Annotated in this window: 60 protein-coding genes and 1 riboswitch (2 of these 61 only partly in view); of the genes, 25 read left to right on the forward strand and 35 right to left on the reverse strand. The window is 62.6% G+C overall.

The features are described from left to right. From N554_RS0109875 to lspA, 4 genes are all read right to left on the reverse strand, one after another. Nucleotides 1-1,052: the 5' portion of a M16 family metallopeptidase gene (locus tag N554_RS0109875; protein ID WP_029583321.1), read on the reverse strand. 319 nt of this gene lie to the left of the window's left edge; the window shows 1,052 of its 1,371 coding nt (coding positions 1-1,052); its start codon is at nt 1,050-1,052; the stop codon falls past the left edge of the window. Further along, the gene (locus tag N554_RS0109880; RefSeq protein ID WP_029583322.1) at nt 1,049-2,437 is read right to left on the reverse strand and encodes a M16 family metallopeptidase; all 1,389 of its coding nucleotides are present in this window, start codon (nt 2,435-2,437) and stop codon (nt 1,049-1,051) included. The genes N554_RS0109875 and N554_RS0109880 overlap by 4 nt, the downstream gene beginning before the upstream one ends. A 162-nt stretch (nt 2,438-2,599) precedes the next feature. Beyond that, nucleotides 2,600-3,319 carry a hypothetical protein gene (locus tag N554_RS0109885; RefSeq protein WP_029583323.1) on the reverse strand — a complete coding sequence of 240 codons (720 nt, stop codon included), beginning with the start codon at nt 3,317-3,319 and terminating at the stop codon, nt 2,600-2,602. A 101-nt stretch (nt 3,320-3,420) separates the two neighbouring features. Next, nucleotides 3,421-3,891, reverse strand: coding sequence for a signal peptidase II (lspA, locus tag N554_RS0109890; RefSeq protein ID WP_245283566.1), 471 nt, complete (start codon nt 3,889-3,891; stop codon nt 3,421-3,423). Between lspA and N554_RS41890 the strand changes: the two genes are divergently transcribed. Continuing rightward, nucleotides 3,817-3,984, forward strand: a complete 168-nt coding sequence (locus tag N554_RS41890; RefSeq protein ID WP_245283567.1) for a hypothetical protein — start codon at nt 3,817-3,819, stop codon at nt 3,982-3,984. The genes lspA and N554_RS41890 overlap by 75 nt on opposite strands. A 96-nt stretch (nt 3,985-4,080) precedes the next feature. Here the strand turns inward: N554_RS41890 and ileS are convergent, their stop codons facing one another. Continuing rightward, nucleotides 4,081-7,116, reverse strand: coding sequence for an isoleucine--tRNA ligase (gene ileS / locus N554_RS0109895; RefSeq protein ID WP_029583325.1), 3,036 nt, complete (start codon nt 7,114-7,116; stop codon nt 4,081-4,083). A 195-nt stretch (nt 7,117-7,311) separates the two neighbouring features. Continuing rightward, a complete protein-coding gene (locus tag N554_RS0109900; protein ID WP_029583326.1) occupies nt 7,312-8,283 on the reverse strand; it encodes a bifunctional riboflavin kinase/FAD synthetase in 972 nt (323 codons plus the stop codon). A gap of 244 nt (nt 8,284-8,527) precedes the next feature. Between N554_RS0109900 and N554_RS0109905 the strand changes: the two genes are divergently transcribed. Continuing rightward, a complete protein-coding gene (locus N554_RS0109905) occupies nt 8,528-8,923 on the forward strand; it encodes a response regulator (RefSeq protein WP_029583327.1) in 396 nt (131 codons plus the stop codon). 142 nt (nt 8,924-9,065) lie between these two features. Here N554_RS0109905 and N554_RS0109910 read toward each other — a convergent pair whose 3' ends face one another. Together N554_RS0109910 and N554_RS0109915 are read right to left on the reverse strand one after the other, a co-directional pair. Continuing rightward, entirely contained in the window at nt 9,066-9,920 is an 855-nt protein-coding gene (locus N554_RS0109910) for a TIGR01459 family HAD-type hydrolase (protein WP_029583328.1), read from the reverse strand. 15 nt (nt 9,921-9,935) lie between these two features. Next, nucleotides 9,936-11,378: an EAL domain-containing protein gene (locus tag N554_RS0109915; RefSeq protein WP_029583329.1), complete on the reverse strand. Its 1,443-nt coding sequence runs from the start codon at nt 11,376-11,378 to the stop codon at nt 9,936-9,938. Between the two features lie 191 nt (nt 11,379-11,569). Between N554_RS0109915 and N554_RS42670 the strand changes: the two genes are divergently transcribed. Next, nucleotides 11,570-11,698, forward strand: a complete 129-nt coding sequence (locus tag N554_RS42670; protein ID WP_256378734.1) for a hypothetical protein — start codon at nt 11,570-11,572, stop codon at nt 11,696-11,698. Nucleotides 11,699-11,783: 85 nt separating this feature from the next. On the opposite strand, the gene N554_RS0109930 is transcribed toward N554_RS42670, so the two are convergent. The 7 genes from N554_RS0109930 to uvrC all read right to left on the reverse strand — a co-directional run bounded on the left by N554_RS0109930 (nt 11,784) and on the right by uvrC (nt 18,678). Further along, on the reverse strand, nt 11,784-12,374 hold the full coding sequence (locus N554_RS0109930; RefSeq protein WP_029583330.1) for a phage holin family protein: 591 nt from the start codon (nt 12,372-12,374) through the stop codon (nt 11,784-11,786). Between the two features lie 240 nt (nt 12,375-12,614). Then, nucleotides 12,615-13,961, reverse strand: coding sequence for an omega-aminotransferase AptA (locus N554_RS0109935; protein ID WP_029583331.1), 1,347 nt, complete (start codon nt 13,959-13,961; stop codon nt 12,615-12,617). Nucleotides 13,962-14,032: 71 nt separating this feature from the next. Then, a complete protein-coding gene (gene prmB, locus N554_RS0109940; RefSeq protein WP_051677428.1) occupies nt 14,033-15,028 on the reverse strand; it encodes a 50S ribosomal protein L3 N(5)-glutamine methyltransferase in 996 nt (331 codons plus the stop codon). Continuing rightward, the gene (locus tag N554_RS0109945; RefSeq protein WP_029583333.1) at nt 15,028-15,495 is read right to left on the reverse strand and encodes a molybdenum cofactor biosynthesis protein MoaE; all 468 of its coding nucleotides are present in this window, start codon (nt 15,493-15,495) and stop codon (nt 15,028-15,030) included. The genes prmB and N554_RS0109945 overlap by 1 nt, the downstream gene beginning before the upstream one ends. A 113-nt stretch (nt 15,496-15,608) precedes the next feature. Beyond that, a complete protein-coding gene (moaD, locus tag N554_RS0109950; RefSeq protein WP_029583334.1) occupies nt 15,609-15,860 on the reverse strand; it encodes a molybdopterin converting factor subunit 1 in 252 nt (83 codons plus the stop codon). Further along, a complete protein-coding gene (gene pgsA, locus N554_RS0109955) occupies nt 15,857-16,474 on the reverse strand; it encodes a CDP-diacylglycerol--glycerol-3-phosphate 3-phosphatidyltransferase (RefSeq protein ID WP_029583335.1) in 618 nt (205 codons plus the stop codon). Before pgsA ends, moaD begins: the two co-directional genes overlap by 4 nt. Before the next feature lie 113 nt (nt 16,475-16,587). Next, the gene (gene uvrC / locus N554_RS0109960) at nt 16,588-18,678 is read right to left on the reverse strand and encodes an excinuclease ABC subunit UvrC (protein ID WP_029583336.1); all 2,091 of its coding nucleotides are present in this window, start codon (nt 18,676-18,678) and stop codon (nt 16,588-16,590) included. A gap of 242 nt (nt 18,679-18,920) precedes the next feature. Here uvrC and N554_RS0109965 point away from each other — a divergent pair, with 242 nt between their 5' ends. Further along, complete coding sequence (locus tag N554_RS0109965) at nt 18,921-19,544, forward strand: outer membrane protein (protein ID WP_029583337.1); 624 nt, start codon at nt 18,921-18,923, stop codon at nt 19,542-19,544. A gap of 75 nt (nt 19,545-19,619) precedes the next feature. Here the strand turns inward: N554_RS0109965 and N554_RS0109970 are convergent, their stop codons facing one another. The 4 genes from N554_RS0109970 to N554_RS0109990 form a co-directional block, all read right to left on the reverse strand. Then, complete coding sequence (locus N554_RS0109970; protein WP_029583338.1) at nt 19,620-19,835, reverse strand: cold-shock protein; 216 nt, start codon at nt 19,833-19,835, stop codon at nt 19,620-19,622. A gap of 274 nt (nt 19,836-20,109) precedes the next feature. Beyond that, nucleotides 20,110-20,970, reverse strand: coding sequence for a 23S rRNA (adenine(2030)-N(6))-methyltransferase RlmJ (locus N554_RS0109975; protein WP_029583339.1), 861 nt, complete (start codon nt 20,968-20,970; stop codon nt 20,110-20,112). Between the two features lie 169 nt (nt 20,971-21,139). Then, on the reverse strand, nt 21,140-21,847 hold the full coding sequence (locus N554_RS0109980) for a ribonuclease T2 family protein (RefSeq protein WP_029583340.1): 708 nt from the start codon (nt 21,845-21,847) through the stop codon (nt 21,140-21,142). A gap of 137 nt (nt 21,848-21,984) precedes the next feature. Beyond that, nucleotides 21,985-22,455, reverse strand: a complete 471-nt coding sequence (locus tag N554_RS0109990; RefSeq protein WP_029583341.1) for a hypothetical protein — start codon at nt 22,453-22,455, stop codon at nt 21,985-21,987. A 167-nt stretch (nt 22,456-22,622) separates the two neighbouring features. Here N554_RS0109990 and N554_RS0109995 point away from each other — a divergent pair, with 167 nt between their 5' ends. Together N554_RS0109995 and N554_RS0110000 are read left to right on the forward strand one after the other, a co-directional pair. Further along, nucleotides 22,623-22,913 carry a hypothetical protein gene (locus N554_RS0109995; RefSeq protein ID WP_029583342.1) on the forward strand — a complete coding sequence of 97 codons (291 nt, stop codon included), beginning with the start codon at nt 22,623-22,625 and terminating at the stop codon, nt 22,911-22,913. 92 nt (nt 22,914-23,005) lie between these two features. After that, nucleotides 23,006-23,539, forward strand: coding sequence for a DUF3617 domain-containing protein (locus tag N554_RS0110000; RefSeq protein WP_029583343.1), 534 nt, complete (start codon nt 23,006-23,008; stop codon nt 23,537-23,539). A gap of 93 nt (nt 23,540-23,632) precedes the next feature. Here N554_RS0110000 and N554_RS0110005 read toward each other — a convergent pair whose 3' ends face one another. Genes N554_RS0110005 through N554_RS0110015 form a run of 3 tightly spaced genes read right to left on the reverse strand, consistent with a single transcriptional unit; the run spans nt 23,633 to nt 26,309 of the window. Next, entirely contained in the window at nt 23,633-25,021 is a 1,389-nt protein-coding gene (locus N554_RS0110005) for an ATP-binding protein (protein ID WP_029583344.1), read from the reverse strand. 11 nt (nt 25,022-25,032) lie between these two features. Then, on the reverse strand, nt 25,033-25,761 hold the full coding sequence (locus N554_RS0110010) for a response regulator (protein WP_029583345.1): 729 nt from the start codon (nt 25,759-25,761) through the stop codon (nt 25,033-25,035). Continuing rightward, nucleotides 25,758-26,309, reverse strand: coding sequence for a MarR family winged helix-turn-helix transcriptional regulator (locus N554_RS0110015; protein WP_029583346.1), 552 nt, complete (start codon nt 26,307-26,309; stop codon nt 25,758-25,760). Before N554_RS0110015 ends, N554_RS0110010 begins: the two co-directional genes overlap by 4 nt. Before the next feature lie 288 nt (nt 26,310-26,597). Between N554_RS0110015 and N554_RS0110020 the strand changes: the two genes are divergently transcribed. The 4 genes from N554_RS0110020 (at nt 26,598) to N554_RS0110035 (ending at nt 30,400) form a co-directional block, all read left to right on the forward strand. Then, a complete protein-coding gene (locus N554_RS0110020; protein WP_371259471.1) occupies nt 26,598-27,746 on the forward strand; it encodes a branched-chain amino acid aminotransferase in 1,149 nt (382 codons plus the stop codon). A gap of 120 nt (nt 27,747-27,866) precedes the next feature. Then, nucleotides 27,867-29,447 (forward strand): histidine--tRNA ligase, encoded by a 1,581-nt coding sequence (gene hisS / locus N554_RS0110025; protein ID WP_029583348.1) that lies wholly within the window; start codon nt 27,867-27,869, stop codon nt 29,445-29,447. A 202-nt stretch (nt 29,448-29,649) separates the two neighbouring features. Beyond that, entirely contained in the window at nt 29,650-29,853 is a 204-nt protein-coding gene (locus tag N554_RS0110030; protein ID WP_025590867.1) for a tautomerase family protein, read from the forward strand. Nucleotides 29,854-30,004: 151 nt separating this feature from the next. After that, nucleotides 30,005-30,400: a thioesterase family protein gene (locus tag N554_RS0110035; protein WP_029583349.1), complete on the forward strand. Its 396-nt coding sequence runs from the start codon at nt 30,005-30,007 to the stop codon at nt 30,398-30,400. A 129-nt stretch (nt 30,401-30,529) separates the two neighbouring features. Here the strand turns inward: N554_RS0110035 and proC are convergent, their stop codons facing one another. Then, nucleotides 30,530-31,357: a pyrroline-5-carboxylate reductase gene (proC, locus tag N554_RS0110040; RefSeq protein WP_371259473.1), complete on the reverse strand. Its 828-nt coding sequence runs from the start codon at nt 31,355-31,357 to the stop codon at nt 30,530-30,532. Between the two features lie 175 nt (nt 31,358-31,532). After that, complete coding sequence (locus N554_RS0110045; RefSeq protein WP_029583351.1) at nt 31,533-32,033, reverse strand: type III secretion system chaperone family protein; 501 nt, start codon at nt 32,031-32,033, stop codon at nt 31,533-31,535. A 462-nt stretch (nt 32,034-32,495) separates the two neighbouring features. Further along, a riboswitch (FMN riboswitch) is annotated at nt 32,496-32,645 on the forward strand. Between the two features lie 68 nt (nt 32,646-32,713). On the opposite strand from N554_RS0110045, the gene N554_RS0110050 reads away from it, so the two are divergent. The 8 genes from N554_RS0110050 (at nt 32,714) to N554_RS0110085 (ending at nt 41,637) form a co-directional block, all read left to right on the forward strand. Continuing rightward, complete coding sequence (locus N554_RS0110050; RefSeq protein ID WP_029583352.1) at nt 32,714-33,289, forward strand: 6,7-dimethyl-8-ribityllumazine synthase; 576 nt, start codon at nt 32,714-32,716, stop codon at nt 33,287-33,289. 103 nt (nt 33,290-33,392) lie between these two features. Further along, nucleotides 33,393-34,601: an MHYT domain-containing protein gene (locus tag N554_RS0110055; RefSeq protein ID WP_029583353.1), complete on the forward strand. Its 1,209-nt coding sequence runs from the start codon at nt 33,393-33,395 to the stop codon at nt 34,599-34,601. Nucleotides 34,602-34,800: 199 nt separating this feature from the next. After that, nucleotides 34,801-35,664, forward strand: a complete 864-nt coding sequence (locus N554_RS0110060) for an FAD binding domain-containing protein (RefSeq protein WP_029583354.1) — start codon at nt 34,801-34,803, stop codon at nt 35,662-35,664. Nucleotides 35,665-35,678: 14 nt separating this feature from the next. Continuing rightward, entirely contained in the window at nt 35,679-36,179 is a 501-nt protein-coding gene (locus N554_RS0110065; protein ID WP_029583355.1) for a (2Fe-2S)-binding protein, read from the forward strand. Then, nucleotides 36,176-38,596 (forward strand): aerobic carbon-monoxide dehydrogenase large subunit, encoded by a 2,421-nt coding sequence (locus tag N554_RS0110070; RefSeq protein ID WP_029583356.1) that lies wholly within the window; start codon nt 36,176-36,178, stop codon nt 38,594-38,596. The genes N554_RS0110065 and N554_RS0110070 overlap by 4 nt, the downstream gene beginning before the upstream one ends. A 124-nt stretch (nt 38,597-38,720) precedes the next feature. Beyond that, the gene (locus N554_RS0110075; protein WP_029583357.1) at nt 38,721-39,593 is read left to right on the forward strand and encodes an AAA family ATPase; all 873 of its coding nucleotides are present in this window, start codon (nt 38,721-38,723) and stop codon (nt 39,591-39,593) included. Beyond that, nucleotides 39,590-40,798, forward strand: coding sequence for a vWA domain-containing protein (locus N554_RS0110080; RefSeq protein ID WP_029583358.1), 1,209 nt, complete (start codon nt 39,590-39,592; stop codon nt 40,796-40,798). The genes N554_RS0110075 and N554_RS0110080 overlap by 4 nt, the downstream gene beginning before the upstream one ends. 11 nt (nt 40,799-40,809) lie before the next feature. After that, the gene (locus tag N554_RS0110085; protein WP_029583359.1) at nt 40,810-41,637 is read left to right on the forward strand and encodes an XdhC family protein; all 828 of its coding nucleotides are present in this window, start codon (nt 40,810-40,812) and stop codon (nt 41,635-41,637) included. A gap of 150 nt (nt 41,638-41,787) precedes the next feature. Here N554_RS0110085 and N554_RS0110090 read toward each other — a convergent pair whose 3' ends face one another. From N554_RS0110090 to N554_RS0110120, 7 genes are all read right to left on the reverse strand, one after another. Next, nucleotides 41,788-42,741: a ribose-phosphate pyrophosphokinase gene (locus N554_RS0110090; protein ID WP_029583360.1), complete on the reverse strand. Its 954-nt coding sequence runs from the start codon at nt 42,739-42,741 to the stop codon at nt 41,788-41,790. Between the two features lie 162 nt (nt 42,742-42,903). Continuing rightward, a complete protein-coding gene (locus N554_RS0110095; RefSeq protein ID WP_029583361.1) occupies nt 42,904-43,524 on the reverse strand; it encodes a hypothetical protein in 621 nt (206 codons plus the stop codon). Between the two features lie 129 nt (nt 43,525-43,653). Continuing rightward, entirely contained in the window at nt 43,654-44,421 is a 768-nt protein-coding gene (pgeF, locus tag N554_RS0110100; protein ID WP_029583362.1) for a peptidoglycan editing factor PgeF, read from the reverse strand. Next, nucleotides 44,418-45,545 carry a class I SAM-dependent methyltransferase gene (locus N554_RS0110105; RefSeq protein ID WP_029583363.1) on the reverse strand — a complete coding sequence of 376 codons (1,128 nt, stop codon included), beginning with the start codon at nt 45,543-45,545 and terminating at the stop codon, nt 44,418-44,420. Before N554_RS0110105 ends, pgeF begins: the two co-directional genes overlap by 4 nt. Then, nucleotides 45,542-46,393 (reverse strand): prolipoprotein diacylglyceryl transferase, encoded by an 852-nt coding sequence (lgt, locus tag N554_RS0110110; protein WP_029583364.1) that lies wholly within the window; start codon nt 46,391-46,393, stop codon nt 45,542-45,544. The genes N554_RS0110105 and lgt overlap by 4 nt, the downstream gene beginning before the upstream one ends. Nucleotides 46,394-46,402: 9 nt before the next feature. Beyond that, on the reverse strand, nt 46,403-47,353 hold the full coding sequence (locus tag N554_RS37290; RefSeq protein ID WP_029583365.1) for a metallophosphoesterase family protein: 951 nt from the start codon (nt 47,351-47,353) through the stop codon (nt 46,403-46,405). Beyond that, nucleotides 47,353-48,108 carry a dienelactone hydrolase family protein gene (locus N554_RS0110120; RefSeq protein WP_029583366.1) on the reverse strand — a complete coding sequence of 252 codons (756 nt, stop codon included), beginning with the start codon at nt 48,106-48,108 and terminating at the stop codon, nt 47,353-47,355. Before N554_RS0110120 ends, N554_RS37290 begins: the two co-directional genes overlap by 1 nt. A 180-nt stretch (nt 48,109-48,288) precedes the next feature. On the opposite strand from N554_RS0110120, the gene N554_RS0110125 reads away from it, so the two are divergent. The 5 genes from N554_RS0110125 to ychF all read left to right on the forward strand — a co-directional run bounded on the left by N554_RS0110125 (nt 48,289) and on the right by ychF (nt 52,010). Continuing rightward, nucleotides 48,289-48,582, forward strand: coding sequence for an accessory factor UbiK family protein (locus N554_RS0110125; RefSeq protein ID WP_029583367.1), 294 nt, complete (start codon nt 48,289-48,291; stop codon nt 48,580-48,582). A 16-nt stretch (nt 48,583-48,598) separates the two neighbouring features. Continuing rightward, nucleotides 48,599-49,198 carry a YdeI/OmpD-associated family protein gene (locus N554_RS0110130; RefSeq protein WP_029583368.1) on the forward strand — a complete coding sequence of 200 codons (600 nt, stop codon included), beginning with the start codon at nt 48,599-48,601 and terminating at the stop codon, nt 49,196-49,198. Nucleotides 49,199-49,411: 213 nt separating this feature from the next. Then, on the forward strand, nt 49,412-50,146 hold the full coding sequence (locus N554_RS0110135) for a 50S ribosomal protein L25/general stress protein Ctc (protein ID WP_029583369.1): 735 nt from the start codon (nt 49,412-49,414) through the stop codon (nt 50,144-50,146). A 21-nt stretch (nt 50,147-50,167) separates the two neighbouring features. After that, nucleotides 50,168-50,779: an aminoacyl-tRNA hydrolase gene (gene pth / locus N554_RS0110140; protein WP_029583370.1), complete on the forward strand. Its 612-nt coding sequence runs from the start codon at nt 50,168-50,170 to the stop codon at nt 50,777-50,779. Nucleotides 50,780-50,912: 133 nt separating this feature from the next. Further along, nucleotides 50,913-52,010, forward strand: a complete 1,098-nt coding sequence (gene ychF / locus N554_RS0110145) for a redox-regulated ATPase YchF (protein ID WP_029583371.1) — start codon at nt 50,913-50,915, stop codon at nt 52,008-52,010. A 29-nt stretch (nt 52,011-52,039) separates the two neighbouring features. Here ychF and N554_RS0110150 read toward each other — a convergent pair whose 3' ends face one another. After that, nucleotides 52,040-52,333, reverse strand: coding sequence for a DUF4282 domain-containing protein (locus N554_RS0110150; protein ID WP_029583372.1), 294 nt, complete (start codon nt 52,331-52,333; stop codon nt 52,040-52,042). A gap of 228 nt (nt 52,334-52,561) precedes the next feature. On the opposite strand from N554_RS0110150, the gene N554_RS0110155 reads away from it, so the two are divergent. Together N554_RS0110155 and N554_RS0110160 are read left to right on the forward strand one after the other, a co-directional pair. Beyond that, nucleotides 52,562-53,029: a MaoC family dehydratase gene (locus tag N554_RS0110155; RefSeq protein WP_029583373.1), complete on the forward strand. Its 468-nt coding sequence runs from the start codon at nt 52,562-52,564 to the stop codon at nt 53,027-53,029. Beyond that, the gene (locus N554_RS0110160) at nt 53,029-53,508 is read left to right on the forward strand and encodes a MaoC family dehydratase (protein WP_029583374.1); all 480 of its coding nucleotides are present in this window, start codon (nt 53,029-53,031) and stop codon (nt 53,506-53,508) included. Before N554_RS0110155 ends, N554_RS0110160 begins: the two co-directional genes overlap by 1 nt. A 51-nt stretch (nt 53,509-53,559) precedes the next feature. On the opposite strand, the gene N554_RS40920 is transcribed toward N554_RS0110160, so the two are convergent. The 3 genes from N554_RS40920 to N554_RS0110175 all read right to left on the reverse strand — a co-directional run. Further along, entirely contained in the window at nt 53,560-53,697 is a 138-nt protein-coding gene (locus N554_RS40920; RefSeq protein ID WP_197033523.1) for a hypothetical protein, read from the reverse strand. A gap of 260 nt (nt 53,698-53,957) precedes the next feature. Then, on the reverse strand, nt 53,958-54,377 hold the full coding sequence (locus N554_RS0110170) for a hypothetical protein (protein WP_029583375.1): 420 nt from the start codon (nt 54,375-54,377) through the stop codon (nt 53,958-53,960). A 159-nt stretch (nt 54,378-54,536) separates the two neighbouring features. After that, on the reverse strand, nt 54,537-54,939 hold the 3' portion of the coding sequence (locus N554_RS0110175) for a hypothetical protein (protein WP_029583376.1). It continues 497 nt past the right edge of the window; only the last 403 of its 900 coding nucleotides appear in the window; the start codon falls outside the window, past its right edge; it ends in the stop codon at nt 54,537-54,539.

Consider the following 54,939-nt stretch of genomic DNA (forward strand, 5'->3'; position numbering starts at 1 on the left):
ATGGCATCGACCGTCTCCCCCGCGCGGTCGGCGCGGGTACCGGTATTTCCGATGAACAGGGCTGAATGATCCATCCAGAGCAGCGATTCATAGATCGAATAGGCGAGCCCGCGCTTCTCGCGGACCTCGCGGTAGAGCCGCGACGACAGCCCTCCGCCGCCGAGAATGTGGTTCACGACATAGGCGGCCATGAATTTCGGATCGTTGCGCTTGACGCCGGGGCCGCCGAACGTCACCACGGTCTGCGGCACGTCGAGCGGAATAAGCGCGCGCAGCGGCGGCTTGGCGGCCTCGACGTCGGCAACCGGCGTGAGGCTCGCTTTGGCCGGCAATCCGCCGAACGTCTTATCGAGCAACTGGCCGAGCGTGGCCGGGTCGACATCGCCGACCACGGCGATCTTTAGCGTATCTCTCGCCAGCACGCGGCGAACGTAATCCCTGAGATCGGCGACAGCGATCTTCGGCACGCTCTCCAGCGTGCCATTGGCCTGCCGGCCATAGGGATGATCGCCAAAGGCGATTTCCAGGAATTTTCGGCTGGCAAGGGACGTCGGATTGGAAGTCTCGCGCCGCAAACCCGAGATGACCTGCGCGCGAATCCGTTCGACGTCGGCACTCTCGAAACGCGGCGAGGTCAGCGACATCCGCAGCAGATCGAAAGCTTCGTCCTTGTTATCCTTGAGCATACGCAGCGAACCGCGGAAATTATCCCGCGCCGAGCTGAAGCTCAGCTCGATGGCGCGGCGGGCGAGGCGCTCGTGGAACGTCTTGGAATCCAGGTCGCCTGAGCCCTCATCGAGCAGACTGGCGACCAGATTGCCGACGCCGGGCTTATCGGCCGGGTCCTGTGTCGCGCCGCCGCCGAAGGCATATTCCATCGCAATCAGTGGCACAGTCGCGTCCTGCACGAACCAGGCCTCGATACCGCCGGGCGAAATCAGATGCTGGATCTTGGCCGCGGCGTGCGAAGGCGATGAGGTCAGCGGCGTGATCGCCAGGCAGGCGGCAAAAATGAGGGCAATGCGTCGCGCGGAAGTTAGGGCATAGCTCACGAGCGCTTCTCCTCGCGTTTCGGCATGGCATCCTTGATCAGATAACCGGTCACCGAACGCTTCTTGTCGAGCCATTTTTGGGCGACGGTGCGGACCTGTTCGGCAGTGACGGCGCGAATGCGATCCGGCCAGCTTCTGATGTCGGCGACGCTCAAACCGGTGGTGAGCGCGGCGCCATACCAGCGCGCCATCGTTGCCTGGTTGTCCTGGGCGTAGATCGCTTCCGCGATAAGTTGCGTCTTGACGCGCTCGAGATCCTCGGCGCGAACGGAGTTTTGCCCGATATCGGCGATCACGCCGTCGATGACCTCTTCGATTTGCGCAAACTCCACGCCCGGTTTCGGCGAAACGGAGATCATGAACTGGGTCGGCTCAAGCGAGGTTCCCTGGTATCCGGCGCCGGCGCTGACCGCGAGCGGCCGGTCGATCACCAATGCGCGATAGAGATAGGAATTGCTGCCGCCACCCATCAATTGGGCGAGCACATCCAGCGCCGGGCTTTCCTCGGCGGCGGCGGTCACGGCGGACGGAACCAGATAATAGCGCCGCAAGCCGGGTTGCTCGACACGCGGATCGGAGAGCGTCACGGTGCGCGGCGCGGCCGGCTCCGGCTCCTGCGGACGAAGGCGCTTTGCAGGGATCGCGGGCTGTGCAGGGATTTGGCCAAACGTCCGCTCCACCATCGGACGTACATCCTTGGCATCGACGTCGCCGGCAATCACCAGTGTCGCGTTGTTCGGCGCATAGAAGCGCTTGTAGAACGCCAGCGCATCTTCGCGGTCGAGCTTTTCGATTTCCTGGCGCCAGCCGATGACGGGACGGCCATAGGGATGATTGAGATATAACGCCGCCATGATCTGCTCGATCAGCCGCGCCTCCGGGTTGTTGGCGACCCGCATGTTGAATTCCTCGAGCACGACGTCGCGCTCCGGCAGCACGTTTTCGTCCTTCAGGACCAGCCCGGTCATGCGATCGGCCTCGAATTCCATCATCTTGCCGAGCTGCTCGCGCGGCACGCGCTGGTAATAGCCGGTGTAATCGGTCGAGGTGAAAGCGTTCTCGTTGCCGCCGATCCGAAGCACGGTCTGCGAAAATTCACCGGCCGGATGCTTGCTGGTGCCCTTGAACATCAGGTGTTCGAGAAAGTGGGCGAGGCCGGATTTGCCGGGCGTCTCGTCGGCGGAGCCGACCTTGTACCAGATCATCTGGGTGACGACCGGGGTGCGATGATCCGGGATCACCAAAACCTGCAAGCCGTTGCCGAGGGTAAACGTGGCCGGAGGGTCTGATGTCACCGTGGTCTGGGCGAGAGCGCCTCTGGAGAGAGTGAACCCCGAGATGAGCGCAACGAAGAGAACGGCAGCGAAGCGGTGTGAGGACATCATGACCTATCTAGCGCGCGTTCGCGGTACCGGTTTCGCGACAAGAATACGCGCAATCTTTCGAATGAGAGCTTCATCCCCAACACGAGCGTTCGGACTAAACCGCGGCATCGTACACCACGCGGCAGCGGGCTTAAGCGTCACGAGGCCGAGAGACAACAGCGGCTATTCGCCATACTTGCCGGCGGCCGGGTTGTATTCCTTGTTCAGCGATTCCTTGGGCCCGGTGCCGTAGGCATAATTCGGCGACGGCGTCTGGTAGCCGGTGGGAGGCTGAGTGAGGGATTCTCGGGTAGGCTCACCTTTGAACGGCGCCGTCTCGGACTTGTTGCCGCCGAACATGCTGCTGAAGCCGCCACTATATCCGAGCTGCGATGGGCTCAGGATCGCAGTAGCACCCGGATTGCCACCGGGCTGAGCCACCGAATCGCTGTCGGCAGTCGATGACGCTTTCGGGGCGCGCTTGTTAAGTTCACTCGGTGTCAGGATGCGGCTGGCTTCTCGGGGATCCTTATTGTCTTTCTTGCGAGCGGCGATCGCAGCCTTGCGCCGCGATTCATCCGGGTCTTTTGGCCAGTTCGGCGCCTTCACTTCTGCCGCGGAAGCTGGCGGCGGCAAATCGAGCTTGGGAGGCACCACCAGCGGCGATCGCTCGCGATAATCGATGCCCCGGTTCTCCATGTTGGTACCGCCGAGGCCGGCCATGATGCCCTCGATGATCTTCTCCTCGAAGGTCTTGTCATCCTCATCGTCTTCCTGGGCGCGGGCGGCGCCGGCCGTCATGACGAGGCCGATGCCAAGCGCGACGACGGCAAGCCGCACAGCGCGGCTCAGCGTTCTCGACGAAGTTTGCTCCATCCAACCCCTGGCTTCGGTCCTGCGCATCGGGCTCTTCCTGTTCAAAAACTTCCGTCGAAAGCGCGCCGATCCAGGGCGCACATCCGCTCGGCAAGCACGTCAGCTTTGAGGGCTCGTATCAGCCGGGATCAGGGCGCTTTTGCGGCGGGTTCCCCCAGGAAGGAATCATACAGCAGGCCCGCAACCCCGGCAACAATCGCCACGTCGGCAAGGTTAAACACGTACCAATTGAAGTTTTTTTCCCCGATCTGGACGTGGAATAGGGCGAAATCGACTACTGCGCCATAGGCGAAGCGGTCGATGGCGTTGCCGACGGCTCCACCGATGATCAGGCCAAGCGCGACGGTGGCGATCAGGGTGCGCGACCATGCCATCCAGATGGCCAGAACGACCACCGCCACCGCCTTGATGATCATCAGGATGATCTGGGCGACCTGGCCGTCGTTCTGGAACCAGCCGAAGCTGATTCCGACATTCCAGGCCAGTACCAGATCGAAGAACGGCGTGACCCTCACGGCGCCGCGGTGGGCAAGGTCGAACACGAACAGCAGCCAGAGTTTCGACGCCTGATCGAGGATAAGGACGGTGAGGGCGGCTATGACACCGTGGCGGAGGTGCGAGTTCATGGCGTGATGGTCAACGCCACGCGCGATATCGTCGTCCCCGCGAAGGCGGGGACCCATACGCCGTGACGAATCTGTTTTCCGACAGCCTTGGTTATCATCTCGTATCGATCTCGGACGCCCGGGGTTATGGGTCCCCGCGTTCGCGGGGACGACGATAAAGTATTAGACACTCACTCCCAGCGCCTTCCATTCGCGCAGCGCCTGGGCGTCGCGCGGCGATACGTCGGGATATTCGGGATCCTCGCCGACGGTCGGCAGGATTTTCCACGAGCGCGCGCACTTGGTGCCGACGGCCTTTTCGACCACGACGGCGACGCCCGGCACTTCGTTCAGCCGGAATGCGGTGGAAGGTGCGTCGCCGTTGGTCGCCATGGCATTCGAGGTGATGCAGACTTCGGCCAGGTCGACGTCGAACAGCGTGTCGAAAATCTTTTTGTCGGACACATAGACCAGGGGTGACGCTTCCAGTGACGAGCCGATACGTTTAGCGGCGCGCTCGACCTCCAGCGCGCCGGTCACGACGCGGCGGACATTGCGGATGATCTCCCACTTTGCCGCCAGCTTTTCGTCCCGGAACCCCTCAAGCCCTTCCGGAAACGGCGTCAGATGCACCGACGGCTCGGCGTCCGGCTTGTAGAGCCGCCACGCTTCCTCGCAGGTGAAGCTCAGCACCGGCGCGAACCATCGCAGGATGGCGTCGCAAATGATATCGATGGTGGTGAGCGCCGCCTTGCGCGCCAATGACGACGGCGGGTCGCAATACAGCGTGTCTTTGCGGATATCGAAATAGAACGCCGACAGCTCGGTGTTCATGAACGCCGAGAGACTTGCCACCACGGTCTTGTAATCGAACTCGGCGTAAGCCTTGCGCACGATCGCCGCCTGTTCGGCGAGCTGATGCAGCATCAGCCGTTCGAGTTCTGGCATGTCCGCCGGCGCGACCGTGTCGCCTGGCCTGTAGTGATGCAACGTACCGAGCATCCAGCGAATCGAATTGCGCAGCTTGCGATAGGTCTCGATGGTGTTTTTGAGGATTTCCGGGCCGATGCGCTGGTCATCGGCATAGTCGGTGGCGCAGACCCACAGCCGCAAGATATCGGCACCGGATTGCGCAATGACCTTTTGCGGCTCGACGGTGTTGCCGACCGACTTCGACATCTTGCGGCCGTTCTCATCCAGCGTGAAGCCGTGGGTCAGTACGATATCGAACGGCGCGCGGCCCCGGGTGCCGCAGCTTTCCAACAGCGACGACTGGAACCAGCCGCGGTGCTGGTCCGAGCCCTCGAGATACATCACGGTGTCCTCGCCGCCATCGACCTTGCGCTTGATGCCTTTGAGCCCCGGAAAATGCACGGGATCTTCCAGCACGAAGGCGTGGGTGGAGCCCGAGTCGAACCAGACATCGCAGATGTCGTCGATCTTCTTCCATTCCTCGTTGGCGCGCGAGCCGAGAAAGCGTTCGCGGGCGCCGTCCATGTACCAGGCGTCGGCGCCTTCCTTCTCGAACGCATCGGCGATGCGCTTGTTGACGGCTTCGTCCTGCAGGATTTCGGCTGTCCCGTCGCCCTTTTCGCGCACGAATACTGCGATCGGTACGCCCCAGGCGCGCTGGCGCGAGATCACCCAGTCGGGACGCCCGGCGATCATGCCATTGATGCGATTTTGGCCCGCGGGCGGCACCCATTGGGTCACCGAGATGGCGCGCAGCGCGCGGGCGCGCAAGGTGTCGCCGGATTTTGTTTTGCCGCCATCCGCGATGTCTATAGGCGCGGGCCTGCCCGGGGCGTCCGCGATAGGTTTGTCCATCGCGATGAACCATTGCGGCGTGTTGCGGAAGATCACCGGCTTCTTCGAACGCCAGGAATGCGGATACTGATGCTTGAGCCGGCCGCGCGCCAAGAGCATGCCGGCCTCGACCAATGCCTTGATCACGGTCTCGTTGGCATCGCCCTTTTCGCCTTTGTCGTTGATGACGCGCTTACCCGTGAAGCCCGGCGCCTGATCGGTGAAGGCACCGTTCTCATCGACGGTATACGGAATGGTAGTGTTGATGCCGCGAGCTTCGAGCGCGCGCGCATCCGCGGTCCAGACGTCGAAGTCCTCGCGGCCATGGCCCGGCGCGGTGTGCACGAAGCCGGTGCCGGTGTCGTCGGTGACGTGCTCGCCTTCGAGAAGGGGAACTTTGAACTCATATCCGCCGCCGAGACCTTTCAACGGATGGCGGCATTCCACCGCGTCGAGCGTGTCGGCCGGCAGATCGCGAACCTTCTCGTAAGCCGAGACGCGCGACTGCTTGAATACGCTTTCCGCAAGCGCATCCGCCAGGATCAGGAGATCGCCGCTTTTCGCCCAATTATCTGCGGGTGCATCGGTGACCTTGTAGAGGCCATAGGAGATTTTCGGCGAGAAGCTGATGGCGCGGTTGCCGGGCAGTGTCCATGGGGTCGTGGTCCAGATCACGATGCTGGCGGCGGCGAGCGCGCCATGGGCGGGCGAAGCGACGGGAAACTTCACCCACACCGTATCCGACGTATAGTCCTCGTACTCGACCTCGGCTTCCGCCAGCGCAGTTTTTTCCACCACGCTCCACATCACAGGCTTGGAGCCGCGATAGAGCGTGCCATTGGCGGCGAATTTCATCAGCTCGCGCGCGATCTGCGCTTCCGCGAAATAATCCATCGTCGCGTAGGGATGATCCCAGTCGCCGATGATGCCAAGCCGCTTGAATTCCTCGCGCTGCACGTTGAGCCAGTGCCCGGCATAAGCGCGGCACTCCCGGCGGAACGCCACCATGGCAGCGGAATCCCTGAAGTCCGGCTTCGCCTTGCCCTTGGAACGGTAATTCTCTTCCTCGATCTTCCATTCGATCGGCAGGCCGTGGCAGTCCCAGCCCGGCACGTAGTTGGAATCGGAGCCGAGCATCTGCTGGCTTTTGGTTACGACGTCCTTGAGGATTTTGTTCAGCGCATGCCCGATATGGATGTTGCCATTGGCGTAGGGCGGCCCGTCATGCAGCACGAATTTCGTCCGGCCGGCGGCTTTCTCGCGCAGTCTGCCGTAGAGGCCGATCTCGTTCCAGCGTTTGAGAATTTCCGGCTCGCGCTGCGGCAAGCCTGCGCGCATCGGGAATTCCGTCTGTGGCAGGAAAAGGGTCTTGGAATAGTCGTTGGCTTCAGATTTTTGCGGCTTTTCGGACATAGAGGCTCTGGTTTGGCTCAATGGGCGCTGAAACGCGATTCATTCGCGGATGAATCAGAGGGAATCCCGGTCTTGCGCTGAGCCGAACTCAGGCGGAAGCCGGGCCGCTAATGCTGATGGTGCGCCGCGCAAACATGGGGCTTTCCATAGCAGCCAGCCGCCGGATCGCAAAGCCCTGCCGCTCGTGCGATCCCGTTAACCGACCACCCCAAGCTTCGGAAATGCCCCGGGCGCTGCGGCCAGCGCAGCGCGGGCGCGGGCGCTGTCGTCGTCCATCTGGCGCACCAGCGCTTCCGCGCTATCGAACTTCGATTCCTCGCGGATGAAGCCGATGAAGGCCACGTCCAGCATCTGGCCATAGAGATCGCCCTTGAAATCGAACAGGAAGACTTCCAGGAGCGAAGCGCCGTTGTCGAAGGTCGGGCGGCGGCCGAAGCTCGCCACAGCGTCAAAACGCTCACTACCGCGGCCGACCCGCACCGCGTAGATGCCGTGCTTAAGCCCGCAGTTCTTGTCGAGCCGGATATTGGCGGTGGGAAAGCCGAGATCGCGGCCGCGTTTCTCGCCATGGATCACCTCGCCTGAAACGAACCACGGGCCGCCGAGCATCGCGGTGGCGTCTTCGATCTGCCCCTCCGCGAGGGCCATGCGGATCGCGCTGGAGGAGACCGGCCGCTCCGCGATATCGACGTGAGGCTGCACGTCCACCTCGATGCCGAGCCGGGGTGCTTCGTTGACCAGGAGGCTGGGCGAGCCGACCCGGCCTTTGCCGAAATGAAAGTCGTATCCGACCGCGATGCCGCTTATCCCGAGCCGCTCGATCAAGTCATGGTGAACGAAATCCTGCGCCGTGGTCTCGGCCCGAGCCCTGTCGAAGGTCATCACGACAGCGCCTGCGAGCCCGGTCCCGGCCAATAGCCGCAGCTTGGCGGTCTCGTCGGTGAGCCTGAACTGGGGGGTGTTCGGGCTGAAAAACCGCCGTGGGTGCGGCTCGAACGTTACCGCCAGCGCGGGCCGGCCATGCGCGCGCCCCATTTGCAGGGCGGCAGCAATAACGGCGCGGTGGCCGAGATGCACCCCATCGAAATTACCCATCGCAACCACCGTTCCCTCGGGGATTGCGGTTGCGGGCGTGGTGTCGCGGATAACGGTAAAACCAGGCGTCATTTCCGGAAATTCTTCAACAGGGGGTCAGGTTGAGGGCGGGACCGTGACGTGGGGCGCCCAACGAAGTCAAGCGGGGCCCAATCGGCGCCCGGGCCGGCTATCAGGCAGGTCTTTTCTGTAGCGGCCGGTTAACGAGCTGTTTAACGGCTTGGTGCTAGTGCTGCGGGGCGAACTGCGGGCGTTTTGGCCTAATGCAGCTTCGTTGACGGTTTTGTCGCGTTGAGTGTGGTTTCGGGGGGTTAAGATGGCGGTTGATACGTCGATGTCGGTTCTGGTGGTGGATGACTACAACACCATGATCCGCATCATCAGAAATCTGCTGAAGCAGCTCGGCTTCGAAAATATCGATGACGCCAGCGATGGATCGGCGGCGCTGAACAAGATGCGCAGCAAGAAATACGGCTTGGTAATATCGGACTGGAATATGGAGCCGATGACCGGCTACGATCTGCTCCGCGAGGTACGGGCCGATCCCAATCTCGCCACCACGCCGTTCATCATGATCACGGCGGAATCCAAGACCGAGAACGTGATCGCCGCCAAGAAGGCTGGTGTGGACAATTATATCGTCAAGCCGTTCAACGCCGCCACGCTGAAGACCAAGATCGAGGCGGTCTTCCCGGACATGGCGAGCGCGTAAGCGCGCTCGTGTCCCGGACGCGGTGCAGCGTTCTTTACGCTCCGCAAAGCCGGGGACCCACTCTTGCCCGATACGATGGGCGCCGGATCAGCAGCGCACCGCTGCACAGCATCCGGCGCAGGCGGGCCCCATCAACGTTCACCTACCACCTCAGCTCCCGCGTCAACGCCCGCGGCGGGTGGCCGAACAACTCCTTCACCGAGGCCGGATCGAGCTGATCGATGCCTTCGAAGTCCTCGGCGTGGATGCCGCGGGTCACGAACAGGCAATCGATCCCGAAGCCATGGGCACCCGCCAGATCGGTCCGCACGGAATCCCCGATCGCAAGAACGCGACTGGGCTGAACCGGGCGGCCGTGGCGCCCGGAAGCGAGTTCCATAGCGCGTTCATAGATCGGCCGGTGCGGCTTGCCGTAGAAAATCACTTCGCCGCCGAGTTCGCGATAGAGCTCGGCGATCGCGCCCGCGCAATAGATCAGGCGGTCACCGCGTTCGACCACGATGTCAGGATTGGCGCAGACCAGCGTCAGCTTGCGCGTGCGCGCCTGCAGCATCATCCCGCGATAGTCCTCGGCCGATTCGGTTTCGTCGTCGAACAGGCCGGTGCATATGATGTAGTCAGCCTGCTCCAGCGGCGCGAGCACCGCGTCCAACCCGCGGTAGATTGAACTGTCACGCTCCGGGCCGAGCCAGAACACTTTCCGCCCGGGGTGTTCGGCGACGAAATGCCGGGTCAGATCGCCCGAACTGACGATGGCATCATAGGTGTCGTCCGCAACGTCGAGCTTGCGCAATTGCCGCTGCACCGAGTCCGCGGGCCGCGGCGCGTTGGTAATGAGAATTACGGTACCGCCTCGCTTGCGAAACGTATGGAGCGCCTCGCAGGCCTCGGGGAATGCAACAAGACCGTTGTGAACCACGCCCCAGATATCGCTGAGCAGGACATCGACGCCGCCTACCAGATCGCGCAGCTTCTCGACAAACCGCAGTGTCGTCATGGCATGGAATACCGGTCAGCCGGGCCCAACGGCGCGGCGCGCCAGCGCGGCATTGCCGGTCGCCCGTGGCGGATCGATTGCCGGACCTTCGAGCGAAGCCGTTTTGCCAGAGCCATTGGTTTCCTGCGCCTTGTTCGGAGCGGTCCCGCCGGTAGCAGATGCGCCTTCGGGCCGCAACGGCCGGGGTGGCGCGAACAGAAATCCCTGACCGAACCGCACGTCGTAGTCGAGCAGATCGACCACGGCGCGCTCCCCCTCGATCCGTTCGGCGATCAGGTCGATGCCGAAGCGGCCGAGCAGATCGGACAGGTCGGAGGGATCAATGTCAGACCCCGAGGTCTGTCTTTGAGCGAGCAGCAGCGCCGCGGGCACCTTGATGAAGCGGATGCCACGGTCGGCCAATTCGCGCGGCTCGATTCTGAGATCGGTGACATGATCGATCGAGAAACGATAGCCGCGCTGCGCCAAAGCCGCGAGATGCTCGGCCTCGGCCGGACCCAGATTGCGGAATGTCGCCTGCTTGAATTCGAGCACGAACGCCGGCGCCAGCGCACGATTGGCTTCGAGGAAATCGAGGCATTGCGCGAAAGTAGTGGGATTGCCGAGCGTTGCCGCGGCGACATTGCAGAATATGCCGACGTCCTTGTTGCGGACCATCAGCCGTCGCAGCACCTGCACGCACTTCAGCATCACCATGTGATCGATCCGCCCGATCAGCCCGGCGGCCTCCGCGATCCCGATGAAATCGTCGGCGGCGAGAAGCTGGTCTTTGTCGTCGCGCAGCCGCGTCACCGCCTCGTAGAAGCGCACCTTGCGCTGCGGCAAGGTCACCATCGGCTGCAGGAAGATATCGATCCGGTTCTCCTCCACCGCGCTCTTCACGGCAGCAAGGATTTGCTCATGACTGCGGGAGGGCGCGGGTTCGTTGGCAGCCGCGGGCATTACCGTGATGGGCGCGGCCGCAATGCGCGTGTCTTTGGCCGGGAGCTGCGGGTCCTTTTCTGGCTCATGGATCGGCCTGCCCGCAGGTGCCGGCGCAGCTGCTACCGTGCCGGACGCCAGCATGTCGTCATGATTTGCGACGGAGACCGCGAGCTGCTTGACCAGCACGCCGAGTTCGTTGATCTCGCCGAGGACGGCCTGAATGCGGTCGGCGCCCGCCGAATTTGCCGACGCCACCCGGCCCTCGACGGCGGCGAGCCGGCGCCCGAATTCCGCGACCTGGCGCGCGAGGTCCGCGGTGCCGCGCGACAGATCCGCGATCTGGCCGCCGACGTCGGTGCGGTCGCGCAGGCGCATCGACACGGCATTATAGAGGATCAGGAAGGTCAGCGCGGTAAGCGCGACGATTGCGGATTCCATTCCGCTGAGGCCTGCGACGGAATACAGAATCAGGCCGAGCGATGCTGCGAGCAGCACCATGCAGATGGCGATGAAAATCGTGGAAATGCGGATCATGTCGCGCGGAACGCCCCCAAGCCCCTTGTTCCCTGGCCTGGGAGCGGTTGCAGCGATCTGTCGCGCTCCCCCAAGCGCTGCAACCTTAGCATCAATGTTGATTCGAGGAGCTAATGTTCTTTTGAAGTGTTCGGAACCGCGCGTCCCAATGTATCGGCCATCGCCGCGCCGCGGGCGCCGAGCGGCTTTGGATGCCCGACCGTCGTATCGGGCACCAGCCGGTGTTCGATTTCCGAGTTCAGTTCGGCGCCGCGTTGCCGGGCCGCGCGCTCGCTGAATTCGTAAGGCGGGCGGGCGACACGCGCGCGGAGATTTGCTGAAAATAGCGCTGTGCGGTCAGGATCAGAATGGTTGTGGCGGTGATCAACCGCAGATCATCGTTGTACGGGGATCGCCGGCCGGACATCAGGCCGCCATTCGAGCCTGGTGTCGCCGCCTTACGGCCGCCCAGCCCAATAATGTTGCTGCCATAATCAGGCCCGCCGGCAGAGCCTTGTTGTCTCGTTTTGACCGATGTCCCCTGTTCTGGCGTCCGCGATTAGCGCGCATTGCCGACGATGCCGGGGCCGACAAGATCGCGGCGGCGGTATCGCTGGCGGCCTCGATCTGATCTCGTTTGGCCGGATGGGTCTTGATGGCCACGCGCAGGCGGCTGGTCAGCGAGGGAAATTGCGGCGGCGGGCGTTTCAGCTTGCGGGCAGCCACCGCAGCACAGATCGCGGCGATCACCAGCAGCAATCCGCCCACCACGCCGAACGCCGGAAATTGCCCGTAATAGATTGCAATCCAGCGATACAGCGCAATGAGGCCGACCACGCCAGCGGCTAGCACAAAGATTGCCGCAGCCGCAAATAGCCCGGCGGCGACAGCGTAGGATGTGGCCGTATCTGTCGCCTGGTTGGTGCGATCGCGCAAATAGGATCGCGTCGCCAATTTTACCTGATTCAGTTTGAGCGCGAGCCCGGCGCGGAACAAGCCGCTGGATGGCGCGAGCATCCGATCCCTCCACCGCAAAATCGTCCCTGCCGTGGTTGAACGTGCATTGGTTTCGAATGTTCCGGGTTTCGAATGTTCCGGGTTACGGGCGTTCCCCTGATGTTGGCAACGCACTCGGGTCCGCGCTCTGCGCGGCGCGCAAATTCGGGGGACCGTATTGTGCGCCGTTGTGGGTCCCGGCCTCGGAGCCGCGTGAAGAACGCTGCAGCGCGTCCGGACACGAGAAAGCGTAGTAGAGCCCTACGCCACCGAGCGGATCACCTTGGCGACCTTTTCGATGATCTCGCCGATCTGATCTTCGGTGACGATCAGCGGCGGCGTCAGCGCCAGCGTGTCGCCGGCGATGCGCAGCATCAGGTCGTTGTCGTGGAAGGCGCTGTTCAGACTGTCGAAGCCGCGCTTGCCGGGCGAGTCCTCGCGGGGCGCAAGATCAATGCCCGCGGTTAACCCGACGGTGCGGATGTCGACCACGTTCGGCTCGCCTCTCAGCGACATCACGGCGTCGGCAAATTTGGCCTCGAGCTTGTTGGCGCGCTCGAACAGTTTTTCGTCGCGGTAGATATCAAGCGTCGCCAGACCCGCGGCGCAGGCCAGCGGGTGCGCCGAATAGGTGTAGCCGTGGGTCAGCTCGACCGCATGCTCGGGGCCGCTCATGAACGCATCATGGATGGTGTCGCGCACGATCACGCCGCCCATCGGTGCCGCGCCGTTGGTGACGCCCTTGGCGAAGGTAAGCATGTCCGGCAGCACGCCGTAACGTTCCGCGGCGAAGGCGAAACCGAGCCGGCCGAAGCCCGTGATGACCTCGTCGAAAATCAGGAGAATGCCATGTTTCTGGGTGATCTCGCGCAGCCGCTTGAGATAGCCCTTCGGCGCCGGCAGCACGCCCGTCGATCCCGCCATCGGTTCGACGATCACGGCGGCAATGGTCGAGGCGCCGTGCAGGTTGACCAGCCGCTCCAATTCGTCGGCGAAATGCGCGCCGTATTCCGGCTCACCCTTGGTGAAGGCCTGCTTGTCTCGATCATAGGTGTGGGGAATGTGATCGACGCCGGCCAATAGCGTTCCGAACATCTTGCGGTTGTTGACGATGCCGCCGACCGAAGTGCCGCCGAAGCCGACGCCGTGATAACCGCGCTCGCGGCCGATCAGCCGGGTGCGGGTGCCTTGGCCCTGGATCTGATGATAGGCCAGCGCGATCTTCAGCGCGGTATCGGCCGCTTCCGATCCGGAATTGCAGAAAAATACATGATCGAGCCCGGCGGGCGCGAGATCGGCGATGCGGCTGGCGAGTTCGAACGCCTGCGGAATGCCGAACTGGAACGGCGGTGCGTAATCCAGCGCCTCGGCCTGCTTGGCGATCGCCGAGGAAATCTGGCTGCGGCCATGGCCGGCATTGGTGCACCACATGCCCGATGCGGCGTCGATGATCTTGCGGCCGTCGACGGTAATGTAATGCATGTCCTTGGCGCCGGCGAGCAACCGCGGCGCCTTTTTGAAGGCCCGGTTGGCGGTAAACGGCATCCAGTGCGCGGCAAGGTCGTTCGGGACGTTGACGGCGCCGGGGCGTGGGCTTTTGTCCAGCATGGGGGCCTCTTTAAGTCTGGGAATTGGCGGCTCTGGCGCAAGCTATCAGCTTCGTTGCGGGACGGGAACGCCTATATTTTCCGGCTGTTCGGGCGGATTCCTGCGCACAAATCGGCGGCGCCGACCCAGAACACCTCGCCGTCGGAATCCTCGGTGTCGAGCCACAGGAACGGCAATTGCGGAAATGCGGCTTCAAGCGGCTCGCGGCCACGGCCGATCTCGCACAATAGCCCACCCTGTGATGTCAGGTGCCGCCCGGCTTCCTTCAAGATGCGGCCGACAATATCGAGCCCGTCGGCGCCGCCATCGAAAGCAAGTTTCGGCTCGGCGCGGCATTCGCGCGGCAGCGCCGCCATGCCCTCCGCATCGACATAGGGCGGATTGGAAATAATCAGGTCGTAACGCTTATCGCCAATCGGCCCAAAGAGATCGCCCCGATGTAGCGTCACCCGGTCTTCAAGACCGTACTCGGCAACGTTGCGCGCGGCGACCTCAAGGGCGGGCTTCGAAATGTCCAGCGCATCGATGCGCGCGTTCGGAAAATGCCGGCTCGCAAGCACAGCAAGGCAGCCTGAGCCGGTGCAGAGGTCGAGCACGTTTTCCACCGACGCCGGGTCCTCGATCAGCGCGCCGCCTTCTCCACTCTCGGCGCTAAAATGCGAATCCAGCAATTCGCCGATAAAGGAGCGCGGCACGATCACGCGCTCATCAACATAAAACGGCAGGCCGCGCATGTAGATTCTGTTGACCAGATAGGCGGCAGGTTTCCGCGTGGTGACCCGGCGCGCAATGACGTCGAGAATTGCTTTGGCCTCTGGCGCCGTGATCCGCGCGGACGCGAACGTCTCGAACTGATCGGGATGGAGATGCAGTGTTTCGCAGACCAGGAACGCAGCTTCCGCCAGCGGATCGGTGGTGCCGTGCGCGAATACCAGTTTTGCCTCGACGAAGCGGCTCACGGCATAGCGGACGAAATCGAGTAGCGTCAGCAGTTCATCGGATGCCACTTTCGGGAACTTCGATGCAGTACGGCCGGGCTTCCTCAATGGTCTGGCGCGCTTCGCCATCAGGACTTGGTCCAGCGCGCGGCGGCGGCATCGTCGTGAGCGCGCGCGTCGATCCAGTTCGTTCCAGCGGCACCTTCCTCGCGCTTCCAGAATGGCGCGTTGGCCTTCAGATAATCCATCAAAAACTCCGCCGCCTGAAACGCCGCGTGCCGATGCTGCGATGCCGTCAACACCAGCACGATGTTTTCGCCGGGAGTGATCCTGCCGATGCGATGAATGACTGACAGCCCGGTCAGCGGCCAGCGCGACATGGCGGTCTCGGCATGCCGCGCGATTTCGGCCTCCGCCATTCCCGGATAGTGTTCGAGGGTCAATGCCGCGATGGTTTCGCTGCCCTCATCGCCCCGGCAAATGCCGCTGAAACTCACGACGGCCCCGATATCGGTGCGCCCTTTCGTCAGCGCTGAGATCTCCCGCGCGATGTCGAAATCGGTTTCCTGAATGCGGATGGTCACATTGGCGGTCATGAGAGCATCGCGATAGCTGTCAAACGGCTTACATCTGTTGGAGCACGATCTCCGGGCAAACGCTCCGCGCTGATCCCGAGGGAAAACCGGTTCCCACTTTTCCGGATCATGCTCTAGCCGCCGGTCATCGGTGGGAAAAAAGCAATCTCGCGGGCTCCGGCGATCACCGCATCGGGCTTGACGTGGGCGTGGTCGATCGCCGCGCGGATGACCCGCGGCGTCTCGAACGCGTGGGCGTAGGTTTCGTCCCGCTGCGCCAGCCATGCGATCAGATCGTCGACGGTGCGCACGCTCGCCGGCGGCTCGATCATTTCCTCAGCCTTGCCGACCCGTTCGCGCAGCCAGGCGAAATATTTGACCTTCATCCCTCGTCCTCCTCGATGAGGTGATGGATGCCGGCGCGGAAATAGTCCCAGCCGGTATAGATGGTGACAATCGCCGAGATCCACAGCAGCAGGAGGCCTGCCTGGGTGACGACCGGGACCACCATATCGCCGGCCTCGCCGGCGAGCAGAAACCCGATCGCGACCAGCTGCACCGTCGTCTTCCACTTCGCGAGCTTGGTCACGGGCACGCTGACGCGCAGCGCGGCGAGATATTCCCGCAAGCCCGACACCAGAATTTCGCGGCACAGGATCACGATGGCGGCCCACAGGGTCCAGCCGTGAATGATGCCGTCCGCCGCCAGCATCAATAGGCAGGATGCGACCAGGAGCTTGTCGGCGATCGGGTCGAGCATCCGGCCGAACGCCGACTGCTGGTCCCAGATTCGCGCATAGTAGCCATCGAGAAAATCAGTAACTCCGGCGGCAATGAACACGGCCAGCGCCACCCACCGCAACCACAGCGGTCCGTCCATGATGGCCTGCGCATAGATGCAGCCGACCACCACCGGGATGGCGGCGATTCGCGCATAGGTCAGGATATTCGGGAGGGACCACGAACTCTTCGTTGCCGCCCTTGTTGTCGCGATGTTCATCCGTCTTACCAATACTGCTGAAGCATGAAGGTCAACCGTGCCGGGCGCACGATCTGCTGGGGATAATGCAGATAGATAATGCAGATAATGCAAATGTAACGTGAAACTCACCACTAGTTCGGCTGGGTGTGGAAAAATTCGAAGATCTTGCGCGCACTTTCCGCGCTGACGCCTGGAACCTTGCCGAGATCGGCGATCGAGGCCCGTTCGATCTCCTTCAAAGTTCCGAAATGGTGCAGCAAGGCGCGTTTGCGCGACGGGCCGATGCCGGGAATCTCCTGCAAGCCCGCTTCGCGAATGTCCTTCTTACGCAGCTTGCGGTGCGAGCCGATCACGAAGCGATGCGCTTCGTCGCGCAGCCGCTGAATGAAGTACAGCACGGGGTCGCGCGGCTCGAGCTTGAGCGGCTCGCGGCCCGGCATGAACAGGGTTTCGCGGCCGGCGTCGCGGTCCGGACCCTTGGCGACCGCCAGCAGCGACACCTGCGCCAACCCGAGCCCGTCAAAGATTTCCTTAACCGCGTTGAGCTGACCGCGGCCGCCATCGATGATCACGAGGTCGGGCCATTGCGGGAACGAATCGTCATCCGTTTTGGGTTTCGCCGAGTCGGCTTCCGCTGGCGGCGTCAACAGCCGCTTGAAGCGCCGCTGCAGCACCTCGCGCATCATCGCGTAATCGTCGCCCGGCGTCAGGCCTTCGGATTTGATGTTGAACTTGCGATACTGGTTTTTGATGAAGCCGTCCGGCCCCGCCACGATCATGGCGCCCACCGCGTTGGTGCCCTGGATGTGGCTGTTGTCGTAGACTTCGATCCGCTTCGGCGGATGCGGCAGTCCGAGCGTGGTGACCAGCCCCTGCAGGAGCCGGCTTTGGGTTGCCGTATCGGCGAGCTTGCGGCCGAGCGCCTCGCGCGCGTTGGTGAGCGCGTGCGCGATCAATTCCTTCTTTTCGCCGCGCTGAGGTATCGAGATTTCCACCTTGAAGCCTGCCTTGATCGAGAGCGCGTTGGCCAGGAGATCGCATTCCTCGATCTGGTGCGACAGCAGGATGAGTTTCGGTGGTGGCTTGTCGTCGTAGAACTGCGCGAGGAACGAGGCCAGTACCTCTTCCGGCGTGAACGACCTCTCCGCGCGCGGAAAATAGGCGCGGTTGCCCCAGTTCTGTCCGGTGCGAAAGAAGAAGACTTCGACGCAGGAATATCCGCCTTCTTGATGGATGGCGAACACGTCGGCTTCCTCCACCGTTCGCGGATTGATGCCCTGCTGCGACTGGATCGCCGAGAGCGCTGCGAGGCGGTCGCGGTAAAGCGCCGCCGTTTCAAACGCGAGTTCGTCCGAGGCCTTTTCCATTTCGCCCGCGAGTTCCTGCTTCACCAGATGGCTGCGGCCGGAAAGGAAATCCTTCGCCTCGCGCACCAGTTCAGTATAGCCGGGAAAATCGATCTCGCTGGTACAAGGTCCCGAACACCGGCGGATCTGGTAGAGCAGGCAGGGCCGGGTGCGGCTTTCAAAAAACGCATCGGTGCAGGAGCGAATCAAAAAGGCGCGCTGCAGTGCCGTGATGGTGCGATTGACCGCGCCCGCCGAAGCGAACGGTCCGAAATATCGGCCGGGCCGGGTTTGCGCGCCGCGGTGCTTGAGAATCTGCGGCGCCCAATGATCGCCCGTGATCAGAATGTAGGGAAACGACTTGTCATCGCGCAATTGCACGTTGAAGCGCGGACGCAGCTGTTTGATCAGGTTGGCTTCGAGCAGCAACGCCTCGGTTTCGGTCGAGGTGGACACGATCTCGATCGCCACGGTGGCGGCGATCATGCGCATGATGCGCGCCGGCTGGACCGCCGTCACCCTGGCGTAAGAAGCAAGCCGCTTGCGTACGTTTTTCGCCTTGCCGACATAGAGCACGTCGTTCGCCGCGTTGAGCATGCGATAAACGCCGGGCGAGCTCGGGGCGAGGCGCACCGCGCGTTCGATTGCGGCGTGGCCGACCGCCAGTGGGCCTTCGAGTATCGCCTCGTTTGCCTCCTCGGGGACTTCCGGAAGCCGCGCCTCATCGTCCTCGTCGGCGCTGGCCGTGGCGGGGTCGATATCCGCGGAGGTGGGGTCCGGCGGCGGCAAATCCGGCTGCTGGGGACCCGGTTCGGACCGCGGCCGCGTCATCCGCCGGCCTGATACCTTCGGGTTGTCGGTAGAATCTTGATCCATGGGCCTAAACTTAAGCGCCGGCGTCGTGCATCGCCAGCGCGTTGGCAGTCGATGGCAAACCGGCCGCGCCGGGGGCAATCGTAATGCTTTCTTAGGAATGCGAAGCAGCCGGGAACAGGCCTTAACGAGCCTTTAACTTAAAGGTCTCGATAAATCTTATCGGAAAAAGCTGGAATTCGTAACCATCGGATCGCATTCGGCATGCGAACCGGCGGTGACGGCAGTTGCGTCGGGAGAGTAGCATGAAGAGGTTCGTATCAGGCGCCGTCGCCTTGATCGCTGCAGGCTGGACGGCGTCGACGCAGGCAGCCGAACTTTACGGCTCGGGCGCTCCCTACACCGTCCAGCAACCGCTCCTCAATGGCTATAGCTGGGCCGGTCCTTATCTCGGCGTCAATCTCGGCTACGCCTGGGGTTCGGTCGATCATAGTCGGATCGAACCGTCGGGTGTCGTGGGCGGCGTCCAGGCCGGTTACAACTGGCAACCCGGACCGTGGGTGCTCGGCGTCGAAGCCGACATCCAGGCCACCGGCGCTGAAGAGACATTTGCGCCCTGGAAGTTTTCGAACCCGTGGTTCGGCACGGTGCGCGGCCGCGCCGGCTACGCTTTCAGCAACATCTTGGTTTACGGCACCGGCGGTCTGGCATTCGGCGAATTGCGCGGCGAGACATTCGGCCTGTCGGAATCTCACACCAATGCGGGCTGGACCGCGGGCGTCGGTGCCGAATTCCTCTTCGCCCCGAACTGGAGCGCCAAGGTCGAATTTCTCTTTATCGATCTCGCCAGCAGCAACTTCACCATCACCCGCGCACCGAACGCCTACCAGTTCGGACTGCTGCGGGCCGGCGTGAACTATCGTTTCTGATAGCAACAAGAAAACATCATAATCCCAACCTCCCGGCCGCTTCGCGGCCGGGATTTTTTTTGCGAGACGCGCTTCTCAAGATGAAATCACCAGGTTAACCGCCTTGGGCCCTTTGCCCTTTTTGTCCGGTTCAACCTCGAATGTGATGCGCTGTCCTTCGATCAGATCCTTCAACCCCGCACGCTCGACCGCGGTAATGTGAACGAACACATCGCGGCCGCCGTCATCGGGTTTGATGAAGCCATAGCCGCGTTCTCCGTTGAAGAACTTGACTGTCCCAGTCATGGCCATCGGGAAACTCCTCCCCCGTACTGCTCCGCCGCTACGCGCCCGCGTAGCGGTCCGACCGGAAATTTCGCTGCCGGAAAGCTCGGCCACCTGGGCGGATCACGTGACGAACGCCGATCCACCTTAAAAAAATTTGAGGCGTCGTCACTCCGCCGCTACCATTCGCGGAAGCGGAACGTAAAGCCGGTCCAATAGACTTAAGCATAATACGGTTCCCGGCAAATTGCCTACGGTTCAAATCGGACTTTCGCTGGGCCTTAACATTCCGGTTGCCAGGCTAGGCTTTGGGCGTCTCAAGCCTGAACCGGCCGGCGCCGCCCTGACCGAGCGGCTTCTCGAGCTCGGGGAGGATTGCCCTGAGTTCACCCGCCAGCGTCCAGGGTGGGTTGACGATCAGAAGACCCGCCGATTGCAGGCCGGCCGCTGCGGATTGCGGCGCGACGCTGAACTCCAGGCGCAGGCATTTCCCCGGCGGCGCGCCGGCGCCGGTAATTTCGGCGACCTGCCGCGCCAGGCCGTCGGTGGCGCGGCGGCTTTTCACCGGATACCAGAGCAAATAGCTGCCGGTCGGCCATTTCGCGAAGGCTTGCGCGAAGCCTGCGGCCAAACGTTCAAACTCGTCCTTCGCCTCAAAAGGCGGGTCTATCAGCACCAGGCCGCGGCGTTCTTTCGGCGGCACGAACGCCGGCAACGCCATCCAGCCATCGAGGTCGACAACGCGAGCCTGGGTGTCGCGGCGCAGCGCGTCGATCAGGCGCTTGCGTGCTTTCGGTTCGACCTCGCACGCCGTCAGGCGGTCCTGCGGGCGCAGCAGCGCGCGCGCGATCAACGGCGACCCCGGATAGGCCTGCAAGTCGCGCTGCGGGTTGAAGGCTCTGACGATATCGAGATAGGGCTGCACCAGCGGCGCAGCGTTTTCCGAAAATCGGGCCTGCATCAGCCGCGCGATGCCGGTCAGCCACTCGCCGCCGCGGCCCGCTTCATCGCCGGTGAGATCGTAGACGCCCGCGCCGGCATGGGTGTCGATGACGCGAAACGCCGCCGGCTTGTCCTGCAGATAGGTGAGCATGCGCACCAGCACGATGTGCTTGATGACATCGGCAAAGCCGCCAGCATGAAAGGCGTGACGATAGTTCATCGGAAGGAGTTACGACATCGGGCGAGGGAAAGTAACCCGCGTCATTGCGAGCCAACCGGCCGGCGCAAAGCGCCGCCCGATGACTGGTTCGACGAAGCATTCCAGCGACAGCGCCGGCTCGAACCGATTGCTTCGTCGCTTACGCTCCTCGCAACGACGACGAAACGCCTTAGCCGCCCCGGATCGGCGGCATCACCACCTGTTCGCGCCGGCAAGCCCGGCGATCGATCTCCTCGCAGGCACGGAACTGCAGATCCTTGCTCATGCAGATCCGCACTTCGCTGAGCCGTGTTTTGCTGCAGGTTACGGCGATCGCGGACTTGCTGAGGCCGGGATTGACCTTGAGGAAGGCGTCCTCGATCTCGGCGGGCGGAACGCTCTTCGGAGCGGATAGCTCGAGATACTCTTCGGGAATCTTCACGGCGGAGCGCGCCTTTCGGATGGTCTCGAAATAGGCCCGCGCGCCCAGTCCCGAGCAGGTACCGTGCTTGTCCCACTCATTGAAAATCAGTCCGGGCGCCGGCATCAGATCCAGCATCGACGACATGATATTGCGGTCGAGCCGCGGCGACGGTCGCTGGCAGTAGTTGGGAAAGCCATGCTCGTATTGCGGCCACAGGCCGTGGACCACGAAGGAAAACGGCCGCCCGGCACACTGGATCTGCTGCGAACGCCCGCTGCCGCCGCGCTCGGAAGCTTCCTCGCAGTAGGATGGCGACCACGACAGCGACAGTACGTAATAGTCAAACTCGCCGGGTGCATTCTGCCGGCGATCCTGCGCCGACACCGGCTCGGCGATGCCGGTCAGTGCCGCAATGGCGAGGAGACCAAACGAGATCAAAAACCGGGAAATCAAAGTCCTTGGAAAGTAAAACATGGTGGCGCCCCTCTACTCGACCGACCGGGAGCCTAGCAGGCGAAAAGAACATTTCAAGAACAAAATAGAACAGAGGCCGGAGCGGGCCTCTATTGCCAGGATGGTGCTGTTAGCTTGAGGAGCGCCAAGCCCGGAAATCAGGGCCGGGCGGACTTGCAGGCGGGATTATAGGCCCAGTTGCGATCAAGTCCCGTCACGCACCATTCTACGCCCTGGCCGAAGCCGGCAAAGCCGCCATCCTCGATGATCGAATAATGCACGGTGCGCAGCTTGCCGTCGTTCAACATGACGTTAGCGCTGCAATAACGGCGCGGAATGTTGTCCGATTGCCAAGGCCGGAATGCGGTTTCGTGCACCTGGGCGTAGCCGGTGATCTGCAGGGAAGAATTCCAGAACGTGCTTTCCTTCTCCTGGAACTGGTAGGTGATGGTCCCCAGCGCGCGCTGGCATTCGGCCACCCGCCCGTCATAGCGTGGACCGGACAGCCAGAAGTTCAGCTCCCACGGTTCGGCGGCCTGGGCCGGCTGGCCAAAGGCCAACAGCCCGAGCAAGACGCCGAGCGCGGCGCTCAGACCGAGTCTGTTCAGGGGTGTGAAGTGGTCGCGCATGGGCAATCCGCCGGATGATCCAACCCGCGGACGGTGCCGCGAAGCCCCGACCAGGTCAAGTGCAACGCGGCAACACCTTTCCGATAAAGTCCGCATCGAACCGCCGGCCGTTCTTTCCACGGCGTCCGATGCGCTTTAAGGTATCTGCGAGCCAAAGGGAGTCTGCGATGCGAAAGATTGGGGCCGTGAGCCTGGTTGCCATAGGCGGGATGCTGGCCTGCACGCCGGTGCGGGCCGACACCGTGCCGCCGTTCAAGGGCAACGACACCGGCGGTATCATCGCCTATGAGCTGGCGACCCAGACCGATGCCCGTCAGCTCGCGGTCGATCACTGCGCCTCTTACGGCAAGGTGGTGAAATTCCTCGCAGTCGACGCTCAATACGGCGGCTACGTTTCCTTCGCCTGCCGCTGGGTGCCGTATGGCGCCAGCGAACGGCCGCTGCGCACCTTGTACTGAACCGGCTTGTACTGAACCGGCTTGTACTGAACCAGACTGGTACTGAGCCGGATCATCCCAACTCACAGAACTACAAACGGGGAGCGCGGAGCATGACGCGACAGCTTCTTGCATGTTGTTTAAGCTGTTGTCTGCTGGCGCTTGAGGCTCGTGCGGTAGAAATGCCGGTTCGCAAGGCGGGCCTGTGGGAAATGAAGATGCTGCGGAGCGGCTCGCCGCTGCCGGAAATGACGATGCAGCATTGCACCGACGAGACCACCGACAAGCAAATGGGCACGGCCTTTTCGCCGATGTCGAAAGATGTCTGTTCCAAACAGGACATCCAGAAGACCGCTACCGGCTACGTCACTGATTCCGTGTGCAGCGTCGGCGGCACGTCGATAACCTCGCATGCCGACATATCCGGCGATTTCGATTCCGCCTATACCGTCAAGTCGACGTCGCACAGCGAAGGTGCCACCGCCGGCCTGCCGCGCGACTCCACGACCGTCATCGAGGCGAAGTGGCTTGGTGCCTGCAAAGCCGACCAGAAGCCGGGTGATATAGTGATGCCCGGTGGCGTGAAGATGAACGTCAAGGACATGGAAAAGCTGAAAGGCATGATGCCCAAGCAGCTGCCGAGGTAATTCGGGTTTTCGGGTCAATCGACGAACGCGGACTCGGGCCACCTCTCCCGCAAGAGAGAGGGAGGAGTCTATCACCGCTGCCCTGCGAGGCGCCTACACCGGTATCCGCACCGTGGCGCGAAGCCCGCCCATCGGGCTGTCGCCGAGCGTGATGTCGCCGCCATGCGAGCGCGCGATGTCGCGGGCGATCGCGAGCCCAAGCCCGGTGCCGCCCTCGTCCTGGTTGCGCGCATCGTCCAGCCGCAGGAACGGCTTGAACACTTCCTCGCGCATTTCGGGCGGAATGCCCGGACCGTCATCGTCGACCGTGACCGTGAGATAGCGGTGATCGCGGTGGCCGGTGATCGAGATGGCATTGGCGTGCCGCGCCGCGTTCGATACCAGGTTTCCAAGGCAGCGCTTGAACGACGCCGGCTTCACGGTCACCACAGGCAGTCCGCGAAACGCAACGGTCGCCGCCTGGCCATTGCGCTCGGCGTCGCTGCGTAATTCCTCCAGCGCCAGTGCCATGTCGGTCGGCTGGGCGTGCTCGCCGCTGTCGCCGCGCGCGAAGGCGAGATAGGCCTCCAGCATGCCGGACATCTCGTCGACGTCCTTGCGCATGCCGTCGACTTCAGGGCTATCGCCAATCAGCGCCAGTTCGAGCTTGAAGCGGGTCAGAATGGTGCGCAGATCGTGCGAGACGCCGGCCAGCATCGCGGTGCGCTGCTCGATTGTGCGCTCGATGCGCGATTTCATCTCGAGGAACGCCTGTGCGGCGCGACGTACCTCCCGCGCCCCGCGCGGACGGAAGTTCGGCGCCTCGCGGCCCTTGCCGAAGCTTTCGGCGGCGTCGGCCAGCCGCAGGATCGGCCTGATCTGGTTGCGCAGGAACAATACCGCGACGATCAGCAGGATCGACGAGGTGCCGACCATCCAGAACAGGAAAATCTCGGAATTCGAAGCATAGGCTGCGCTGCGCTGGGCGAAGATGCGCATCACCGCATCGTCGAGCTGAATCCGGATCTCCACCAGATTGGACCGGCCGACGGTGTCGATCCAGAACGGTCTTGCAATTTGGCGGCCGAGTTGAACGGAGAGCGTCTGGTCAAGCAGCGAGAAAAACGGTTTTGGGCCGGGCGGGGGCAGGTCGCCGACGGGCAGGAAATCCACCACCAGCCCCAGCCGTTGCTGGGCGATGCTCCGCAATTGCCCGCGGTCCTTGTCCTGCGGATAGCCCTTGTAGACGTCGATCAGGCTGGCGATGTCCTGCACGACCGCAGCCGACAACCGGCGCGTCACCGTGTTCCAGTGCCGCTCCATGAACACGAACGCCACCACCGACTGCAGCACCACCATCGGAACGATCATGATCAGCAGCGCGCGGGCATAAAGCCCCGTCGGCATCCAGCTTTTGAACGCGTTGCCCATCCAGCCATTGGCCGCGGAGACGCGACCTGCGGCGGTGCGGATCAGCGTGAGGCCGGTGTCGAGCGTGCTCATGCAGATTTTGCTCAGGGCGATGCGACCAGGCGATAGCCGATGCCGCGTACCGCCTGCAGGAACAGCGGATTGGCGGGATCGCGCTCGATCTTGCGCCGGAGCCGGTTGATCTGGACGTCCACCGCGCGTTCGTTGACGGTGCCCTCGCCGGTCAGCGCACTGCGCGGCACGGTCTCGCCTGGCGTCACCGCCAGAATGCGCAGCATCTCGCGTTCGCGGTCGGTGAGATGAATGGCCTCGTCGCCCTGGCGCAGTTCGCCGCGGTCGAGGTGATAGACGTAAGGCCCGAACGCGACCTGCTCCAGCGTGGCCACCGGCGGCGGCGTCGTGCGCTTGAGGATATTGCCGATTCGCAGCACCAGTTCGCGCGGCTCGAACGGCTTGGCGACATAGTCGTCGGCGCCGATCTGCAGGCCCTCGATGCGGGCTTCGGCTTCATGGCGCGCAGTCAGCATGATGATCGGCACGGATGATGAGGTGCGGATGAAGCGGGCCAGATCGAAACCGGTTTCGCCGGGCATCATCACGTCGAGAATCAAGAGATCGAAATGCAGTCCGAGCAGCTTGGCGCGGGCGTCGCTGGCGCTCATCGCCGTGCTGACGCGGTAGCCTTCGCCGCAGAGAAAGCGTGACAAGAGATCGCGGATACGGCGGTCGTCATCGACCAGCAGCAGATGCGGGGCATCGTCGGCCGGTTGCCGCGGTGCTCGTGCGAGGGTTGCAGTCTCGGGCACGATCATTCCTTTGCGGTTGCGTTGCCGGTCGCGAGGATCGTTTCCAGCACCTTGTCGGGATCATCGTGATCGATCATCGCGCGCAGGAACCGCCGGACCGTATCGGCGCCCGACGGTCCGATGTCCCGCAGCGCACGATCGATGCGATCGGTCTGCAGGCCTGCGAGCTTGCCCACCAGCGCCTCGCCTTTTGCGGTGGCAAAAAGAAGGCGTTGCCGCCGGTCGTCGTTGCCGGTCCTCTGCACGATATAGCCTTGATCGAGCAGTTGCTTGAGAACCCGCCCCAGCGATTGCTTGGTGATGCGCAGCACGTCGAGCAGGTCGGCGACCTTCAAACCGGGATAGCGGTGGACGAAATGCAGCACCCGGTGATGCGCCCGGCCGAATCCGAAAGCCTCCAACTCATGGTCGGCGTCGCCGACGAAATCCCGGTAGGCGAAGAACAGCAGCTCGATAATATCCCAGCGCAAATCGGTTGACCGGGCCGGGGCGCGCGCCTCCGCCGCCCGCGAATCGGGATCAGCGGAGGCCCTCGAGAAATTTATGTCAGCCATATTGACATATCTTGGGTTCAATGTTACAAAACTACCGGCCATGACGAAATATTAAGTCGTTTCGTCAGGCCAACGACCGGAAAAGCCAAAGCAAGACCAGCAGGCAAGGGACCGCCCGTGAATTCTTCTACCGCGATTGTCGAGCGGCATTTTGGCAAACATACTGGACTTCGCGCATTCCGCCAAAGCGGAAACCGGCTTAAAAGACCGGCGTGGGCGAGGCTAGGCGTCACACCACCAACGCCGCCGCTTTAAGGCGCGGACAGCATCAATCCGGGAGATACGTCCATGGGAGTTTCGTTAGAGCAGGCCCGGAGCGACAGGCCGGCGCCGGAAATTGCGCCGGTTCCGACAGCGGGAAGGGTGAAGTTCGAAATCCGGCCTGCGACGAATCCGACGCCTGAGAAGGAGCGCACGGCCAGACTCGTGGACCCGGGCTTCGGCCGGATTTTCACTGATCACATGGCTATGGTCCGCTACAATCACGCGGAGGGCTGGCATGGCGCGCGCGTCGAATCCCGCGCGAATTTCCCGCTCGATCCGGCTACAGCCGTCCTGCATTACGCGCAGGAGATTTTCGAAGGCCTCAAGGCCTACAAGCGCGACGACGGCGGCATGAACCTGTTCCGTCCCGACGCCAATGCCCGGCGCTTCCACAATTCGGCTGAGCGCATGGCCATGGCGCCGCTGCCCGAGCCTGTGTTCATCGAAGCGGTCGAGCAGCTCGTGCGCATCGACCGCGCCTGGATGCCAGGCGGCGACGGCAGTCTCTACCTGCGGCCCTTCATGATCGCGAGCGAGGTCTTCCTCGGAGTGAAGCCTTCCGCGGAATACATCTTCGCCGTCATCGCCTCGCCGGTCGGCTCCTATTTCAAGGGCGGACCTGCGCCCGTGTCGATCTGGGTGTCGGAGAATTACACGCGCGCCGCGATCGGCGGCACCGGCGCCGTCAAATGCGGCGGCAATTACGCCGCGAGCCTGCGCGCGCAGGCCGAGGCCATCGATCACGGCTGCGATCAGGTCGTTTTCCTCGATGCGGTCGAGCGGCGCTACGTCGAGGAACTCGGCGGCATGAACGTCTTCTTTGTGTTCGACGACGGTTCGCTGCTGACGCCGCCGCTCGGCACGATCCTGCCGGGCATCACCCGCGATTCGATCATCGCGCTTGCGAAGGATTCCGGCGCGCGCGTCCGCGAGGAGGCCTACACGATCGACCAGTGGCGCGCCGACGCCGCCAGCGGAAAGCTGAAAGAGGCCTTCGCCTGTGGCACGGCGGCAGTCATCTCGCCGATCGGCAAGGTGTGTTCCGCGAGCGGCGATTTCCTCATTGGCGGCGGCGCGGCCGGCCCCGTCGCCATGGGGCTGCGCAAGAAGCTGGTCGACATCCAGTATGGTCGCGCGGCCGACCCGCACAACTGGATCAAAAAGGTCCTGTGACCGGCGGCGGAATTATTCCGCCGCTTCCGCGACAGGCGCGCTTCTTCCCGCTCTCCCGCGGGGGAGAGGGGGAGTAAGCAAGGTTGCCGCGTCGCGTCTGCGCTGGTACCAACGCCGCCCATGGCCGAAAAACCCAAAAAACCGCAAAAATTGAGAGCCCGCCTGCCGCGCGGGCTCGCCGATCGCGGCCCCGCCGAGATCGCGGCGACGCGGGCGATGGTCGAGAAAATCCGTGAGGTCTATGAGCGCTACGGGTTTGAACCGGTCGAAACCCCGGCGATGGAATATACCGACGCGCTCGGCAAATTCCTGCCCGATCAGGACCGGCCCAACGAGGGCGTGTTTTCGTTCCAGGACGACGACGAGCAGTGGATCAGCTTGCGCTACGACCTGACCGCGCCGCTGGCGCGCTACGTTGCGGAAAATTTCGATCACCTGCCAAAACCCTACCGCAGCTACCGCGAAGGCTACGTCTATCGCAACGAGAAGCCGGGGCCGGGACGTTTCCGGCAGTTCATGCAGTTCGATGCGGATACGGTGGGCAGCGCGTCGCCTGCGGCTGATGCCGAGATGTGCATGATGGCCGCGGACACCATGGAAGCGCTGGGCATCCCGCGCGGCAGCTATGTGGTGAAGGTGAATAACCGCAAGATTCTTGATGGGGTGATGGAGAGTCTCGGGCTTGGTGGCGATGAGAATGCGAGGCGAAGGCTGACGGTCCTAAGGGCGATCGACAAGTACGATCGGCTCGGCTTGGTCGGCGTCAGGCAACTACTTGGCGAAGGACGCAAGGACGAGAGCGGCGATTTTACCAAAGGCGCTGGTTTAGAAAGTTGGGCAATAGAGCAGCTAGTGGGACTGCTCTTTCTACTCTCGACCCCATCAGTACTTCCGGAATCTTCCTTGATCGATGCATCTGGACCAACGGTGCCGATGTCCTATTCCTACGCCGGATTGATTGAGATGCTCCGCCACCATTACGGGGACAATGACACTTCGCGGCAGGGCATTGATGAACTCGACCTGATCCGGGGCCTTGTTTCAGCAGGCGGATATAGAGACGACCAAATTCGTATCGATCCAACTGTCGTCCGTGGCCTCGAATATTACACCGGCCCGGTCTACGAAGTAGAACTCACGCTCGAGACAAAAGACGAAAAAGGCCGCCCGGTGCGCTTCGGCTCGGTCGGCGGCGGTGGACGTTATGACGGTCTCGTCTCGCGCTTCCGCGGCGAGCCGGTGCCGGCGACCGGATTCTCCATCGGAGTGTCGCGGCTGCAGGCCGCGCTGACGATGTTGGGCAAGCTCGACACCACGCCGGAGTTCGGCCCTGTGGTCGTTACCGTGTTCGACCGCGATCGCATCACCGACTACCAGCAGATGGTCGCGGCCTTGCGCAACGCCAACATTCGCGCCGAGCTCTATCTCGGCAATCCCAAAAACATGGGCAACCAACTCAAATATGCTGACCGCCGCAATTCGCCTTGCGTGATCATTCAGGGCTCCGACGAAAAAGACGATCCTGCGGGGCCGCAGGTTTTGCTGAAGGATCTAATCCTTGGAGCCGAGTTGGCGAAACTCGAAAAAGATCGCGACGAATATCTGCAGAAGCAGGGCGAGGCCCAAACCAAGGTGCCGCAATCCGTGCTGGTCAACGAAGTCCGCAAGATTCTCGATAAGCATGGAGTGAAGTGGAAATAGCTCAAGCCGTCATGTCCGCGAAAGCAGGCATCCAGTATTCCGGGGCATTGCAATTGAACAATTCCGTCACGTAATACTGGATCATCCGCTTTCGCGGATGATGACGTCAGTGCAAGATGCAGCGCTTGTGCTTCATGGCGCGAAGTGAATAGCCTTCAGCAAGAGGGTTGTGTTCTTAGCAAAAGCAAAGGGAGTGACAAGAATGCCTGAAATTACCGTCAGCATGGCCGCCGGCCGCACCGATGAGCAGAAGGCCGGCATGATGCGCGACATCACGCAGGCGCTGGTGAAGAACCTCGGCGTCGACGCCGACGCCGTCGTCATCCAGATCAACGAGGCGCCACTGGCGCACAAGATGAAGGGCGGCAAAACTTTTGTTGAGCGCGCCGCCGCAGCGAAGAAGTAGCAGCGAGTTCTCTCCACTGGGGGGACCCATAACCACAGGCGTTGATTTTTTGGAAGGCGTCGGCCTCCCGGCGCTCATGCGACATCAGGCGGTATGGCTCCCGGCGTTCGCCGGGACGACTTGTTGTGTGGCGCGTTTCTTGGACAAATCCATGGATGCACGTGATGTCATCAAGATCGGCATGAGCGCCGAGCGCACGCTGGTGGTGCCGCCCGAGCGTACCGTCGGCCATTTTGTCCGGGGCATGCCGATGGTCTATGCGACCCCGATGATGATTTTGGAAATGGAGATGACGTCCGGCGACGCCATCAACCGCTATCTCGAGCCGGGCTGGGTCACGGTCGGCACTGAAGTCGACATCCGCCACCTCGCCGCATCCGCGGTCGGCGCGCTGGTGCGGACCACCGCGCGGGTAATCGCGGTCGAGCGCCGGGTGATCCGTTTCGAGGTCGAGGCGTTCGACGGCGAACGTCGCCTCGGCGAGGGCAGCCACGCCCGCGGCCTCGTCAATGTCGAGGCCTTCACCAAGCGGATGGGAGCGAGCTAGCGGCTCCTTCTAACCTCATCCTGAGGGGCGCGCTCGTGCGCGCGTCTCGAAGGATGGCGACTTGCACCGTCCTCGCGTCCATCCTTCGAGACGCCGCTTCGCGGTCCTCAGGATGAGGTCCGAACAAAACTACTTCGCCAGCTCCTTCGAACGCAGCGTCGCCGCGGCAACCGCGCGGGTCAGCAGCGACTGCATGCCGTCCGGTCCCATCAGCACCTCCAGCGCCGCGGCCGTGGTGCCGCCGGGCGAGGTGACGTTCTGGCGCAGCGTGGCGGAGGGAAGCTCGGAGCGGTACAGCAATTCGCCGGATCCGGCGACGGTTTCGCGCGCCAGCCTGGTCGCAAGGTCTTGCGGCAGGCCGGCTTCGACGCCGGCGCGCGCGAGTTCCTCGGCGAGCAGAAAAATGTAGGCCGGACCGGAGCCGGAGACCGCGGTCACCGCGTCCATCAGTGTCTCATCATCGACCCACTCGACCGAACCGGTGGCGCGCAGCAGCGCATTCGCAACCGCGCGCTGTTCTGCGCTGACATTCTTGGCCGCTACCGCCACCGTGATGCCGCGGCCGATCGCCGCTGGCGTATTGGGCATGGCCCGCACCACGCTGCCGCCGCAGACCTCCTGGAGAGATGCGATGGTCGTGCCCGCCATGATCGAAACCACCAGCGTGGACGATCCGGCGAAAGATTTCAGCTTCGGGCCGGCTTCGCGGAACATCTGCGGCTTCAGCGCGATCACCAGGGTGGCGACGGCGCCGATCTCTTTCGGCAATGGATTAAGTTGAATGCCTCTCGCCACCAGCCCGCTGATTTCATCGGAGGAATGCGGCTCGATCACCGCAACGTGCTTTGGGTCTAGCCCCTGGGCCAGCCAGCCCGACAGCATCGCGCCGCCCATCTTCCCCGCGCCGGCGAGCACGATGGTGCCTTTGATTTCCTTTAGGGGGTTCGTCGAGTTCAATGTTGTCACCACAATCACTCATGTCGTCCCTGCGAACGCAGGGACCCACAACCACCACTGTTTCTAGTGAAGCAGAGGACAGGTCACAAGCGCCTCGGCAAAAACTTCAAGGCCGCGGGGTATGGGTCCCTGCGTTCGCAGGGACGACATCGAGTTTGCTGAAGCGCTGCAGCGACTACGCCTCACCCTCGGTATCGAACATCGCCGCACTCATGGCCTCAGGCGCGCTCTTGCCGGCCCACACCACGAACTGGAACGCCGGATAATAACGTTCGCAGGCATGAATGGCGCCGACCAGCATGCTCTCGCATTGCGCGGTCGAAGCGGTGATGCCGCCGGGCAGCACCAGCGCTTGCCGGTACATGATCATCCCGGTGTGGGTCCATATATCGAAATGCCCGATCCACAATTGCTCGTTGATCGCGGCGATCAGCCGCTGCACTTCGGCGCGGCGCGGCGGTGGAATTTTCATGTCGAAGGCGCAGGCCAGATGCAGGGCCTCGATCTCGGTCATCCAGGTGAAGGACAGCTGGTAATCGGTCCAGTCTCCCTTGGAGACGATCGTCACCTCGTCTTCGCCGGAGCGTTCGAACGACCAGTTGTTATCGGCGGCAATGTCCTCGACCACCGCGAGCGGATTGTTCCGAGAATCAATAGTGCTTTCGAGGAGGGACATGCCGTCTCGACCTTGCTTTTGTAATTTCAGATACGATGGTTGATACCCACGCAGCGGGCCGACACTCGCTGACATGACGCGTCGCTGCCAACTGCAATCCCCTGATGGCCCGGAGCTTGCCGGGATCAAGTGATGTGATTTGCGGAATCCGCGCAACCGCACCTGGAGTCCATCCACAGCCAATGCGGCGCTCGTCCACAGCTCTTCGCGCGCGTTAATGATTGCCAGGAGAACAAACCGGAATCGGATTCGCGCGGGCCGAGTCCGGTGCACCGAATTCGCTCCTCGCGAGTCCGATCGGCTCGCCTTAATCGTTAATTTTCGAAAAAGCCAACTCGCCCGAAGTCTCGCCCGGAGTTTCGCGCTGGAGGCATGGGGACATGCGAATTCGCCGCGGCGAAGCTCTTGCTGGTGCCGCCGCCGTTCGTCATAATTCGCGTCAGGCTGCTCATACCGGGCGGCCGATGTTCTCAGGGCGGGGTGAAAGTCCCCACCGGCGGTAAGGGTGACGTAGCCCAAGCCCGCGAGCGCCTTCCTCGCCTTGAGGAAGGGTCAGCAGATTCGGTGCGATTCCGAAGCCGACGGTTAAAGTCCGGATGAAAGAGAACGGTCGCGACAGCCGCATTTCGCGCGGCGCGTCGTTCCGTATGCCCTGATTCTGGTCCTGAAAGAGGAAAGCCATGAATCAGATGTTGCAAGACTCTCCCGAAGTAAAAGATGCTTCCGAAGTAAAACACTCCCCGGAAATTGCCGATCTTCCACCGGTCCGCGTGCATCCGCGATTCGCAAAACCCCAGCGGGTTGCCTTCGTGCAGTCCTCCTGGCATCGCGAGGTGGTCGAGGAATGCCGCATCTCATTCCTCGAAGAGATCGAGGCGCGCAATATCGCGCGCGCGCATATCGATCTGTTCGAGGTGCCGGGTTCGTTCGAAATCCCGCTGCACGCGCAACTGCTCGCCAAGACCCGGCGCTATACCGCTATCGTCGCGGCCGGGCTCGTGGTCGATGGCGGCATCTACCGCCATGAATTCGTCGCCGACACCGTGATCAAGGCGCTGATGGATGTGCAACTGCGCACCGAGGTGCCGGTGTTTTCCGCGGTGCTGACGCCGCAGCAATTTCACGAGAGCGCCGTGCATTTCGATTTCTTCCGCAAACATTTTGCAATCAAGGGCGTCGAGGTCGCGGAAGCCTGCGCCAACACGCTGCTCAGTCTCGAACGGCTGCGCGGTCAGGTCGCGGCGGGGATTGTGTAAGCAAGGCAAGTCCGAAACGGGTCGATTGTCATTTCCGCCGCCGCGCCTATAAACTCGGCGGCGGGAGGAGGTACGCCCGTGGAGACGGGCGGCCGAGACGGTCATGTTCGAAGGACACGATCCCTATCTCGTCGCGCTCTCGGTGGTGATCGCGATCCTGGGTGGTTACACCGGCTTCAGCCTCGCGGCACGCATCCGCGAGAAGCCCGGCGTGAGCCGTCGCCTGCTGCTCGCCGGCGCGGCGGCATTCCTGGCTGTCGGCATCTGGACCATGCATTTCATCGGCATGCTGGCCGCGCCGATACCGGCGGAGACGGTCTATCTCGTCCTTCCCACGATCATATCGTTCCTGATCTGCGCGCTGGTTGTCGGCATATCGCTGTATTTCGTCAGCATTGGCGAACCTTCGCTGCGGCTCGTCGCTTCCTCCGCGGTGCTGCTCGGAGCCGGGATCGCGAGCATGCACTATGTCGGCATTCACGGCCTGGCCGGCAATTTTGCGGTCAAGCACGACACTCCGATGATCCTGCTGTCGACATTGATTGCGATCGTCACAGCCTATGGCGGCTTGCGTGTGTTCCTCGCCCGGCATGACGGCGTGCAGTTGGTCGTCAGCGCGGTCGCATTCGGTGTCGCGGTATCGGGAATGCACTATACCGCCATGTACGGCATGCATTTTGTTCCGCTCTCGGCCGCGTCGCACCACCATGCCGGAGGGCTGGCTGCGTCGCAGCAGATCCTCGCGCTGGTCGTCACACTGCTTTGCTTTGTGATTGCGGCGGGCTTCCTGTTGTCCCTGGTCCCGGATTCGCGCCGGCAATCGACGACGGCGGTCACAGAACCGGTCGATCCGGTACCGGTAACGGCCGTTGCAAACCTGCCCGCTTCATTTCGCGAACCCGCGGTTGCATCTCCCCGGCTGATGTCGGCGCCGCTCGGCGGCCTCGGTCAGCCCCGCGCCGCGCCCGCGCCCCGGCTTCCAGTTGAGGGCGCCGACGGGACACATTTTATTGATGCCGCCGATATACGGAGCGTCAGGGCCGACGCCCATTACACGAGAGTTCATGACGGCACCCGCGAACGGATGTGCCCGTGGTCGATCTCGGAGGCCGAAGCGCAGCTCGACCCCGGCCTATTCGTCCGGGTTCACCGCAGCCATATCGTCGCGATCCCGCATGTCACCTTCGTTCGCAAGGAAGGTGACGGCGCGGTGATCGAGCTCGATGGTCCGTCGCCGCATCGCGTTCCCGTGAGCCGCGCCAAGATCGCCGAGGTCAAGGCGCGCCTTGGTCTCGCAAGGCGTCATGCGTAGACCCACCAGTGTCGGATTAGGTCGCGAAGGCTGACGCATTTCGTGCGCGCCAATCCGTATTTCGTGCGAATTTTCAGCGCCCGTGACCCGGCGCCCGTCCCTGCCTTGCGCGCGAAAAATTCCGGGAACAGCTTGCGCCGCAATGTCTGCGCCCTGCGCGAATACGCGCCAAAGCGCCGAAAGATGGATGGAGGCGACGATGATTCCTGGCCCATTCAGCTATCACCGGCCTGCGACATTGGCCGACGCGGTCAAATTGCTCTCGACATTGGGCGACGAAGCTCGCCCGCTTGCCGGCGGCCACAGTCTGGTCCCGATGATGAAGCTTCGGCTCGCCACACCCGAACATCTGGTCGATCTGCATGGCATCGACGGACTGAAGGGCATCCGCCGCGACGGTAATCGCATCGTGATCGGCGCTATGACCACCCAGCACGAGCTGCTGGCTTCGGACGAGATCGCGAAATCGCTGCCGATGCTGCACGAAACCGTGCTGCTGATCGCCGATCCGCAGGTGCGCTACCGCGGTACGATCGGCGGAAATGTCGCCAATGGCGATCCCGGCAATGACATGCCGGCGCTGATGCTGACATTGGGCGCAAGCTACCGGCTCGAAGGGACCGCGGGCGCGCGCGACGTCGCGGCTTCCGAATTCTATCAGGGCGCTTATTTCACCGCACTCGAGCCCGGCGAAATCCTGACCTCGATTTCAATTCCCGCACCGGCCGCCGGTCACGGCTACGCCTATGAAAAATTAAAGCGCAAGGTCGGCGACTATGCCACCGCCGCCGCCGCGGTCGTCCTCACCATGTCCGGCGGCAAGGTCGCTGGCTGCGCGATCGGCCTCACCAATCTGCACGAAACGCCGCTGCTCGCGGCGGAGGCGGCTCGGTGCGTGATCGGAACCAGCCTCGATGAGGCGACGCTCAAAAAGGCCGCCGCGGCGGCGGAGGCGATCATGTCGCCGGCCGCCGATGCCCGCGGACCGGTCGAATACCGCAAGCATGTCGGCGGCATCATGGTGACGCGGGCGCTGACCCGCGCCGCCGGCCGCGCAAGCTGAGAAGGGGATCAAAAATGGCAAAGACCCATGTGACCATGAAGGTGAACGGCGCCGAGATCGAAGGCCTCGTTGAACCGCGCACGCTGCTGGTGCACTTCATCCGCGAAAACCTTCAACTCACCGGCACCCATATCGGCTGCGAGACCACGCATTGCGGCGCCTGTACCGTCGATCTCGACGGCATGTCGGTGAAAAGCTGCACCATGTTCGCGGTGCAGGCCGCGGGCTCCGAGATCATCACCATCGAGGGGGTCGCAAATGCCGACGGCTCGTTGTCGGCGTTGCAGGAAGGCTTCCGCATGATGCACGGCTTGCAATGCGGCTTCTGTACGCCGGGCATGATCCTGCGCGCGCAGCGGCTCTTGAAGGAGAACCCGTCGCCGAGCGAGGCCGAAATCCGGATGGGCATCTCCGGCAATATCTGCCGTTGCACCGGCTATCAGAACATCGTCAGGGCAATCCAGTACGCCGCCGCCAAGATCAATGGCGTCGAATTCCAGGAGGCTGCGGAATGAACGACATGACTCCCACGCGGGAACAACGCGAAGCCAATCTCGAAGGCATGGGTTGCAAGCGCAAGCGCGTCGAAGACATCCGCTTCACGCAAGGCAAGGGCAACTATGTCGACGACCTGAAGCTGCCGGGCATGCTGCATGGCGATTTCGTCCGCTCGCCCCACGCTCATGCGCGCGTCAAATCGATCAACTCCGACGAGGCGCTGAAAGTGCCCGGCGTGCTCGCGGTGATCACGGCCGAAACGCTGAAAACCGTCAATCTGGCCTGGATGCCGACGCTGGCCGGCGACGTGCAGATGGTTTTGGCCGACGGCAAGGTGCTGTTCCAGAACCAGGAAGTGGCCTTCGTGGTCGCCACTGATCGCTACGCCGCCGATGACGGCATCAACAAGGTCCAGGTCGAATACGAGCCGCTCCCGGTCGTGATCGATCCGTTCAAGGCCATGGACGCGGACGCCCCGGTGTTGCGTGAGGATCTCGCCGGCAAAACCACGGGTGCGCACGGACCGCGCAAGCATCACAATCACGTCTTCGAATGGACCGTCGGCGACAAGGACCTTACCGACGCCGCCTTCCGCAAGGCGGAGGTCACGGTCAAGGAGATGATCTCCTATCATCGCACGCACCCGTCACCGCTGGAGACCTGCCAGTGCGTGTGCTCGTTCGACAAGATCAAGGGCGAGTTGACGATCTGGGGCACTTTCCAGGCGCCGCATGTGATCCGCACCGTGGTGGCGCTGATCGCCAAGATTCCGGAACACAAGATCCACGTGATCTCGCCCGATATCGGCGGCGGCTTCGGTAACAAGGTCGGCGCCTATCCCGGTTACATTTGTGCCGCCGTGGCTTCGATCGTCACCGGAAAACCCGTAAAATGGGTCGAAGACCGCATCGAAAACCTGACCGCGACTTCCTTTGCGCGCGACTACCACATGACGACCGAAATCGCGTCGACCAAAGAGGGCAAGGTCAATGGTTTGCGCGTCCATGTGCTGGCCGATCACGGCGCATTCGACGCCTGCGCCGATCCGTCGAAATGGCCGGCCGGCTTCTTCAACATCGTCACCGGCTCCTACGACTTCCCCGTCGCGCATCTTTCGGTAGACGGCATCTACACCAACAAGGCGCCGGGCGGCGTCGCCTATCGCTGCTCGTTCCGGGTGACGGAGGCGGCCTATTGCATCGAGCGTGGGATGGACATTCTCGCCCAGAAGCTCGGAATGGATCCGGCCGAGTTGCGGCTCAAGAATTTCATCAAGCCGGAGCAATTCCCGTATCACTCCGCGTTGGGGTGGGAATACGATTCCGGCGATTATGCCACCGCCATGCGCAAGATGATGGAGTCGGTCGACTACGCCGGCCTGCGCAAGGAGCAGGCGGCGCAACGCGCGGCGTTCAATCGCGGCGAGACCCGCGAGATCATGGGCATCGGCGTGTCGTTCTTTACCGAGATCGTTGGCGCCGGTCCGTCGAAGAATTGCGACATTCTGGGGATCGCGATGTTCGATTCCTGCGAAATCCGCATGCACCCGACCGGCGCCGGCATCGCCCGGGTCGGCTCCAAGAGCCAGGGCCAGGGTCACGAGACGACCTGGGCCCAGATCATCGCCACCGAGATCGGCATTCCCGCCAGCGATATCATGGTCGAGGAAGGAAACACCGATACCGCGCCCTACGGGCTTGGCACCTACGGGTCGCGTTCGACGCCGGTAGCGGGGGCGGCGATCGCGATGGCCGCGCGCAAGATCAAGGCCAAGGCGCAGATGATCGCCGCCTACAAGCTTGAGGTGCACGAGGGCGACCTCGAATGGGATATCGACGGTTTCCGGGTCAAAGGGCTGCCGGAGAAATCCATGTCGATGAAAGACATCTGCTGGGCGGCCTACAACTCGGTACCCCCGGGCATGGAACCGGGCCTGGAGGCCGTGAGCTATTACGATCCGCCCAATATGACCTACCCGTTCGGCGCCTATATCTGCGTGATGAACATCGACGTCGATACCGGGGTCTACAAGGTTCGCCGCTTCTACGCGCTGGACGATTGCGGCACCCGCATCAACCCGATGATCATCGAGGGACAGGTGCATGGCGGACTGACCGAAGCCTTCGCGATCGCGATGGGTCAGGAGATCCGTTACGACGACACCGGCAACGTGGTGACCGGCTCGTTCATGGATTTCTTCATGCCGACTGCGGTGGAGACGCCGCATTGGGAAACCGATTTCACCGTGACGCCGTCGCCACATCACCCGATAGGCGCCAAGGGCGTCGGCGAGAGCCCGAATGTGGGCGGCGTGCCGGCGTTTTCCAACGCCGTCAACGACGCCTTCTCGTTCCTGGGCTCGACCCACATCCAGATGCCGCACGACTACTGGCGTAACTGGCGGGCGGCGAAGAATTTGGGAGTGTTTGCGTAATGCGATGGAAGGTGCCCAAATCGTCATTGCGAGCGAAGCGAAGCAATCCAGCTTTTTTGAGAAAGAGAAGCTGGATTGCTTCGTCGCTTCGCTCCTCGCAATGACGGCAGATAATGCTCCGGCAATGAAAACCCGCGAGGAGATCGCGCAAGCCCTGGCCGCCTCCGGCTATATCGCCGACAGCGAGCTTGCGACCGCGATCTCGCTGATGCAATTGCTCAAGCGCCCGCTGCTGCTTGAAGGCGAGGCAGGCGTCGGCAAGACCGAGGTCGCCAAGGCGCTGGCCGCCGCGCACGCGACCGAACTGATCCGCCTGCAGTGCTACGAGGGCCTCGATCAATCGGCCGCGCTCTATGAATGGAATTACCAGCGGCAGTTGCTGGCGATCCAGGCGCATCGCGGCGACAAGGCTGATACCATCGAGGATCAGATTTTCTCGGAAAAGTATCTGCTGGAGCGGCCACTGCTGGCCGCGATCCGCCGCCGCACACCGCCGGTGCTGCTGATCGACGAGATCGATCGCGCCGACGACGAGTTCGAGGCGTTCCTGCTCGAACTGTTGTCCGACTTTCAGGTTTCGATCCCCGAACTGGGGACGATTACCGCAACCACCATTCCGCATGTAATCCTGACGTCGAACGGCACCCGCGAACTTTCCGACGCGCTGCGCCGCCGCTGCCTCTATCACTATGTGGATTATCCCGATGTGGATCGCGAGGCGCGCATCATCATGGCGCGGATCACTGGCGCCGGTGCGTCACTGTCGCTGCAGATCGCGCGCATGGTCGAAAACGTCCGCAAGGAAGAGCTTCGCAAGGTCCCCGGTGTCGCGGAGACGCTGGACTGGGCGGCGGCACTGGTCGGGCTCGGCGTGCGCGACCTGCACGACGTCCCCGAGACCGTTCACGAAACCCTGATGTGCCTTCTCAAGACGCATGAAGACAAATCGCGCCTGACGCGCGAGATATCAGAACGCCTGCTGGGGAAAGTCGCATGAGTTGTTGCGGCACCAATCCGGCCTACGATGAACTCGACGAGGTTTGCCGCCTCGTCTCGGCGAGGCTCGCCGCGTTTCTCCGAACCTTGCGCGACAACGGTTTCCCCGTCGGTCTGCACGAAGGCCGGGATGCCGCTGTTCTGATGGCGGCGGGCTATATCGAGCGGCCCGGTCTGTTGCGCTCGGCGTTCAAGCACCTGTTCTCGGCGCGGAAATCCGACTGGGACAAATTCGATGGGCTGTTCGACGCGTTCTGGCTCGGCAGGCGCGTAAAATCGCGATCGATGACCATGGGTTCAGTGAAGGCGGCCAACAGCCCATCGCTGAAAAGCCTGCAGGACAAAAGGTCCGAACGCACCGGTGGCGACGCCGCAACGGACCAGATTCCATCGGCCGACGATGCGCCCGAGGCGCGCGCCGGCGAAGGCCGCATGGAAGGCGCTTCCCGCGCCGACAATCTCGCCGAGATCGATTTCCGCAAGATGGCGGATCCCGAGCAGATCGAAGAGGCCCACAACGTGGCGGCGCGGCTCGCGAAAACCATGCGCACGCGGCTGACCCGTCGCGATCTGGCGCGGCGGCGCGGCTACCGGCTCGACCTGCGCCGTACCATCCACAGTAACATCAGCCATGGCGGCGTGCCGATCAGCCTTGTGAAGCGGCAGCGCAAGGAAAAGCCGCTGCGTCTGGTGATGCTGCTCGACGCATCCGGCTCGATGAGCATGTATACCGGCGTATTCTTGCGCTTCATCCATGGCGTGCTGGATGAATTTCGCGAAGCGGAAGCGTTCCTGTTCCATACAAGGCTCGCTTACGTGTCCGACGCTATGAAGGAAAAGGATCCGGCGCGTGCGCTCGATCGTTTGTCGATCATGGCGCAGGGCGCGGGTGGCGGCACAAAAATCGGCGAAAGCCTGCAGACCTTCAACCGCTGGCACGCCGCGCGCGTGCTCCATTCGCGCAGCTGTGTTATGATCGTGTCCGACGGGTACGAGACCGGCGACGCCGCGCTGCTCGGCCGCGAGATGGCGGCGCTGGCTAAGCGCTGCCGCCGCATCGTCTGGCTCAATCCGATGATGGCGTGGCGGGGCTATGCGCCCGAGGCTGCGGGCATCAAGGCCGCGCTGCCCTATGTCGATCTCTACGCGCCCGCCAATACGCTGAAAAGCCTGACTGAGCTTGAACCCTATCTGGCGAAGCTCTGAGGGAGGCGCCGATGTCAGGGCATGTTGAAGTGATGGATCTGGTGGCCCAGCTCAAGGCCGCCGAGGAAACCTTTGTTCTCGCCACGGTGGTGCGCACGGTATCGGTGACCGCGGCCAAGGCCGGCGCCAAGGCGATCATCCGCCCCGATGGGACGATCGTGGCGGGCTGGATCGGCGGTGGCTGCGCCCGCGGCGCGGTGCTCAAAGCTGCGCGCGAAGCGCTCGCCGATGGCGAGCCGCGCATGGTCTCGGTGCAGCCGGAAAATCTTCTCGCCGAACTCGGCGTCAAGCCCGGCGAGAACCGCGACGGCGTGCGCTTTGCACAGAACATGTGCCCGAGCAAGGGCACCATGGACATATTTGTCGAACCTGTGCTGCCGCATCCCTCGCTGGTCATTCTCGGCGTCAGCCCGGTCGCGCTGTCGCTCGCCACCCAGGCGCGGCAGCTCGGTTACCACGTCACGGTTGCCGCACCGGCCGCCGACCTGCCGGCCGCTCCCGACGCGGACATGCTGATCGATGGCTATCAGCTCGGCCGGCTCAATGAGGCGAGACGCTTTATCGTGGTTTCGACGCAAGGAAGGGGTGACGAGGCTGCATTGCGCACGGCGGTATCGACCGGCGCCGCATATCACGCGTTCGTCGGGAGCCGCCGCAAGATGGCGGCGCTTCGCGAGAAGCTGATCGCGGAAGGCATCGAAGCGTCAGCCGTCGATCGCATCAAGGCGCCGGCCGGTCTCGATCTCGGCGCGATCACGCCGGAGGAAATCGCGATGTCGATCCTGGCGGAGATTACGGTCGAGCGACGGCGGGGACAGCGTGGAGCGGGGAGGGTCTAAGTTTTGAAGGCCGTCATTGCGAGGAGCGCAAGCGACGAAGCAATCCAGCCTTCGTTTGCTGCGCTGCTACTGGATTGCTTCGCGGAGCCTGTCATCGGGCGCCCATCCGCGCGACCCGTTGGCTCGCAATGACGTGGAGACGGTCGCGTTCTAATCGAACAAACTTGACACCGACTCTTCCGAAGCGGTGCGGCCGATCGCTTCCCCGATCAGGGCCGCGATCGACAGCGTACGGATATTGGCCGCTTTGCGAACCGCCTCCGTCGGCTGGATCGAATCGGTGATGACCAGTTCCTTCAGCTTTGAGCCGGCGATGCGGGCCGCGGCGCCACCGGACAGCACGCCGTGGGAGATGTAGGCGTAGACTTCCTTGGCGCCGTTGGCGAGCAGCGCATCGGCGGCGTTCACGAGCGTGCCGCCGGAATCCACAATGTCGTCAATCAGGATGCAGGTATATCCGGCAACGTCTCCGATCACGTTCATGACCTCGGATTCGCCGGCGCGCTCGCGGCGCTTGTCGATGATCGCCAGCGGTGCGTTGATGCGCTTGGCGAGACCCCGCGCGCGCACCACGCCGCCGACATCGGGCGATACCACCATGACGTTGGCGAGGTCGAAGCGTGCCCTGATATCGCGCACCATGACCGGCGATGCGTAGAGGTTGTCGGTCGGAATATCGAAGAAACCCTGAATCTGTCCGGCATGCAGGTCGAGGGTCAAGACGCGGTCGACACCGGCGCGGGTGATCAGGTTGGCCACGAGCTTGGCGGAGATCGGCGAGCGCGAACCAACCTTGCGGTCCTGCCGGGCATAGCCGAAATAGGGCACCACCGCCGTGATACGCCGCGCGGAAGCCCGGCGCAGCGCGTCGGCGATGATCAGCAATTCCATCAGATGGTCGTTGGCCGGATACGACGTCGACTGGATGACGAAGACGTCCGAGCCGCGGACGTTTTCCTGAATTTCGACGAAGATCTCCATGTCCGCAAAACGGCGGACGATCGCCTTGGTCGGAGGAAGGTGCAGCCAGTTGGCGATTTCCTGCGCCAGGGCAGGATTGGAGTTGCCGGCCACGAGCTTGATCGAGCCGTTCTTCGCCGACATCGACGCTTCTCCCCGCGCCTTGCTGGAGACAATGTTCAGCATATCGGGATACCCATAAAATCGGCGCGTTTTGACGACCGAGGTGATATCAAGGAGGCGGCGCGGCTGGCAAGCCGTCCTGCCCGGTTTTCCTGCGCAAAAACCCGTGCGCGGACTATTTTGTTAACGGGCGCTGTAGCCAAGCGCGCTGACACTGAATGCAGCCGAATCGGGCGATGCCTGTTCGGCGCCTGCGACCGCCGGGCCGGGTCTGTCCGGCGCAGGCGCCGGCGCATCGGGTGCCGTTCCGTTGATCATGCCGCTGAGGCCGTTGAAGCCGGCTTGCGCGATTTTCCGCAGCACCAGATCGTCGGCTGCGGTCCACGCGTCGCGTCCGGCCTTGCCGGCCGGCTCCTCGCCGCTAAGCCGCAGCGCGCGCTGCTGGTCGCGGTCATAGACGTCCCATACCCATGCAATGGTGGTGCGGCCGCGGCTGACCTGGGCGGCGAGATAGCTTCGCACGCGATACGACGCCGCGCCTGCGCGGGATACAATCGACAGGTTGCGCAGTTTGGACTCGCTGTCCAGCACATCGACCATTCGATCGAACACCTGCGGCGGCGGGCCGTCGATTGATTCGAAAGCGACGGTAGAACCGCCGCTGGCCATCGCAAAAGAGCCGCTTGCCGCCCCACCGCTGGCGCAGCCGCCGAGTCCGCAGGCGATCGCAAGCAGCAACGCCGCGACAGCGGTGCGCGGCGCAGTCCGGCTGGCCCCGAATGGAATTCCTGATGTGCCCCTCATCGTCCCGAGCGATATCGTTAAAATCCGTTAAGGTCTAGGGCAGGGGCCGCATAAAGGGCGATCAGGATTGAGGAAGCCGTCAGCGCGCGGCTATAATTTTCATTCAAGTTGAGACACTTCCGCCGAGGTTTAGGCCTCAAGAACGATCCCATGAATGTGGCGACCATAGTCCGGCTCTTTGCGATGGACCGAGCGGCGATAGCTGTAGAAGCGCTCATCGGAATAGGTGTCGACGCCGGTGTCGTCGATCATCAACACGCCGGCGTTTTCGAGCCGCATCCGGATGAAACCGGCGAGATCGAACATCGCATGGCCCTCGCGCGCCGAAGGAATGAAGTACACGGCGTTGTCAGCGTCGGCCTGCATGAATCGCTCGACGAATTCGTGACCCACTTCGTAACTGTGCTGCCTGATCAAGGGGCCGATCGCGGCGACGATGCCGCTGCGTTCGGCGCCTAGCTTTTCCATCGCCTCGACGGTGGATTCCAGAATGCCTGTCAGCGCACCCTTCCAGCCGGCATGGGCCGCACCGATCACCTGCGCGTTCGGATCGACCAACAGGATCGGTCCGCAGTCGGCCGCGCTGGCGCCAATAGCGAGGCCTTTGCTGCGCGTGACGATAGCGTCCGCCAGCGGTCGCGACGCCCCTGGCCACGGCCCGGTCGCCACCACGACGTCGGGCGAATGGGTTTGGCGTACGCTGAGGAAATACTCAGCCGTAACGCCCAGCTGCTCGGCCATCCGGCGGCGATTTTCCGCGACCTTGGCAGGATCGTCGTTCGAGCCGATGCCGCCATTAAGGCTGGCGTAAATGCCGTCGGACACGCCGCCGTCGCGCGTGAAGAAAGCGTGACGCAGCCCGGGAATGGCCGAGAGCAGCGGCGATCCGAGCGTCATGAAGGCCCGTCCCTGGCTTCCTGCCTTTCGCCGGCAAAGCCCGCCAGCGAGGTAAGCTGAGGTTCGGAGACCGCGAGCACCTTGAACATCGAGCCCATGCCGTCGCGGCCGCCGCCGATCAGCCGTTTCAGCGCGTCCGAAATATCTTCGGAAACCTCAGGCGTGGCCTTGGCCATTAATGTCGCCGCGCGGGTTTCGATGCCGAGGCGTTGCAGGAAATCGCCCTGCGACACCGGGCCATGGGCGCGGGCGCCGACATTCTCGGCGGCGCGCACCAGCGCCTGAAAATCTACATGGGCGGTAACGTCGGCCTGGCCGGGATTTCTTAACGGGTCGGCGAAGCTGTGGCGAGCGATGGCCTGCAAGGTATCGCCGGCGTCGCTGCGCAGGTGTCCGTAGTCGATGATCAGCGCCGCACCATCCTGATCGCGGACGCGGGTTGCGATCTTCATGATCTCTGCGTCGGGCCGCCACTCGAACACGGCGCCAACCGGGGCGGCGCGCACCGGCGGCGGCAGCAGGACCTCAAAACGCGGCATCGGCTCGGCAGCCGCGCCGAACACCAGCATGCCATCGGCGTCGAGCTCCACCACGCGCTCGTGCCAGCCGGTCTCGCCTTTCACCACCTGATGAACCGGCAGCACGTCGAAATACTCGTTGGCGAGAATGACCGAGGGGCCGTCTGGCACGTCGTCGATGCTGTCGTGCCACTCGATGTTGCGCACGCCCGACAACATCGCCTTCTGCCGCTCGCGCAGCACCGGATTGATCTCGACCAGGTGGATGCTGAGCGACTGAAAGAGCGGCGGCAGCACCCGCAGCGCGCGCAGCGCATCCGCCATCATGGTGCCGCGGCCGGGTCCGAGTTCGATCAGCCGCAGCCCGGGCGGCGAACCGATCGCCTTCCATACCGATGCCGTCCACAACCCGAGCAACTCGCCGAACATCTGGCTCACTTCGGGCGCAGTGGTAAAATCGCCCTCGCGTCCCAGCGGATCGCGCGAAACATAGTAGCCGTGCTTGGGATGCGTGAGGCACAGCGCCATGTAACGCCAAACCGGCATCGGCCCGGACGACTTGATCAGCTTCTGGAGCTCGGACTGGAGCGGCGAATACTCGGTCACGGCCTGCCCTCAGTGGGATTCGCCAACTGGTTCGGCGTCCTGCGCCAAGCCAGCACAATAATGATCGCTCCTGCAATGATCATCGGCACCGACAGCAGCATACCCATGGTCAAGCCGCCCCACAAAAATCCGAGCTGCGAGTCGGGTTCGCGGAAGAACTCACCGACGATGCGCGCAAACCCGTAAATCGCGATGAAGCTGCCGAGGATCAGGCCCGGCCGCTTCAAGGCGCCCATCCGAATCATCACCGCGAGAATCGCAAACAGCAGGATTCCCTCAAGCCCCGCCTCGTAAAGCTGGCTCGGATGGCGCGGCAGCGGTCCACCGTTGGGAAATACCATCGCCCAGGGCACGCTTAAGTCCGCCGGCCGGCCCCACAGCTCGCTGTTGATGAAATTCGCCAGCCGCCCGAGAAACAGCCCGATCGGCGCGACGGCGGTGGTGATATCGCCGAGCGACAGGATCGGAAGGTCGTGCTTGCGGCAGAACAAGATCACCGCGGCGACGCAACCGAGGAAGCCGCCATGAAATGACATGCCGCCCTTCCACAATTCGAAGATTTCGGCGGGATGCTGGATGAAGAATCCGAGATTGTAGAACAGCACGTAACCGGTCCGGCCGCCGAGGATGATGCCGAGCGTCACCCAGAGAATAAAATCGTCCATTTGCGGCAGTGTGATCGGCGCCGGCCCGCCCCATAGCTTCTCGTTCTTGATCAGCGAGCGTGCGTAGATCCACCCCAGTACGATGCCGCCGATATAGGCCAGCGCATACCAGCGGATCGCGATCGGCCCGATCGAAATGGCGATCGGATCGAAGACCGGAAAGGCGATGGTGAGGAAGGGCATCAGCGAAGTTCACAGCGGAACATGTGGTTTAGCTATCCTTGTGCTTCGCGACGCCAATGGCCAGTCCGATGCTTTCGTCCATCTAGCTTCCTCCGGAATCCACTCGATTCCATTATACCGACGATCTTCCAGTGGAATCCAATCCCAATAGTCGTGCGGCAGATTTACGCAAGATATCTTTACTGCTTGCGACGAGTCGATCTCGATGGTGGCGTAGTTCCCCGCATTGAAGTTTCGGCAATCCTCTTTTCCCCATTTCTGTTTGGTGCGCGGCCGTGCGGAAACAGGGCGGTCGAGCGCCGCCACGTCGACATATCTTGTCATCTTGAAGGTGTGTTCGGAGAACGTGTGAAGGTGGCCGAAAACATGCAGCAGTGCCTCAGGAAGTGCTTCATTCAACCTGACAATACGTTGATGAGTTACGACCACGCATCGACGAGGATCGACCCCCGCGCTCCGTACAGCCTTCGCGACGCTTTCCCTGTTCAATTTCAGTATCTCACTTCTTGCTGCTTGAAGTTGCGACAGGTATTTTTGATAAGCCTTGGTCCGCCGAATTTGATGCGCGGCCCTGGGTGCATTCCCGAGAGCGTCACCCACAGTCTTGTTATCGGATTCGACTCGGCGATATAATTTTCGAGCGATTGGATTTTTGCCCCAATCTGTTGGGCAGCCGCTGAAACCGGTGAAATGGATGTTGCCGATCGTGATCACGTTCGAATGTATCAGCCGGCAGCCGGGTTCAAAGGAAGATTCGTAAGCTAGCGTGTTATCCCAGTTTCCGTACACGTACAGGACGGGACAATCGAACGTCGCGAGGATCTTGAAGAAGTCGGCGGCGCTTTCATTGCCGATATCTCCGGCAACAACTATCGCGTCGAAGGAGTTTTTCTCCGAATCTCGCAATTTCCGGACAGCCACGAGGTTGTTATGGATGTCCGAAAAGGCGAGCAGTCTCATTACTGCCCCGCGGCTTGCGACCAGAGATTGCGGCGATAAAGCGCCAGCAGGCGTTCCCAGTGCCGCTCGGCCGCCGTCTTGTCGTAGACTGGCCGCTTCGGAAAGGCGAAGCCGTGATGCGTGCCGGGATAGATCTCGACCTCGGCATTGGCGCCGTCGTCTTTCATCGACTGTCTTACTTTCTCAATCGTCTCCATCGGCGCGTAAATGTCAGTCTCCGCGCAGCCGAAGTAGAGTTCGGCCCTGGTCTTTCGGCCGGCCAGATGCGGACTGTCGGGCTGGTCGGTCGCCAGATGCGTGCCGTAGATCGATGCCGCCGCCTTCACGCGCTGCGGAAAATGCGTCGCCGCGTTGATCGCGTATCGCCCGCTCATGCAATAACCAACAGTACCCACAATGTCGTTGCGCGCGGCGGCCTGGCCGTCGGCATAGGCGAGCAAAGCGCGGGTGTCCTCCATGATCAGGGGAATGTCGATCGAGGCCATCAGCTGGAACATGCGCTTGCGCTCCGGCGCTTCCGGATCGGCCGGCAACGGCCCCAGCTCCATGACGCCCGAGCGGTAGTACAGGTTCGGCAGCATGACGTAGTAGCCCGACGTGCCCAGCCGGCGCGCCATGTCGCGTAGTTCCTCGCGGATCGCCGGCGCGTCCATGTAAAAGATGATGACCGGGTGTGGGCCGTCGCGTTCGGGATGGGTGATGAAGGTGGTGGTATGGCCATCTTTGGTGGGAATCTCGATCTGCTGTTCGATCATCGGACGTTTCTTTCCGTTTCCGGCTTTCAGGTTTTTTGCTTGCGCGGGGTTCGATACGATTGCAAGGAAACTAGGGCATGACAAGGCTACTTGCACAGTGAGATCGGCCTTGAACCGCGCCGTCGGGATTGCCATTGTCTGATTTGCAGATCAGTGCGCAGCCGACCGGAGATTTCCAGGATGACCCAGACCAGCAATCGGTTTTTCGACGAGATCGGGCGACTGATGAATGACGCCGCGGGCGCCGCCCAGGGCGTCAAGCGCGAAGTCGATACCGTGGTCCGCAATCAGGCCGAAAAAATCCTGCGCGACCTCGATATCGTCAAGCGCGAGGAGTTCGAGGCGGTCAAGGACATGGCGCGGCTGGCGCGCGAGGAAAACGAGGCGCTGAAGGCGCGCATCAGTGTGCTGGAGGCCAAGCTCGGCGTTTCCCCGTCCGCGCCGGACAACGGCGGCCTGAAGACGGACGGCTGATTGGCTTCGCGCCCGGATGGGAAAAGCTAAGCGCGAGCTGCCGGTCATTGCTTTCAAATCGCACCAGGCGTGGGACGCATGGCTGGCATCGCAGCCAGCTGAGTCGAAGGGTCTGTGGCTGAAACTGGCAAAGAAGTCTTCGGGGATAGCCAGCGTCTCAAAGGGGGAGGCGATCGATACGGCGCTCTGTCATGGCTGGATCGACGGCCAACTCGACAGTTTCGACGACGACTATTGGCTGATCCGCTTCACGCCGCGTCAAGCCACCAGCAAATGGTCCGAGAAAAACCGCCTCCGGGCGCTTCAGCTTGTCGAGTTGAAACGCATGCAACCTGGGGGATTGAACGAGATCGAACGCGCCAAAAGGGACGGACGCTGGGATGCCGCCTACGCGCCGCAAAGCACGGCGCAGGTGCCTGATGATCTTCGCGCCGCCCTGGCGAAAAATAAGAAGGCAAAAAGCTTTTTCGAAATCCTCGATCGTACCAATCGCTACGCGATCCTTTACCGGATCCACGATGCCAAAAAGCCCGAGACCCGAATGGCGCGCATCGAGAAATTCGTCACGATGCTGAGCGCAGGCCAAACCATCTATCCGCAGAAAGCAAAGCCTTGAGATGTGCGTAACCGGGCGGTGCTCAGAGGGACCCGGGCGTTTTGGGCGTCGGGAACCGGGGGACAGAAAAATCCCTGCATTTCCTTGTCATTTCGGGACTTTAGGGCTAGAACCCCGCCACGTCCGCAGCCCCCGCACCCCTGGAGGCTTGCTGCGGACCGCAACCGGGCCGCGATGCGGCCTTTAACTTTTTAAAAACAAGGACTTAAGCAGATGGCGACCGTCAAGGAATTGAAGGCGACCGCACGTCCGGCAGGCGGCAAGGGGGCCGCACGGGCAGAGCGTCGCGCCGGGAGAGTGCCCGGAGTGATCTATGGCAACAACCAGCCCCCCGTGACCATCTCGGTCGACGATGCCGAACTGCGCCAGCGCATCCTGGCGGGGCGGTTTCTCACCACGATTTATGACATCGATCTCGAGGGCAAGAAGCACCGCGTGATCCCGCGCGACTTCCATCTCGATCCGGTGCGCGATTTTCCGCTCCATGTCGATTTCATGCGGCTCGGCGAAGGCGCAACCATCCGCGTCAGCGTTCCCCTGCGCATCCAGAATGCGGAAACGGCGCCGGGCGTGAAGCGCGGCGGCACCGTCAACATCGTCACCCACACCATCGATCTGGAATGCTCGGTCGATAACATTCCGCAATATGTCGAGGCCGACGTCGGCGGTCTGGAAATCAGCTACTCGCTGCATTTGTCCGACATCAAGTTGCCCGCCGGTGTGAAGTCGCTGGTGCGCGAAGACGTGACGCTGGTGACCATCGTGCCGCCGTCCGGCTACGCCGAAGAACAGAAGGCGGCTGCGGCTGCCGCGGCGGCCGGTACCACGGCTGCTGCTACGCCTGCGGCGGGTGCCGCTCCGGCGGCTGGCGCTGCGGCGGCTGCGCCTGCGGCAGGTGCTCCCGCGGCAGGTGCGAAGGCGCCTGCCGGCGGCGACAAGAAGAAGTAACCTGGCGCGGGATGCCGCGTCATGCGCCTCTTTGTTGGTCTCGGCAACCCCGGTGCGAAGTTCGCGCATCACCGGCACAATATCGGGTTCGCAGTCGTCGATGAAATTGCGCGGCGTCATGGTTTCGCACCGTGGCGCCGCCGCTTTCAGGGCGAGACCGCGGAAGGCACGCTCGATCGCGAACGTGTCGTGCTGCTGAAGCCGATGACCTTCATGAACGAGTCGGGACGCGCGGTTCAGGAGGCGGCGAATTTCTTCAAGCTCGCGGCAGGCGAGATCACCGTGTTCCAGGATGAGCTCGAACTGCCGGCGGCCAAGGTTCGCGTCAAGGTCGGCGGCGGCATCGCCGGCCACAACGGCCTGCGATCGGTCTCCTCGCATATCGGCAACGACTATCGCCGCGTGCGGCTCGGAATCGGCCATCCCGGCATCAAGGAACTGGTGCACGGCTACGTGCTGTCCGATTTCGCCAAGGACGACCGTCCCTGGGTTGCGGCGCTGTGCGAAGCTGTTGCCGACAACGCCGGGCTGCTCGCCACCGATCGCGATTCGACGTTTCAGAACAAGGTGCATCTGGCGATGCAGGCCAAGGGATTCACATCAAAGGAAGATGGCGCGGAGAAGCAGGACTGACTTCTCGCGCTGAACAACCTGTTCCATCGTCGTGCCGCCGGTGCCGGGCATCGACGTCTTCCTTTTGCAAGAAACAAGACGTGGGTGGCCGGGACGAGCCCGGCCGTGACAAAGCGAAATCGTTGAGGACGAAATGGGATTCAAATGCGGTATCGTCGGATTGCCTAATGTCGGCAAGTCGACGCTGTTCAACGCGCTGACGGAAACCGCGGCGGCGCAGGCGGCGAACTATCCGTTCTGCACCATCGAGCCGAATGTCGGCGAGGTCGCGGTGCCAGATCCGCGGCTCGACAAGCTCGCGGAGATCGCCAAATCCGGCCAGATCATCCCGACGCGGCTGACCTTTGTCGATATCGCGGGCCTGGTGCGCGGCGCCTCGAAGGGCGAGGGCCTCGGCAACCAGTTTCTCGCCACCATCCGCGAGGTCGACGCGGTCGCGCATGTGGTGCGCTGCTTTGAGGATTCCGATATTACCCATGTCGAAGGCAAGATCGCGCCGCTGGCCGACATCGAGACCATTGAGACCGAGTTGATGCTTGCCGATCTCGACAGCCTGGAAAAGCGGGTCGACAATCTGACCAAAAAGGCCAAAGGCAACGACAAGGAGGCCAAGGAGCAGCTCGACCTAGTCAACCGCGCGCTGGTGCTGTTGCGCGAAGGCAAGCCGGGCCGGTTTCTCCAGCGCAAGCCCGAAGAAGAACGCGCTTTCGGTATGCTCGGGCTATTGACGTCCAAGCCGGTGCTCTACGTCTGCAACGTCGAGGAATCCTCAGCGGCCAAGGGTAACGATTTTTCGAAGGCCGTTGCTGAACACGCAAAGAAGGAAGGCGCGGTCGCCGTCACCATCTCCGCCAAGATCGAATCGGAGATCGCGACGCTATCGCGCGAGGAGCGCACCGAGTTTCTCGATACCCTTGGCCTCGAGGAAGCAGGCCTCGATCGCCTGATCCGCGCCGGCTATCAGCTCTTGGACCTCATCACCTATTTCACCGTCGGGCCGAAGGAGGCGCGGGCCTGGACCATCCACCGCGGCACCAAGGCGCCCGCCGCCGCCGGAGTCATCCATACCGACTTTGAAAAGGGGTTCATTCGCGCCGAAACCATCGCCTACGCCGATTATGTCGCGCTCGGCGGCGAAGCCGGTGCCCGCGACGCCGGCAAGTTGCGGCTGGAAGGCAAGGAGTACGTCGTCGCCGACGGCGACGTCATGCATTTCAGGTTCAATAACTAAGCGTGTGTAGGCACTAACGCACTAACGCACTAACGCACCTGACCCTGGTCACGGATCGCGCCGAGATGTTCGTTGATGCGAAACACGATCAGGATGAATTCCGCGGCGATGCGGGAAAACACGACGCCGACGACCACGCTGGCAATCGAGGACAACAGCAGGATGAACCCGCCAAACGGGCTGATCGCCATCGCGGCCAACCCCGAAAAAATGCCGGAGATGCCGAACAGCGTTACTAACGCGATGACCAGCCAGTAGAAGGTCTTGATGATGGTGGGCGTGATAAAGCGGTCCCACTGAAACAAATCCCGAAATTCAAACATCGGTCGTTCTCCCCCGGGCGAGCGAATATCAGTTGCGTCTAAACCTCGCCAAAGGTACAGCGCTTAGCTCCGAACGTTGCCCGGGGCAAGATCGCGGACGGGTACCGAAGGGCGGTGCTCGCCCGTAGAGCACGAGCCATGCGAGTCGGCAGGTTGAGATTGCCGCAAATAACGGCCACAATCGGGCCTGCCTCCAGCAATCTCCGTTCCCTCCAGCAATCCCCCGTCATGACGCTCAGCTTTGAAGATTTTCCGCCCGGGCATTTCGGCAGATTCGGACCGCGCCGCGTCACGCGCGAGGAGATTCTTGCATTTGCCGCCGAGTTCGATCCGCAGCCGATGCATCTCGACGAGGAGGCCGCCAATCGCTCGATGCTGAAAGGGCTCTCGGCTTCGGGCTGGCATCTTTGCTCGATCATGATGCGGATGATGTTCGACGGCTATATCGGCCGCACGGCCTCGCTCGGCTCACCGGGCGTCAACGAATTGCGCTGGCTCGCGCCGCTGCGGCCGGGCGACGAACTCATGCTCGATATCGATGTGACGGAGGCGAGGGTGTCCCGCAGCCGGCCCGAGACCGGCATCGTGACGTTCAAGGCCGTCGTCCGCAACGCGGCGGGGCAGGCGTTATGCGAAATGGTGTCGCCGATCATCGTACGGCGGCGCGCTGACGTCGCGGCGGAGCAGGCGGGCTGATGCGTTTCTTCGAAGACATCGAGATCGGGCAGCGGCGCGAACTGGGATCGTTCACCTTCACCGCCGAGTTGATCAAGAAATTCGCCGCGCAATTTGATCCTCAGCGCTTTCATCTCGACGAGGAGGAGGGCCGTAAATCGCTGTTCGGCGGGCTCGCGGCGTCGGGTTGGCATGTCGGTTCGGTCTGCATGAAACTGGTGGTGGCGCACAGTCAGCGCCAGGCCAAGGAGGCCGCGGCGCGCGGCGAGCCGGTCGCGATCTGGGGACCTTCGCCGGGTTTTCGTGAGCTGCGCTGGTTGGTGCCGGTGCTGGCGGGCGACACCATCAGCTTCGCCAGCGAGGTCGAATCGCTGCGCTCGTCGGAGAAGCGCCCCGAATGGGGCATCCTGCAGGCCCGCAACACCGGCACCAACCAGCGCGGCGAACTGGTGTTTTCAATCCTGGCGACGGCCTTCGTGCCGCGGCGAAGTACGTCGTAGCCCGGAGCCAACGGGTGGCGCGAAGGCGCACCCGACGACAAGGCGCAAACATCAGCGGTTCCAGGCCAGCGCCAGAACCACCACAGCCACCAGCAGCAGCCCGACAAACCGGATCATGATGGTGCCGATCCTCTGCGGCGAACCCCGCAACGGAATCGGATCGGTATGGTCCGGCCGAATGCTTTTCATGAAGATTTGTCCCCGCCCCAGGCGATGCTGCCTGCTCTTGGTCGCGGCAGGGAGCCGGCAAGTTCAAGCGCGCCCAGAGCATGATCCGGAAAAGCGGAAACCGGTTTTCCGAAAGGATCATGCTCAAACAAAGCAATAACCTTGGAGTCTGATTCAACCCAGTTGAATCAGACTCCGGCGAAACGAAACCGCCGCTTCCCCTGAGGGGGAGGCGGCGGTGGCCGAATGCGGCAACGAGAAGTTAGAGCCTGGCTGGCGGCTCAGCCGTGGCGAAGGCCGTCGGCGGCGCGTTTCCACTGCGAGACATTGTCGGCGATCATCCGCGTGGATTTCATCGCAGCCTGGCTGAGCTGGGCATAGCCGGAGATCTCGCGCTGGACGCGCTGGCCTTCGGCGTGCAGGAGGTCACGCAGGCTTTCGAGCTCGGAAATCAGATTCTCGATTTCCGCAAGCGAGCTACCGGCAACGCGCTGGATCAGCGAGTTGAGGTTGTTGGCAGTCGCCTCGGTGCTCGATTCAAGCCCCGTGTCGGGGCTGGCAGGCGCGCCCGCCGCGGGGCGGCGCAGATAGGCGACGTCGTTGCGGACGAAGTCGCGGATGCCGGCCTCCACTTCCGAGACGGCGGTGAGGTTGGAGTCTTCTTCAATTGATTCAATTTTTTCAGAAAGGATTGCAGTCATCGGCTATTCCCCTGTTTCGCGTTGAGCAAGCGCGGATGTCCCCCGCACGACGATCTTGAATTGACACGGTTATCAGGGCTGCTGATTTTGACCGCATCGCGGCCAATATGCGGCAATGCTCGATCTTTCATGGGGATAGGCCGGCGCCGCGGTCTGCGATTACCAGCTGCGCCTGAATCCCGCGCTGAAGCTCTTGTTTGTGGTGCCGAGCGGTGTTTCTCCGACCGAAGCCGAGATACTGACGCCGCCGAACAGTTTCTGCTCGGCGCCGATACTGCCGAGCCATTTGTCGTCGGTGGAGGAGAGCGTCTGGCCGGCGATCAGACTGGTGCCGGTGTCGGCAATGCTCAGCTTCGCCGAGCGGTCGACTTCATAATTTCGCGTCGGGTGTCCGATGATGCCCGGCACCGGCACGATGCCCTGCTGGATCAAATTGTAGCCGTTCTGCAGCGTGAGCGAATATTGCCCGCTCAGCGGCAGCGACTTGCTCAGCGACGTGCCGAGCTTGCTTTGCTGCTGCGAGGGATCGACGCGGGCTTCGATCGCCGTCTTGTCCCAGATC

It is taken from the genome of Bradyrhizobium sp. URHD0069 (assembly GCF_000701345.1).
GTDB lineage: Bacteria > Pseudomonadota > Alphaproteobacteria > Rhizobiales > Xanthobacteraceae > Bradyrhizobium.

Coding starts and splice junctions, on each gene's coding strand:
- N554_RS0109990 (WP_029583341.1), bottom strand. CDS start 22,455: ATGCGCGACCACTTCACACCCCTGAACAGACTCGGTCTGAGCGCCGCG.
- N554_RS0110120 (WP_029583366.1), bottom strand. CDS start 48,108: ATGATCGAACAGCAGATCGAGATTCCCACCAAAGATGGCCATACCACC.
- N554_RS0110160 (WP_029583374.1), top strand. CDS start 53,029: ATGCGTTTCTTCGAAGACATCGAGATCGGGCAGCGGCGCGAACTGGGA.
- uvrC (WP_029583336.1), bottom strand. CDS start 18,678: ATGGATCAAGATTCTACCGACAACCCGAAGGTATCAGGCCGGCGGATG.
- N554_RS0109965 (WP_029583337.1), top strand. CDS start 18,921: ATGAAGAGGTTCGTATCAGGCGCCGTCGCCTTGATCGCTGCAGGCTGG.
- N554_RS0110080 (WP_029583358.1), top strand. CDS start 39,590: ATGAGTTGTTGCGGCACCAATCCGGCCTACGATGAACTCGACGAGGTT.
- N554_RS0110020 (WP_371259471.1), top strand. CDS start 26,598: ATGGGAGTTTCGTTAGAGCAGGCCCGGAGCGACAGGCCGGCGCCGGAA.
- N554_RS0109880 (WP_029583322.1), bottom strand. CDS start 2,437: ATGATGTCCTCACACCGCTTCGCTGCCGTTCTCTTCGTTGCGCTCATC.
- N554_RS0110005 (WP_029583344.1), bottom strand. CDS start 25,021: ATGAGCACGCTCGACACCGGCCTCACGCTGATCCGCACCGCCGCAGGT.
- N554_RS0110035 (WP_029583349.1), top strand. CDS start 30,005: ATGGATGCACGTGATGTCATCAAGATCGGCATGAGCGCCGAGCGCACG.
- N554_RS0109930 (WP_029583330.1), bottom strand. CDS start 12,374: ATGCTCGCGCCATCCAGCGGCTTGTTCCGCGCCGGGCTCGCGCTCAAA.
- N554_RS0110055 (WP_029583353.1), top strand. CDS start 33,393: ATGTTCGAAGGACACGATCCCTATCTCGTCGCGCTCTCGGTGGTGATC.
- N554_RS0110070 (WP_029583356.1), top strand. CDS start 36,176: ATGAACGACATGACTCCCACGCGGGAACAACGCGAAGCCAATCTCGAA.
- N554_RS0110095 (WP_029583361.1), bottom strand. CDS start 43,524: ATGAGGGGCACATCAGGAATTCCATTCGGGGCCAGCCGGACTGCGCCG.
- pgeF (WP_029583362.1), bottom strand. CDS start 44,421: ATGACGCTCGGATCGCCGCTGCTCTCGGCCATTCCCGGGCTGCGTCAC.
- N554_RS0109905 (WP_029583327.1), top strand. CDS start 8,528: ATGGCGGTTGATACGTCGATGTCGGTTCTGGTGGTGGATGACTACAAC.
- N554_RS0110075 (WP_029583357.1), top strand. CDS start 38,721: ATGAAAACCCGCGAGGAGATCGCGCAAGCCCTGGCCGCCTCCGGCTAT.
- N554_RS0110130 (WP_029583368.1), top strand. CDS start 48,599: ATGGGAAAAGCTAAGCGCGAGCTGCCGGTCATTGCTTTCAAATCGCAC.
- pth (WP_029583370.1), top strand. CDS start 50,168: ATGCGCCTCTTTGTTGGTCTCGGCAACCCCGGTGCGAAGTTCGCGCAT.
- hisS (WP_029583348.1), top strand. CDS start 27,867: ATGGCCGAAAAACCCAAAAAACCGCAAAAATTGAGAGCCCGCCTGCCG.
- N554_RS0109995 (WP_029583342.1), top strand. CDS start 22,623: ATGCGAAAGATTGGGGCCGTGAGCCTGGTTGCCATAGGCGGGATGCTG.
- N554_RS0110010 (WP_029583345.1), bottom strand. CDS start 25,761: ATGATCGTGCCCGAGACTGCAACCCTCGCACGAGCACCGCGGCAACCG.
- N554_RS0109910 (WP_029583328.1), bottom strand. CDS start 9,920: ATGACGACACTGCGGTTTGTCGAGAAGCTGCGCGATCTGGTAGGCGGC.
- N554_RS0109970 (WP_029583338.1), bottom strand. CDS start 19,835: ATGGCCATGACTGGGACAGTCAAGTTCTTCAACGGAGAACGCGGCTAT.
- ychF (WP_029583371.1), top strand. CDS start 50,913: ATGGGATTCAAATGCGGTATCGTCGGATTGCCTAATGTCGGCAAGTCG.
- N554_RS0110060 (WP_029583354.1), top strand. CDS start 34,801: ATGATTCCTGGCCCATTCAGCTATCACCGGCCTGCGACATTGGCCGAC.
- N554_RS0110045 (WP_029583351.1), bottom strand. CDS start 32,033: ATGTCCCTCCTCGAAAGCACTATTGATTCTCGGAACAATCCGCTCGCG.
- N554_RS40920 (WP_197033523.1), bottom strand. CDS start 53,697: ATGAAAAGCATTCGGCCGGACCATACCGATCCGATTCCGTTGCGGGGT.
- N554_RS0110015 (WP_029583346.1), bottom strand. CDS start 26,309: ATGGCTGACATAAATTTCTCGAGGGCCTCCGCTGATCCCGATTCGCGG.
- N554_RS42670 (WP_256378734.1), top strand. CDS start 11,570: ATGCCCGACCGTCGTATCGGGCACCAGCCGGTGTTCGATTTCCGAGTT.
- N554_RS0109980 (WP_029583340.1), bottom strand. CDS start 21,847: ATGTTTTACTTTCCAAGGACTTTGATTTCCCGGTTTTTGATCTCGTTT.
- N554_RS0109885 (WP_029583323.1), bottom strand. CDS start 3,319: ATGCGCAGGACCGAAGCCAGGGGTTGGATGGAGCAAACTTCGTCGAGA.
- N554_RS37290 (WP_029583365.1), bottom strand. CDS start 47,353: ATGAGACTGCTCGCCTTTTCGGACATCCATAACAACCTCGTGGCTGTC.
- N554_RS0110170 (WP_029583375.1), bottom strand. CDS start 54,377: ATGACTGCAATCCTTTCTGAAAAAATTGAATCAATTGAAGAAGACTCC.
- N554_RS0110050 (WP_029583352.1), top strand. CDS start 32,714: ATGAATCAGATGTTGCAAGACTCTCCCGAAGTAAAAGATGCTTCCGAA.
- N554_RS0109975 (WP_029583339.1), bottom strand. CDS start 20,970: ATGAACTATCGTCACGCCTTTCATGCTGGCGGCTTTGCCGATGTCATC.
- N554_RS0109935 (WP_029583331.1), bottom strand. CDS start 13,961: ATGCTGGACAAAAGCCCACGCCCCGGCGCCGTCAACGTCCCGAACGAC.
- N554_RS0110030 (WP_025590867.1), top strand. CDS start 29,650: ATGCCTGAAATTACCGTCAGCATGGCCGCCGGCCGCACCGATGAGCAG.
- N554_RS0110085 (WP_029583359.1), top strand. CDS start 40,810: ATGTCAGGGCATGTTGAAGTGATGGATCTGGTGGCCCAGCTCAAGGCC.
- N554_RS0109945 (WP_029583333.1), bottom strand. CDS start 15,495: ATGACCGCCAATGTGACCATCCGCATTCAGGAAACCGATTTCGACATC.
- N554_RS0110125 (WP_029583367.1), top strand. CDS start 48,289: ATGACCCAGACCAGCAATCGGTTTTTCGACGAGATCGGGCGACTGATG.
- N554_RS0109915 (WP_029583329.1), bottom strand. CDS start 11,378: ATGATCCGCATTTCCACGATTTTCATCGCCATCTGCATGGTGCTGCTC.
- lgt (WP_029583364.1), bottom strand. CDS start 46,393: ATGCCCTTCCTCACCATCGCCTTTCCGGTCTTCGATCCGATCGCCATT.
- N554_RS0110135 (WP_029583369.1), top strand. CDS start 49,412: ATGGCGACCGTCAAGGAATTGAAGGCGACCGCACGTCCGGCAGGCGGC.
- N554_RS0109900 (WP_029583326.1), bottom strand. CDS start 8,283: ATGACGCCTGGTTTTACCGTTATCCGCGACACCACGCCCGCAACCGCA.
- N554_RS0110150 (WP_029583372.1), bottom strand. CDS start 52,333: ATGTTTGAATTTCGGGATTTGTTTCAGTGGGACCGCTTTATCACGCCC.
- pgsA (WP_029583335.1), bottom strand. CDS start 16,474: ATGAACATCGCGACAACAAGGGCGGCAACGAAGAGTTCGTGGTCCCTC.
- N554_RS0110155 (WP_029583373.1), top strand. CDS start 52,562: ATGACGCTCAGCTTTGAAGATTTTCCGCCCGGGCATTTCGGCAGATTC.
- moaD (WP_029583334.1), bottom strand. CDS start 15,860: ATGAAGGTCAAATATTTCGCCTGGCTGCGCGAACGGGTCGGCAAGGCT.
- N554_RS0110065 (WP_029583355.1), top strand. CDS start 35,679: ATGGCAAAGACCCATGTGACCATGAAGGTGAACGGCGCCGAGATCGAA.
- prmB (WP_051677428.1), bottom strand. CDS start 15,028: ATGGCGAAGCGCGCCAGACCATTGAGGAAGCCCGGCCGTACTGCATCG.
- N554_RS0110090 (WP_029583360.1), bottom strand. CDS start 42,741: ATGTCGGCGAAGAACGGCTCGATCAAGCTCGTGGCCGGCAACTCCAAT.
- ileS (WP_029583325.1), bottom strand. CDS start 7,116: ATGTCCGAAAAGCCGCAAAAATCTGAAGCCAACGACTATTCCAAGACC.
- N554_RS0110000 (WP_029583343.1), top strand. CDS start 23,006: ATGACGCGACAGCTTCTTGCATGTTGTTTAAGCTGTTGTCTGCTGGCG.